46 protein-coding genes (2 of these 46 only partly in view) are annotated in these 57,671 nt (G+C 43.9%); 25 read left to right on the top strand and 21 right to left on the bottom strand.

Annotated elements, in window-relative coordinates; translation table 11 throughout:
• Together F0361_RS15200 and F0361_RS15195 are read left to right on the top strand one after the other, a co-directional pair.
• On the top strand, positions 1-1,165 hold the end of the coding sequence (locus tag F0361_RS15200; RefSeq protein WP_154919848.1) for an efflux RND transporter permease subunit. Its footprint begins 1,916 nt before the window's first position; only the last 1,165 of its 3,081 coding nucleotides appear in the window; its start codon lies off the left edge, out of view; its stop codon occupies positions 1,163-1,165.
• A 1-nt stretch (position 1,166) separates the two neighbouring features.
• Complete coding sequence (locus F0361_RS15195) at positions 1,167-2,477, top strand: TolC family protein (protein ID WP_154919846.1); 1,311 nt, start codon at positions 1,167-1,169, stop codon at positions 2,475-2,477.
• A gap of 18 nt (positions 2,478-2,495) precedes the next feature.
• Here F0361_RS15195 and F0361_RS15190 read toward each other — a convergent pair whose 3' ends face one another.
• From F0361_RS15190 to F0361_RS15160, 7 genes are all read right to left on the bottom strand, one after another.
• Positions 2,496-3,806: a DUF3570 domain-containing protein gene (locus F0361_RS15190; protein WP_154919844.1), complete on the bottom strand. Its 1,311-nt coding sequence runs from the start codon at positions 3,804-3,806 to the stop codon at positions 2,496-2,498.
• 21 nt (positions 3,807-3,827) lie between these two features.
• A complete protein-coding gene (locus F0361_RS15185; protein WP_138258397.1) occupies positions 3,828-4,040 on the bottom strand; it encodes a DUF4266 domain-containing protein in 213 nt (70 codons plus the stop codon).
• Positions 4,037-5,017: an FAD:protein FMN transferase gene (locus F0361_RS15180; RefSeq protein WP_154919841.1), complete on the bottom strand. Its 981-nt coding sequence runs from the start codon at positions 5,015-5,017 to the stop codon at positions 4,037-4,039. The genes F0361_RS15185 and F0361_RS15180 overlap by 4 nt, the downstream gene beginning before the upstream one ends.
• Before the next feature lies 1 nt (position 5,018).
• Positions 5,019-5,462 (bottom strand): thioredoxin family protein, encoded by a 444-nt coding sequence (locus tag F0361_RS15175; RefSeq protein ID WP_154919839.1) that lies wholly within the window; start codon positions 5,460-5,462, stop codon positions 5,019-5,021.
• Positions 5,463-5,525: 63 nt separating this feature from the next.
• Positions 5,526-6,662 (bottom strand): efflux RND transporter periplasmic adaptor subunit, encoded by a 1,137-nt coding sequence (locus F0361_RS15170; protein ID WP_154919836.1) that lies wholly within the window; start codon positions 6,660-6,662, stop codon positions 5,526-5,528.
• 10 nt (positions 6,663-6,672) lie between these two features.
• Positions 6,673-11,010: a CusA/CzcA family heavy metal efflux RND transporter gene (locus F0361_RS15165; protein ID WP_154919834.1), complete on the bottom strand. Its 4,338-nt coding sequence runs from the start codon at positions 11,008-11,010 to the stop codon at positions 6,673-6,675.
• Between the two features lie 71 nt (positions 11,011-11,081).
• Positions 11,082-11,480: a hypothetical protein gene (locus F0361_RS15160; protein ID WP_154919832.1), complete on the bottom strand. Its 399-nt coding sequence runs from the start codon at positions 11,478-11,480 to the stop codon at positions 11,082-11,084.
• Between the two features lie 172 nt (positions 11,481-11,652).
• On the opposite strand from F0361_RS15160, the gene F0361_RS15155 reads away from it, so the two are divergent.
• Both F0361_RS15155 and F0361_RS15150 read left to right on the top strand, forming a co-directional pair.
• The gene (locus tag F0361_RS15155) at positions 11,653-12,003 is read left to right on the top strand and encodes a pyruvate kinase (RefSeq protein WP_154919831.1); all 351 of its coding nucleotides are present in this window, start codon (positions 11,653-11,655) and stop codon (positions 12,001-12,003) included.
• A gap of 26 nt (positions 12,004-12,029) precedes the next feature.
• Positions 12,030-13,226, top strand: a complete 1,197-nt coding sequence (locus tag F0361_RS15150; RefSeq protein ID WP_154919828.1) for a DegT/DnrJ/EryC1/StrS family aminotransferase — start codon at positions 12,030-12,032, stop codon at positions 13,224-13,226.
• Positions 13,227-13,998: 772 nt separating this feature from the next.
• Here F0361_RS15150 and ribB read toward each other — a convergent pair.
• The 8 genes from ribB to F0361_RS15110 all read right to left on the bottom strand — a co-directional run bounded on the left by ribB (position 13,999) and on the right by F0361_RS15110 (position 23,514).
• Positions 13,999-15,141: a 3,4-dihydroxy-2-butanone-4-phosphate synthase gene (gene ribB, locus F0361_RS15145; RefSeq protein WP_154919826.1), complete on the bottom strand. Its 1,143-nt coding sequence runs from the start codon at positions 15,139-15,141 to the stop codon at positions 13,999-14,001.
• Positions 15,131-16,570 carry an LptF/LptG family permease gene (locus F0361_RS15140; RefSeq protein WP_246160909.1) on the bottom strand — a complete coding sequence of 480 codons (1,440 nt, stop codon included), beginning with the start codon at positions 16,568-16,570 and terminating at the stop codon, positions 15,131-15,133. Before F0361_RS15140 ends, ribB begins: the two co-directional genes overlap by 11 nt.
• A 74-nt stretch (positions 16,571-16,644) precedes the next feature.
• Entirely contained in the window at positions 16,645-17,289 is a 645-nt protein-coding gene (locus tag F0361_RS15135; RefSeq protein WP_154919820.1) for a LolA family protein, read from the bottom strand.
• A gap of 27 nt (positions 17,290-17,316) precedes the next feature.
• Positions 17,317-19,689 (bottom strand): FtsK/SpoIIIE family DNA translocase, encoded by a 2,373-nt coding sequence (locus F0361_RS15130; protein ID WP_154919819.1) that lies wholly within the window; start codon positions 19,687-19,689, stop codon positions 17,317-17,319.
• Positions 19,690-19,750: 61 nt separating this feature from the next.
• Complete coding sequence (locus F0361_RS15125) at positions 19,751-20,116, bottom strand: diacylglycerol kinase family protein (RefSeq protein ID WP_138258409.1); 366 nt, start codon at positions 20,114-20,116, stop codon at positions 19,751-19,753.
• 10 nt (positions 20,117-20,126) lie between these two features.
• Positions 20,127-20,633: a thiol peroxidase gene (tpx, locus tag F0361_RS15120; RefSeq protein WP_138258410.1), complete on the bottom strand. Its 507-nt coding sequence runs from the start codon at positions 20,631-20,633 to the stop codon at positions 20,127-20,129.
• Positions 20,634-20,730: 97 nt separating this feature from the next.
• The gene (gene nhaC / locus F0361_RS15115) at positions 20,731-22,221 is read right to left on the bottom strand and encodes a Na+/H+ antiporter NhaC (RefSeq protein WP_154919817.1); all 1,491 of its coding nucleotides are present in this window, start codon (positions 22,219-22,221) and stop codon (positions 20,731-20,733) included.
• Between the two features lie 69 nt (positions 22,222-22,290).
• Entirely contained in the window at positions 22,291-23,514 is a 1,224-nt protein-coding gene (locus F0361_RS15110; RefSeq protein ID WP_154920307.1) for an aminotransferase class I/II-fold pyridoxal phosphate-dependent enzyme, read from the bottom strand.
• A 153-nt stretch (positions 23,515-23,667) separates the two neighbouring features.
• On the opposite strand from F0361_RS15110, the gene F0361_RS15105 reads away from it, so the two are divergent.
• On the top strand, positions 23,668-24,126 hold the full coding sequence (locus F0361_RS15105; RefSeq protein ID WP_138258412.1) for an Lrp/AsnC family transcriptional regulator: 459 nt from the start codon (positions 23,668-23,670) through the stop codon (positions 24,124-24,126).
• A 132-nt stretch (positions 24,127-24,258) separates the two neighbouring features.
• Positions 24,259-25,665 (top strand): dihydrolipoyl dehydrogenase, encoded by a 1,407-nt coding sequence (gene lpdA, locus F0361_RS15100; RefSeq protein WP_154919814.1) that lies wholly within the window; start codon positions 24,259-24,261, stop codon positions 25,663-25,665.
• 62 nt (positions 25,666-25,727) lie between these two features.
• Here lpdA and F0361_RS15095 read toward each other — a convergent pair whose 3' ends face one another.
• Positions 25,728-26,912, bottom strand: a complete 1,185-nt coding sequence (locus F0361_RS15095) for a heparan-alpha-glucosaminide N-acetyltransferase domain-containing protein (protein WP_154919811.1) — start codon at positions 26,910-26,912, stop codon at positions 25,728-25,730.
• A gap of 128 nt (positions 26,913-27,040) precedes the next feature.
• Between F0361_RS15095 and F0361_RS15090 the strand changes: the two genes are divergently transcribed.
• The 9 genes from F0361_RS15090 (at position 27,041) to F0361_RS15050 (ending at position 42,402) form a co-directional block, all read left to right on the top strand.
• The gene (locus F0361_RS15090; protein ID WP_154919808.1) at positions 27,041-27,577 is read left to right on the top strand and encodes an NADPH-dependent FMN reductase; all 537 of its coding nucleotides are present in this window, start codon (positions 27,041-27,043) and stop codon (positions 27,575-27,577) included.
• Between the two features lie 4 nt (positions 27,578-27,581).
• Entirely contained in the window at positions 27,582-28,880 is a 1,299-nt protein-coding gene (locus F0361_RS15085; RefSeq protein WP_154919805.1) for an anthranilate synthase component I family protein, read from the top strand.
• 36 nt (positions 28,881-28,916) lie between these two features.
• On the top strand, positions 28,917-30,221 hold the full coding sequence (gene tilS / locus F0361_RS15080; RefSeq protein WP_154919803.1) for a tRNA lysidine(34) synthetase TilS: 1,305 nt from the start codon (positions 28,917-28,919) through the stop codon (positions 30,219-30,221).
• The gene (locus F0361_RS15075; RefSeq protein WP_154919800.1) at positions 30,218-32,203 is read left to right on the top strand and encodes a protein-disulfide reductase DsbD family protein; all 1,986 of its coding nucleotides are present in this window, start codon (positions 30,218-30,220) and stop codon (positions 32,201-32,203) included. The genes tilS and F0361_RS15075 overlap by 4 nt, the downstream gene beginning before the upstream one ends.
• Before the next feature lie 69 nt (positions 32,204-32,272).
• A complete protein-coding gene (locus F0361_RS15070; protein WP_154919797.1) occupies positions 32,273-34,666 on the top strand; it encodes a penicillin acylase family protein in 2,394 nt (797 codons plus the stop codon).
• A gap of 232 nt (positions 34,667-34,898) precedes the next feature.
• Positions 34,899-37,700: a TonB-dependent receptor gene (locus tag F0361_RS15065; RefSeq protein WP_154919795.1), complete on the top strand. Its 2,802-nt coding sequence runs from the start codon at positions 34,899-34,901 to the stop codon at positions 37,698-37,700.
• A 3-nt stretch (positions 37,701-37,703) separates the two neighbouring features.
• Positions 37,704-39,020 (top strand): DUF4249 domain-containing protein, encoded by a 1,317-nt coding sequence (locus tag F0361_RS15060; RefSeq protein WP_154919793.1) that lies wholly within the window; start codon positions 37,704-37,706, stop codon positions 39,018-39,020.
• A 10-nt stretch (positions 39,021-39,030) separates the two neighbouring features.
• Positions 39,031-40,818: a hypothetical protein gene (locus tag F0361_RS15055; protein ID WP_154919790.1), complete on the top strand. Its 1,788-nt coding sequence runs from the start codon at positions 39,031-39,033 to the stop codon at positions 40,816-40,818.
• Between the two features lie 48 nt (positions 40,819-40,866).
• Positions 40,867-42,402, top strand: a complete 1,536-nt coding sequence (locus F0361_RS15050) for a YifB family Mg chelatase-like AAA ATPase (protein WP_154919787.1) — start codon at positions 40,867-40,869, stop codon at positions 42,400-42,402.
• Between the two features lie 871 nt (positions 42,403-43,273).
• Here the strand turns inward: F0361_RS15050 and F0361_RS15045 are convergent.
• The 5 genes from F0361_RS15045 to F0361_RS15025 form a co-directional block, all read right to left on the bottom strand.
• Entirely contained in the window at positions 43,274-43,702 is a 429-nt protein-coding gene (locus F0361_RS15045) for a DUF6526 family protein (RefSeq protein WP_154919785.1), read from the bottom strand.
• Between the two features lie 112 nt (positions 43,703-43,814).
• Entirely contained in the window at positions 43,815-44,354 is a 540-nt protein-coding gene (locus tag F0361_RS15040; protein WP_154919783.1) for a Cif family virulence factor, read from the bottom strand.
• 105 nt (positions 44,355-44,459) lie between these two features.
• Positions 44,460-45,578: a pyridoxal phosphate-dependent aminotransferase gene (locus F0361_RS15035; protein ID WP_154919781.1), complete on the bottom strand. Its 1,119-nt coding sequence runs from the start codon at positions 45,576-45,578 to the stop codon at positions 44,460-44,462.
• Between the two features lie 334 nt (positions 45,579-45,912).
• Positions 45,913-46,473, bottom strand: coding sequence for a hypothetical protein (locus F0361_RS15030; protein ID WP_154919779.1), 561 nt, complete (start codon positions 46,471-46,473; stop codon positions 45,913-45,915).
• A gap of 11 nt (positions 46,474-46,484) precedes the next feature.
• Positions 46,485-46,931 carry a hypothetical protein gene (locus F0361_RS15025; protein WP_138258429.1) on the bottom strand — a complete coding sequence of 149 codons (447 nt, stop codon included), beginning with the start codon at positions 46,929-46,931 and terminating at the stop codon, positions 46,485-46,487.
• Between the two features lie 220 nt (positions 46,932-47,151).
• On the opposite strand from F0361_RS15025, the gene F0361_RS15020 reads away from it, so the two are divergent.
• The 10 genes from F0361_RS15020 to ilvA all read left to right on the top strand — a co-directional run.
• Positions 47,152-48,345 (top strand): Nramp family divalent metal transporter, encoded by a 1,194-nt coding sequence (locus F0361_RS15020; protein WP_154919777.1) that lies wholly within the window; start codon positions 47,152-47,154, stop codon positions 48,343-48,345.
• The gene (gene pxpA, locus F0361_RS15015) at positions 48,342-49,088 is read left to right on the top strand and encodes a 5-oxoprolinase subunit PxpA (RefSeq protein WP_211361180.1); all 747 of its coding nucleotides are present in this window, start codon (positions 48,342-48,344) and stop codon (positions 49,086-49,088) included. The genes F0361_RS15020 and pxpA overlap by 4 nt, the downstream gene beginning before the upstream one ends.
• Positions 49,085-49,822 carry a 5-oxoprolinase subunit PxpB gene (gene pxpB / locus F0361_RS15010; RefSeq protein WP_154919775.1) on the top strand — a complete coding sequence of 246 codons (738 nt, stop codon included), beginning with the start codon at positions 49,085-49,087 and terminating at the stop codon, positions 49,820-49,822. The genes pxpA and pxpB overlap by 4 nt, the downstream gene beginning before the upstream one ends.
• Positions 49,815-50,654, top strand: a complete 840-nt coding sequence (locus F0361_RS15005) for a 5-oxoprolinase subunit C family protein (RefSeq protein ID WP_154919773.1) — start codon at positions 49,815-49,817, stop codon at positions 50,652-50,654. Before pxpB ends, F0361_RS15005 begins: the two co-directional genes overlap by 8 nt.
• Positions 50,655-51,051: 397 nt before the next feature.
• Positions 51,052-52,734 carry a dihydroxy-acid dehydratase gene (gene ilvD / locus F0361_RS15000; RefSeq protein WP_154919770.1) on the top strand — a complete coding sequence of 561 codons (1,683 nt, stop codon included), beginning with the start codon at positions 51,052-51,054 and terminating at the stop codon, positions 52,732-52,734.
• A gap of 25 nt (positions 52,735-52,759) precedes the next feature.
• Positions 52,760-54,493 (top strand): biosynthetic-type acetolactate synthase large subunit, encoded by a 1,734-nt coding sequence (gene ilvB / locus F0361_RS14995; RefSeq protein ID WP_154919767.1) that lies wholly within the window; start codon positions 52,760-52,762, stop codon positions 54,491-54,493.
• Positions 54,494-54,496: 3 nt separating this feature from the next.
• On the top strand, positions 54,497-55,078 hold the full coding sequence (locus F0361_RS14990) for an O-methyltransferase (protein WP_154919765.1): 582 nt from the start codon (positions 54,497-54,499) through the stop codon (positions 55,076-55,078).
• A 56-nt stretch (positions 55,079-55,134) separates the two neighbouring features.
• Positions 55,135-55,662 carry an acetolactate synthase small subunit gene (ilvN, locus tag F0361_RS14985; protein ID WP_138258437.1) on the top strand — a complete coding sequence of 176 codons (528 nt, stop codon included), beginning with the start codon at positions 55,135-55,137 and terminating at the stop codon, positions 55,660-55,662.
• Positions 55,663-55,728: 66 nt separating this feature from the next.
• Positions 55,729-57,204 (top strand): ketol-acid reductoisomerase, encoded by a 1,476-nt coding sequence (gene ilvC, locus F0361_RS14980; RefSeq protein WP_154919762.1) that lies wholly within the window; start codon positions 55,729-55,731, stop codon positions 57,202-57,204.
• Positions 57,205-57,237: 33 nt separating this feature from the next.
• A protein-coding gene (gene ilvA, locus F0361_RS14975; RefSeq protein ID WP_154919760.1) for a threonine ammonia-lyase IlvA crosses the window boundary here: on the top strand, positions 57,238-57,671 show its start. Its footprint extends 817 nt past the window's final position; 434 of the gene's 1,251 nt are visible here — the first part of the coding sequence; the start codon lies at positions 57,238-57,240; its stop codon lies beyond the right edge, outside the window.

The raw sequence follows: 57,671 nt of genomic DNA, 5'->3' as shown, positions 1-57,671 counted from the left end.
CAAGACCTATGTAGGCGGTAAATCCAATGTATCCCAAAAGCCTACCATTTCCGTGAACAGAAGGGGAGGGCCGCCTATCCAATTCATCATCCAGGCGCAGAACTTTGAAAAATTGGAGGAAAAAATACCGGAATTTATGGCCCTTGCGGAACAGGATGAAACCTTCTCCTTTGTGGACGTAAACCTAAAGTTTGACAAGCCGGAAATCTATGTAAATATCGATCGTGAAAAGGCGGAAAGTTTAGGGGTTTCCGTACGTGATGTGGCCCAGACCTTACAGCTTTCCCTAAGCGGACAGCGTTTTGGGTACTTTTTGATGAACGGCAAGCAGTATCAGGTCATAGGTCAGTTCGATAAAAAGGACAGGGACGCACCCGTGGACCTGACCTCCATTTTCGTACGGAACGATGCCGGATTGTTGATTCAGCTGGACAATTTGGTACAAACGGTGGAGCATAGCAGTCCGCCTCAATTATTTCACAACAACCGATACATGTCCGCCACCGTTTCCGCAAATTTGGCTCCGGGCAAGACCATCAACGATGGTATCGAGGCCATGGAAGCGATCAAGGATAAAGTATTGGACGAAACCTTCACTACCGATCTGGGAGGGGAATCCAGGGATTTTGTGGAAAGTAGTTCCAATACCCTTTTTGCCTTTGGGCTCGCCCTGTTATTGATATTCCTTATTCTGGCGGCCCAGTTTGAAAGCTTCATCGACCCTTTTATCATCATATTGACGGTGCCTATGGCCGTTGCAGGGGCCATGTTCTCCTTATGGTTGTTCGGTCAGTCGTGGAACATATTCAGCCAGATTGGGACCATCATGTTGATAGGTCTGGTGACCAAAAACGGTATCCTGATCGTAGAATTTGCCAACCAGCTCCGGGAACAGGGTATGTCCAAAGGGGAGGCCATCTTCAAGGCCTCTGAATCCCGCTTGCGTCCTATCCTGATGACAAGTTTGACCATCGCCTTGGGCGCCTTGCCCATTGCCTTGTCGCTGGGTGCGGCCTCCACCAGTAGGATAGGCATGGGAGTGGTCATCATTGGAGGAACCCTATTTTCACTGGTACTCACTTTATTCGTAATTCCGGCCTTGTATTATTTATGGTCCAAGGATCGCGTGGAACGGCCCGAGTTCAAAGTATTAGAAACCTATTAAAATGCCATACCGAATCCCTTTACGTTCAATTTTTATTTTACTGAACATTTTTAGTATCGCCGCACAGGATGAAGTGCTAACCATCGATGAGACCGTGAAGTTGGCCCTGGAAAACAACTTTCAGATACGAACGGCCAAAAACGACCTAAAGATTGATGAATACGCGGTGAGTCCGGGGTATGCCGGAATGCTTCCGGCCGTGCAAGCCAGTATAACGGACAATAATAGGACCATCAACCTATCGCAAGTACGTTTGGACGGTACCGTACAGGAACTGGACAATGCCGTGAACAACAACCTAAATTATGGTGTGGCCTTGGACTGGACGCTGTTTGATGGCCTTCGAATGTTCGCCAATTATGAGCAATTGAAGGAAAATAGGAACTTGGGGGATGCGGAACTGAAACAGGTCATATTGACGACCGTAGGTGAGGTAATGATTACCTATTACGATTTGGTGCAGCAACAACAGCAACTTTCCGCGTTGGACAGTACCATTTTGATTTCAAAACAACGGGTGGAATTGGCCCAAAACAGGTTTACCATTGGGAAGGCCTCTAAATTGGAAGTATTGAACGCCCAGGTGGATTTGAATACGGACGAAACCCTGATGCAGCGCCAAAAGGAACTGTACGTGAATACCAAAATCCAACTAAACCGACAATTGGCGCGGGACCTGGAAACCGATTTTACCGTGGCCCCGGAAATTTTTGTGGACGAATCCCTGCTGTTGCCTGAACTACAGACCAAGGTCTTGAGCGAAAACCCGCAATTGATGGCCTCGCAGATAAGCAAGCGGATTTCTGAATTGGAATTGAAGCAGATCAAGGCCGCTAGGTTGCCTACCATCACCGCAACCACAGGTTATATCATTAGCGAGTCGGAATCAAGTTTGGGCTTTATCGTATCTTCCAATTCCAAGGGTTTCAGCTATGGCTTTGGAGCCACCTTAAATCTATTTGACGGCTTTACCCAAAACAGGGACGAGAAAATAGGGAAATTGCAGATAGAAAACTCGGAAGTGGCCATCGCCCAGCAAAAGCAGGACTTATTGACTACCCTGGGAACTACCTATCAGACCTACCTGACCAACATGAGCTTGATCGATCTTGAGGGGAACAATGAGGCCATTGCCAAGGAGAATTTGGATATTACGGTAGAAAAGTACCGCATCGGGATTATCCCTCCCATTGAGTTCAGGACGGCCCAACTAAATTATATCAATGCCAAGGTACGGTTCAGCAATGCCAAATTCCAGGCAAAACTCTCCGAAATCATCCTCAAGCAACTGGCGGGAAATTTAACGATCTAGAAAACTACGTACCGCACATCAGTCCATCACAAAGGTAAAACCTCCGGTAACGATGTAGGAGCCAAAGGTGGTATCGCGGTCGTATTTGTAAAATTTCAGGTCGAAGCCCTTAAAGCCGAATTCCCAAATATGCAGTTGGGTAAAAATATCCGTATAGGAAACCCCAAAACCAAATTGGTTGGCTACGTATTGAGACAAATCAAAATCGGATGTATAGAACTCCTGCGTGGATAGATGTGTTTCGTAGCCCCCAAAGTAGTCCGCCGCGGTTTGTTGGTAATAGCGATAGGAGGGGTACAGCGTGAATGTATCCGAAATTTTTACGGGTACCTCCACACTGGCCGTATGGGAATGGATGCCCCAATCGTCCAAATAATAGCGGTAGAAGGTACGTACGGTTATCGATTGGTTCAGGAACCAATTCAGCCTTCCGCCCATGGCAATCTTGAACCGGCTATCGGGTAGGCGCTCCACGTCATCCGCCAATTGAAAACCCTCGATAAAGGAATCCGCCACATCGCTAAAATAGACGCGCTGAAAAGGGGTGGAAAGCAGTCCTTGTTGTTGTACAAGATCCAGGGCGAGCGAGCCCTGAAGGTTTTTATGCAATATCTGTGAAAAGCCCAATCCAAAGGTATAGGAATTCCGGTTCGTTTTCTCGAATTCGGTAAAATTTGGGCTATAGTTTACATTGCCGGTAATTTCCGTCGGTCTAAAAAACCCAATGCCATTGTTCCCAAAGGGCCTTAATTCAAAAGGGTAAATGGTGTTCCAAGAATCCAGATAAACGGTGGCATTGAGGCTCAGTTCCGTATTTTTTTCGTTGAAGAGCCTGGAATAACTTCCGCCGAAACCGATCGAGAAATAATCATACTCCGATGAAACCGAAAGTTTCCCGGAAACGATGTTGTTGCGGTCATCCGAACTGTGGGAGTAAGATCCCGTCAAATTCACCCAAACGTCCCCGCTGGAAGCCCCGGAACTGGCCACGAAAGGATCCGCCCGGCGTACGCCATCAAAGGGGTCGATGTTACTGGAGGATGCCGACGTATAGGCGGATACCCCCGCATCTATGGTGAGCACATCGTCGTCGTTCAAGGGAATGGATACCACAAAAGTACCCGTGGCGTCTGTAAGTTCTTCGGTGCCTATCCCACCACTAACGGCGGCATTGTCACCCGTTTGGGCATAGTAGCTGGAAAGGAAATCGACCTCCGTGGTTTCCAATACCCTTTTTTTATAGGTTTGGACATTGCCCGTATCCTGGGCGGATGCCCAGCACCCAATGCCCAACAAAAAGACAAGTACTAAATTTTTTAAATGGGTCATAGTGAACAGTTCTAGGATTCCTTAGTTACAGCCGCAACCGCCACCTGTTTTTCCACCGTTGGCTCCTGCCGCCGCTTCCCTGTAAGAGTGCATGGTGGTCACATTTCGGTCACAAGGTTGATCGGCCAGAATCATATCCGGATCGTTGATATTTACTTTTTCGTATTCCTTGACTACGACGCAGCTACCTAGGCAAACGCCCATGAGTCCTAGCATCAGCAATTTTTTTATCATAATTTGTCTATTTTGATATGGTCCGATTTTGAAATGTTTCCCTTGTCATCTATGATGATGCATTCCACCTTGGGCAACTGATTGATTCTGTCCAATCCAATTTCCGTTCCCATGACAAAGACCGATGTCGCAAGCGCATCCGCCAGTTCCGCTTTAGGGGCAAAAACGGTCACACTGATGATTCCCGTGGCCGGATAGCCCGTTCGCGGGTCAATGATGTGGGCATAGCGTTTTCCGTTAAAGTTTACGTAGCGTTCATAGTCCCCAGAGGTGACCACGGCACCATCGATTATCGGTAGCAGGGCAAAAACCTTGTTTTTGTCCATAGGGTTGGTAATCGCCACCTTCCAATTTTCGTCGTTGGCCTGTTTTCCCCACGTGTTCATATCGCCGGATGCGTTTATGATGCCAGCTTCCACTCCCTGATCCATTAACAATTGCTTGGCCTTGTCCGCCGCATAGCCTTTGCCTATGGCCCCGAACCCAATTTTCATCCCCTCCAATTTTAGGAAAACGGTACTTTCGTCTGGATCCAATACAATGTTTTGAAACCCGACTTTCGATACGGACGCCGCTATATCTGCTTCGCTGGGCATGACTTTCATGCTGCCATCGAATTTCCAGATTCGGTCCATGGAGGCATAGCTGATGTCAAAAGCACCGTCCGTCAATTTGGATAACCCAATAGCCCTTTGAATGAGTTCAAAAAGTTCAGCATCTACGGTAACGGGCCTGATGCCCGCATTCCTATTAATTTCCGAGGTTTGGGAATTGGGGTCCCAAGAGGAAATCAATTTTTCGATCCGGCTGATTTCAGCGACGGCCAAATCAATATATCCACTGGCAGTAACGGAGTCGGTGGCAACTACGGTAATGTCGAATCGGCTGCCCATCATTTTCAGGGTCCGCTGAAAGTTTTGCTGCGATAGGGCCAACCACGAGGTCAGTAGGACGCAAATAAAGAGTATCTTTTTCAAATTATTCCGTAAAGGAATCCAAAAGTTGTATATAATCCTTTGGGTTCATTTTTTTATAACTGGTCTCACCTTTTACCTTTCCTTGTGCGTCCATGACGACCACAAAAGGAAAGATGCCGTTCTTATTATACTGTTCTGCAAGCTGGGCATTGGCCCTGGCCCGATCTTCGGGTAAGGCGTTCTGTTTTTTTCGGGGAAAGTCCGCTTGGAGCATTACGTAATGGTCCTTGGCGTATTTTTGGAATTCATCCGTACTCCAGACCTCGCGGTCCAGTTTAATGCAGGGCGCGCACCAATCCGAACCCTGGAACACCAAGATAATCGGTCTGTATTTCTCTTGGGCGATTTGTTGCGCCGTGTTGAAATCGGTTTGCCATTCCTGGCCAAAAAGACTTGTCAGTCCTGCAACGAATAAAATGGTAAGCAGTTTTATTTTTAAGTTCATATCTTTTTTATGTTACCCTTTGTCAATTCCTGTACCAAAAGCTTTCGGTTAGAATAGGTTACCTTATTCCCCAATCAGGTTATACGTGCCTTTTGTCAAAAATTGGGTGTTGGGTGCAAAACTGTTGGCTTCTTTAATCACGGAGAAACCATCCAGTTCTTCATCTACAGAAACTTCTTTTTGCGAAAAATAATATACGTCCCCTTCCTTTTTTTCAAAAATCAAAACGTTGGGAATGTTATCTATGGTTACGATGGCATTACTGGGCAAGGCTTTTTCCTGGATATCGTCCGTTATGATGTTCGCTTCCACGAACATGCCCGTTAGGAACTTTTCCTTGCCTTCGTCCTCCAAATGCCCATGTACCTTTATGGTCCTATTCGCATCAATGGAGGTGCCCACCAGATAGACTTTGGCATGGAAGGTGTCTCCAGATGCTTCTGGAATCCTAAAGGTAATTTTTTGTCCTTTCTTTACCTTCATGATGTCCTTCTCAAATACCGATAGTTCCAAATGAACATGGTCATTATTGATGATTTCCATAATGGCCGTGGCTGGCGAAACATAGCTTCCCTTAGTTACGTTGACTTTGGTAATACTGCCGGAAATGGGCGCTTTAATCGACACCGTGGAAACGATTGTACCGTTTTTGACCTGTTCCGGTGAAATGTTCAGCATCTGCAATTGCTTTTGTAAGCCACTATGCCGTGCCAAAGCCGATTTATAATCGCTCTCCGATTTCAAAAAATTCTTTTGTGAGGTGATGTTTTCTTCGGACATGATGGTATGCCGTTCATACTCGGCCTTCAAAAACGAAAGTTGTTCGTTCACTTCCAGATATTGCTGTTGAAGGCTCACAAATTCAGGATTCTCCAAGGTCACCAAGGTTTGCCCTTTGCTTACCTTGTCCCCGATTAAAAATGGCGTGGTTTTAATATAGCCGCCCATGGTGGCGTTTACCATCGCCCTATTTTCTGGCGGTACGTCTATCATTCCGTTTACGCTTACCCTAACCGGAAATGATTTTTCTGTTATGCTTCCCATTTCCATGCCCAGTTGGTCATATTGTGCCTGGGTTACCTCTATAAAAGAGGATATTTCAGTTTCTACCGAAGTTTCGTTGGTACTGCTTTTTTCGCCACATCCTGTAACGCCCGCTAAAAGTACCAGTGTTAGAAAGTAATATATATATGATTTCATGGTGTATTAATTATAAGGTTAGGTAATTGATGGCAACAACGGTCGCATTGTATTCTTTTAACTTGGTTAGGTATTCCAGTTTAACGTCGTAGGCGCTTTCCAAACTCTGTATGTACTGATAAAAATCGATTTCGCCATTTTGGAAACTGCTATTTGCCATTTTTAAAATTTCATCGGACAGTTGGCCGCCCTCGGTTTCATAATATTCCAAGGAATTTGAAAGTACTTGAAGCTGATTTTTTAAGGTAGCCAATTTGGTGCCAAGTTCTATTTCATAATTTCTATATGCCGCCTCTGCACTCTGCTCCGCTATTTTTGCTGATTTTATCTTAGAGGCCTTGCCCCCAAAAAACAAGGGAATCTTTAGGCCCAGTTGGTAGCCGTGCAAATTCCCGGAAATCCCATCATTGGTACCTTGAAAGTACTCCACGCCAATATTGGGTAATAACTGTTGGCTTTCCAGGTTCTTCTCGGCCTTTCTTAACCCAATTTGATGCTGATAATAGGCGATTTCCGGACTTGCGTTCAACACAACGTCCTTTAAAGGAACTTTCAGTAGGGTCTCATTGGCAATGGAAAGACTGTCCTTGGCCTGAATGACCATCATCAAATTCTTATGGGCAATTTCCACGTTTTGCTGCGCTTCGGTGAATTTCAATTGTATCTGACGCTGTTTCGAGGAGGCCGTTATCTTCTCCAAATAATTAGTTTCGCCCAGTTCAAAACGCCTAGAGGCCATTTTGGAAAAATTACCGTAGAGACTGTCCAAAATTTTAAATACATCGGCCATTTCACGGGCTACCTGATATTCATAATATCCGGCTACGACCGCTCTTTCCAAATTTTTGGATTGGATGTCAAAATTGCTTTTGGCCAGATTGTACAGCTCCTTGTTCACCCTTCTTCGTGAAAAATAGACCGTTGGAAAGTCGAACGTCTGTGCCACCCCAAAAACCCTTATGGGCAAATTGTTCAGGGCCAAATTGTTTTCGTCATAGGCGTAATACACATCCGTTTTATCAAAATCGAAGGCGCTGTTCACAAAAGCATCCGATGCTTCCATACCCAATTGATATGCCTTTAGACCCGCATTGTTTTCAATCGCCATGGGTATCAGTGCCTCCAAATTCTTGGTCGGTTGTTGGGCTTTCGCTTGGAATGACCCAAAAAGGACCAAAAGACCTATAACAAGATTGGTCTGTTTTGAAAGGCCCATACTTTTTTTCTCTATATGACTGCTTAGATAGGAATACAAAACAGGCAATACTACTAGGGTCAATATAGTGGCCGTAATCAGACCGCCAATAACTACGGTTGCCAAGGGGCGCTGTACTTCGGCCCCTGCATTGGTAGAAATGGCCATGGGTAAAAAGCCCAATGCGGCTGCCGATGCTGTCAAGAGCACCGCCCTGAGCCTGTCCTTGGCCCCTTCCTTGATCAAATCGTTCAGGCTATCAAATTTCCCCAAAGCTTTCAATTCCTTGAAATGTTCTATCAGTACGATACCGTTGAGCACCGCAATACCAAAAAGGGCGATAAAACCTACCCCGGCCGAAATACTAAAGGGCAATCCCCGTATCCATAACAAAAACACACCGCCCACGGCCGCCAATGGGATGGCGGAATAGATCATTAAAGCTTCCTTGACCGATTTAAAGGCGAAGTACAGCAGTATGAAAATAAGTATCAAGGCAATGGGTACGGCGATCATCAATCTTGATTTCGCACTTTGCAGGTTTTCGAATTGACCTCCGTAGGTTATCGAATAACCCACTGGAAGGTTGATGTTATCATCGATAAGCTTTCTAACATCGTCCACTACGGACTGCAAGTCCCTATTACGTACGTTGATACCCACAACGATGCGCCGGCGCGTATCGTCCCTGGAAATCTTGGCCGCACCTTTTTGGTAGCTGATTTCCGCCAGTTCGCTCAACGGAATCTTACCTCCAGCGGGAAGGTCCACATAGAGATTTTTGAGGTTGTCGATGTCACGGCGCTTTTCACTGTCCAATCGAATGACCAAATCGAACTTCTTTTCCCCTTCAAAAACGCTCCCGGCCGTTTTTCCGGCAAAGCCCATGGAAATCATGTCGTTCAGCTCTTGGATGTTGAGACCGTATCGGGCAATCTTGGACCGATTGTAGTTCACGTTCATTTCGGGTAGGCCCGCAATTTTTTCCACGGAAATATCGGCGGCACCGGGTACGTTTTGTATCAGGTCGCCAATTTCCTTTCCTTTTTTGGCAAGGATGTCCAGGTTTTCACCGAATATTTTAATGGCAATATCGGCACGAACCCCCGTTATCAGTTCATTAAAACGCATTTCAATAGGTTGGGTAAATTCCACCTCCATACCCGGAATGACGGACAGGGCTTCCTTGAACTTATCGGCGAGCTCATCCTTGGATTCCGCCGATGTCCATTCCTCCTTCGGATTCAACACGATAATGACGTCGCTCTCCTCCATGGACATGGGATCGGTAGGTACTTCCGCAGCACCAATTCTGGTGACCACCTGCTTCACTTCCGGGAATTGTTCCAAAAGGATGCTTTCAATTTCCGTGGTGATTTCTACCGTATTACTGAGTGAGGTACCGGTCTTTAACACGGGTTGGATAACAAAATCCCCTTCATCCAAGGTGGGGACGAATTCCCCTCCCATGGACATATACAAGGAAATGGCAATCGCCAAAAGCACCGCGGCAAAGCCTAAAACTATTTTTTTACTGCGTAAGGCCCAATCGATAATGGGGTCGTATTTTTTGGTTAACCAATGCATCAACCGAACGGAGATATTTTTATCGGTTGCTTTGGAGGGTTTTAAGAACAAGGAGGATACTACGGGGACGTAGGTGAAACAGAAGATCATGGCGCCTATCAACGCGAAACTGAAGGTGAGGGCCATGGGCTTGAACATTTTGCCTTCCACACCGCTCAATGAAAGTATGGGGATAAAAACGATCAGGATGATCAACTGGCCAAAAATGGCGGAATTCATCATTTTGTTGGCCCCTGTGTAGGTGATGCTGTCCCTGAGCGCTTGTTGCTCTGACCTTGTCATACTGGAAAGCTCCGCTCTTTTTTTGGTGACATTGAACGCGATGAATTCCACAATGATGACGGCACCATCTATGATAATTCCAAAATCGATGGCACCCAAACTCATCAAATTGGCGTCCACGCCAAAAATGTACATCAGCGAAAGCGCGAACAACAAACAGAGCGGGATAACCGATGCCACTACCAATCCCGACCTAAAATTTCCTAGCAACAGAACCACCACAAAAATAACGATCATACAGCCCAGGATGAGATTTTCAGTCACGGTAAAAGTCGTTTTGGCAATAAGCTCGCTGCGGTCCAAAAAGGCATTGATATACACACCCTCCGGTAAGGATTTTGCGATATTGGCCACCCGTTCCTTCACGGCCTCGATTACCTTTTTGGAATTCGCGTCTTTTAGCATCATCACTTGGCCCAGTACCTTTTCACCTTCACCGTTGCCCGTAATGGCGCCAAATCGGGTTGCGTTTCCAAAACCCACTTTGGCCACGTCCTTTATATATACAGGAACGCCACCCTCATTTTTTACAACGATATTTTCGATATCCTCAAGGGAGTTCACTAAACCTTCCCCTCTGATGAAAAAGGCTTGGTTTACTTTTTCTATATACCCGCCACCTGCAACACTATTGTTGGTCTCCACCGCTTGGAATACCTCTTGGGCGGTGATGTCCATCGCATTGAGTTTTTCGGTGTTTATGGCAACTTCATACTGCTTTAAAAAGCCACCCCAGGTGTTGACCTCTACCACACCGGGAATTCCGGAGAGCTGTCTTTTTACGATCCAATCCTGGATGGTCCTTAGGTCCTCGGCCGTATATTGATCTTTATATTCCGGTTTTACGTCCAGGATATATTGGTAGATTTCTCCTAAGCCCGTGGTGATGGGTCCCATTTCGGGTGTGCCAAAGTTGGATGGGATTTTTTCGGAGGCCGATTTTATTTTTTCGGCGATCAACTGTCGGGGTAAATAGGTACCCATTTCGTCCTCAAAAACGATGGTGACCACGGAAAGTCCAAATTTGGAAACCGACCGGATTTCCTTCACACCCGGTAAATTTGCCATTTCCAACTCTACCGGATAGGTGATGAACTGTTCTATATCCTGTGTGGAAAGGTTTCTTGATGTAGTGATTACCTGTACTTGGTTATTCGTTACATCGGGAACCGCACCAATGGGTATTTTAGTGAGGGAGTACATCCCAAAACCTATAATAAAACAGGTAAATAGCAGAACAATGAACTTGTTCTTGATACTGAAATTAATAATTTGTGAAAGCATGTGTCATAAAATAATCAACATTAAAATTGTCCGAATAGTACCATTCGGAATTAAAGTGTAAACTGATTACTTTATGAATGCCGTGGTGGCTGTAGCAGTCCTTTTGTATGCGATGATGAAGAGGGTGCCTGATAATAAAAATTGGAGTCCTTATACTCCGTGATGATTGGGGTTTCCAATTCCGCATTCACGGGATTTTGGGTATAGACAATGATGGAACTCAAATGGGAATGATGCTGAAAGGGGAGCTGTTCATGGTCCTCCTTTTCCTCTTGGTGCTCTTGTTCGTGTTCAGCTTTCAATTCCCCGTAGTGTTTGGATATAAAGACCAGTACGTTATCGCCATACTGTTCGCTGTGAAATTTGGCATGTTCGATGAATTCATCGATTTGCACCAAATCGTCTGTATGAAGGCCAATCGTTTGTAATAGGATTATGGCCGAAAGTACTATGGAAGCTAATTTGTTCACAGATTGTAAAGTTAATGAAAGGCTGTAAGAATATGAACATCAACCCCTTAAATGGAATCAGTCTAAATTCAAAAGCCTGAGCGATGTAAATGGGGCTTTCTGTTGATAAGTTCCGTTCATAACCGTTCGGTGGAAAAGCGATCAACTTTTATTTTTGCAAACTTTTAAACGAATGGAAAAGTTAAAAGTAGGCGATAAGGTTTATAATACACGGCAAAATGGTTTTACGGACTTTGTTAGGTATTCCTTCTCTGAGGTAGTTTCCCTGACCAAGACCTTGGCAGTGTTGAAGAATGGCGTTCGATTAGTGAACCATCCCAAGACTTCCTACATTACGGAGGATATTGGCTATTCCGTTTCCAGAAAAAAGGGTGCACATTGGCACCTGGTTTCTTTGGAGGCTATCCGAAAGGCGCAAATTGAGAACGAAAAAATTGCCGCCCATGATTGGTTTTCTGCAAAGGAGTTTACCCAAGAGGAAAAGCTGGAAATCTATCGGCATTTTACATCCAAGCAAAAATAAGTATCTTCTCATTTTAAAATAAGCATATGCCAGGTTTCGAATTATTTGGGGAAAAGGAAAAGCAAAGCGTCAACGAGGTCCTGGATACGGGCGTCTTGATGCGCTACGGATTTGATGGCCCCCGCAAGGGACATTGGAAGGCCAAGGAACTGGAAGCGGCCTTATGTGCGAGAATGCAGGTTGCGCATGCGCAGGTAGTGAGCAGTGGCACGGCGGCCTTGACGGTGGCCTTGGCCAGTGCGGGCGTGGGAGCGGGGGACGAGGTGATCCTGCCCACCTTTACCTTTGTGGCCAGTTTTGAGTCGGTTTTAGCTTTAGGCGCCGTCCCTGTTTTGGTAGATGTGGACGATACGCTAACCCTGAAACCATCCGCAGTAGAAAAAGCCATCACACCCAAAACGAAGGTAATCATGCCGGTGCATATGTGCGGTTCCATGGCCGATTTAAAGCCATTAAAGGCCCTTTGTGAAAAGCATAATCTTATTCTTTTAGAAGATGCCTGTCAGGCCATTGGGGGCAGTTATCAGGGCAAACCTTTGGGTAGTTATGGGGATTTGGGCTGTTTTTCCTTTGATTATGTAAAAACAATCACCTGTGGGGAAGGAGGGGCCTTGATTACCAATAATGCCGATTATCATAGAAATGCGGATTATTATTCCGATCATGGCCATGATCATGTAGGGAATAACCGAGGAACGGAATCCCATCCCTTTTTGGGGTATAATTATAGAATTTCGGAACTAAACGCGGCCGTGGGGTGCGCTCAGATCCAGCGCCTGGATGATTTCTTGGAAATTCAGGAGAAACATTACAGGGTCTTGTACGACGCATTAAAGGGGATTGAAGGTATTGGTTTTAGAAGGATTCCAGCCGGTGGGATTCAGAATTATTCCTTTTTAAATTTTTTCCTTCCAACGGAAGCACTGGCCAAAAAAGCACATACCGCATTGGGTGATGGGGGCGTGGATGCCTGTTTTTATTGGTATGACAATAACTGGCATTATTATCGAAAATGGGAACATCTAACGAACCTGACTTCCTTGGGCAAATTGCCGGATGAAGTCAAAAACAACCTTCCGAATTATTCCAAATCAGATTTCTCCGAATCCGACCATTGGATTGGCAGAACAATCTCCTATCTAATAAAATTAAGTTGGACGGAGGCCGAAGTAAAAAGGCGCGCGAACGATATGGCCCAAATCTTAAAAAGTATACTAAAGTGAACCCGTTCTTCATTTTGAATCTGTCACCTTGACCAATGGGTCAGTTCGAGTGATTTTTCGCAATGCAATGAAGAAAAATTGTATCGAAAACCTTTTTATGGGCCAAAGGAGCCTTCCTTGAGCGAAGGCAATGGGTTCTCGATATAGCGTCTCTTTCAGGCCACCACTACCAATGACATAATTCTTAACATAATAATTGCCGGATATTTAGATTGCATCGATACTCGAGGCTTTCCCTTCATTTTTTTCTTGATAAAAAAACGAAGCAAAAAAATCAAGTTGAAAATAGGCAATTGCTGCGCACCATTCACTATCGGGTTTACATGCGTTGTGCCAACGCACCGCACTTCCAACCCTTCGTTCATTATTGCCGATTTTCAAAGGACAATACAAACTCTAATTTATAAACATAGAACCACCATTGAAATCTACACACTCCGTTCAAAAAAATGTCATTCAGATTTCAACGAAATTTTTTTCCAAGTGCTAGAACTGACATTCTTGTGTAAAATTGTTAAAACGCACAACGTGTCAAAATGAATAAGATTTTTTACTGTCCGAAGTAAACTATGAAATATAGTTAAATCTATTGCTAATTAGAAAGTTATTGGATTAAAAAAAATGCTCTAAGCTATTTTAACAGCGATATATGATTTTTAATCCTATCGCATAGAACAACAAGTAAATTATTATAGTATCGGAAAATACGTCTTATCTCTCGTATCTAAAAGCGAAGCGATCTTTAATCTGAACAGGACAATACTCGTTTAAATCAGTATGAAACATATTCCATGATTTCCAGACCGTAGCCCACAATACCCACTCTCTTGGTCTGTTGGCTGTTGGTGAGCAACCGCAATTTGGATATATCCAGATCATGCAGAATCTGTGCCCCGATACCAAAATCCTTGGCATCCATTTCTATTTTGGGAGCCTTGTGAATACCTTGTTTTTGAAGCTCTTTTAACTCGGAAAGCCTCCCTAGAAGGTTCATGGATTCCATATCCTGATTGATAAAAACAATAGCTCCCTTGCCTTCCTGATTGATGGCCTTGAACATGTTCTCCAATTGGGAATCCGCATTATTGGTAAGCGTTCCCAAAATATCGTTGTTCACCAACGTGGAGTTGATACGTGTGAGCACCTTGTCCCCGAGGCCCCAGGAGCCTTTGGTCAAAGCTAGGTGAATGTGGTTATTGGTGGTTTGTTTGTAGGCCCGCAATCTATATTCCCCAAACCTTGTGGTAATTGGAAAATCGAGTTCTCTATGGATCAGGCTATCATGTTCCATTCGGTACGCCACCAAATCCTCTATGGATACGATTTTTAAATCGAACCTTTTGGCTACTTCCATCAATTGGGGGAGTCTGGCCATACTGCCGTCCTCGTTCATGATTTCAACGATGACACCGGCGGGTTTCAATCCGGCGAGTCGGGCAAAATCTATCGCGGCCTCCGTGTGTCCTGTTCTCCTAAGCACGCCGCCTTCCTTAGCCACTAGGGGAAAAATATGTCCAGGTCTTGCAAAATCGTGTGGCTTTATGGTATCATCCGTTAGGGCGCAAACGGTCTTGGCCCTATCGGACGCGGAGATACCAGTGGTCACACCTTGTCCTCGTAGGTCAATGGAAACGGTAAATGCGGTCTCCAAGGGATCTGTATTGTTATTGACCATACGGTGCAGGCCCAGATATTCACATCTTCCTTCGGTTAAAGGGGCACAAATGAGCCCTCTTCCATGGGTGGCCATAAAATTGATGGTTTCTGGGGTTGCCAATTCCGCAGCCGCCAGAAAATCTCCTTCGTTCTCACGGTTTTCATCGTCCACAACAATGATTACCTTGCCATTGCGGATATCCTCTATGGCTTCCTCAATGGTATTCAATTGAATTTTATCCGCAAGATTAGACGTCATGACCTCCATTTTTTTGCTTCTTAAATAGGTTCTTGAAAAAATCCGTTATTACACCAAAGCTCATTAAACCTTTATCCTCGGTGGCCCTTTTGGTAAGGATAATACTCAATGGCAACATGATGAGGGTGGAAAGCCAGGCGCCCAACATGGGGTGGATGTTTCCTTCCTTTGCATAATTACCGGCAAACACACCAATAAAATAATAGACCAAAAATAGCACAATTGCAATTACCATGGGCAGGCCCAGTCCGCCTTTCCGAATGATGGCACCCAAGGGAGCGCCCACAAAAAACAGGATAATACAGGAGAATGCCAATGCATATTTGTTATGCATGGAAAGTATATGCATGTTGTATATTTTATACCGTTTTTGCATTTCCTCCTTTTTTCCTTTGACAGAATTAAGGACATTGGTGGTGGCGTTTTTTGCCGAATTCACTACCTGCATTTGAAGGTAAAATGGAAAAATGTGGAAGATGTCCTCTTTTATGGAATCCTGTCGTGCCGGATTGTTCTTAAGTTTAGCCAGTTTTATTTGCCTGATGGAGTCCTGGGTTTTCTGTAGGGACGACTTTATTTTTGCCGTATCACTTGGGTCTAAGGGTTGGAACATCCCCATCCTGTTCCCGATGCTTTTGGAGAATGCCCTTACGATCCTATAGTTATCATCCTTCAAGGAATCAATATCTTTTCGCAACCTTGAAATATTCTTCATCTTGTCCGTACTGATATCCCGCTCTTCCTCTAGATCTGCATTATTTAGCTCAGGAATTTCTATGTTCATGATGTAGGTGTCGAAATCGGCTTTGGCATGCGGATACTTAAGTTTGTTTTTTTTGGAATCTATATCGTCGTAATAATGTCCGTCCGTAAGTATTAACTGCACTATATCTGAATCCTCGCTACTGACCAGTTCCCCTTGTTTCGATTTTATGACCACATTGTTTTGGCTTCTGTCATTTTTCTGGTGGATGATGACATTTCTAAGATATCGATCATTGTCGCCATATTTCTCGTCCACCTTGATGTTCATGCCCTCGAAGTCACTAAAAACACCTTCGGCAACTACAGCCGCAGGTTTAACCTTGGCAATGTTTTTTCTAAGATTGTAGATTTTACGCTGTGATAATGGAATGACGGAATTAGCGAAAAAGAAAGTGACGCCTCCTAGTATCGTTACAAATACAATCAAGCTTAACATGGCCCTTTGTAGCGAGATGCCCGATGCTTTCATGGCCGCGAACTCATAATTTTCAGCAAAGGCACCAAAGGTCAGAATGGAGGAGAGCAGCACCGTGAGGGGTAGTACTTTCTCCGTGAGATCCGGCATCAAATAGAAAAGAAATTTACCTATAATAATGATATCCAAGCCCTTACCGGCCAAATCATCTATAAAAAGCCAAATCGTCTGGAATATGAAGATGAACATCAATATTACAAACGAACTGACAAAATTAAAGGTAAACCTGGATAATATATAACGGTCTAGTATTCTCAATGGTGTTAATTTCTTAAGATGTAATAGCCGTCATCCTTGTATTTGGCTTCGTCAAAATTAAACAAGGTCGCCGATAATGGCTGATTTGTTTTAAAAGAATTAACAGTAATCGTGGTCTTGGTACCGTTCTTTCCCGTTTCTATTAGCCTATAGATATGTTTTGTGCCCATATCGATTCCCAACAAGCGGGATTTTATTTCCGTATTGGAGTCTATTGGAGTCAATTTTACGTACTGTATCTTTCTTCCCTGAACATTTTGCAGGATGTCCCACTCATAGTTATGGCCTTGCTTATAGAAAGTCAACATTTTTGACGGTGTCATGGCATCCTCTTCATTGGATTGGTCTTCAATGGTCACCTCCTCGTTTTCAGGAACAATGGTATAGACCTTTTTTCCATCATAGAGCTGTTTTGAGCCCAGATAGTTGAATACATATTTGTCGCCTGCCAAGGTGACATCGCCCCGTGTTTCCTGGTTTATACCTGCCTCGGCATTCTTTAAGTCGAACTTAAAGTCCACAAAAATATTATCGTAGCTTTTTACCTTGTTGTAGACTTCGTCCAGCAGTGCCTTGGCCTTTTCAGGGGTTTGTGCGCTCAACATAGAAGCGGAAAGAACAAACGCGAATACCAATATTATTTTTTGCATGTTATGTAGTTTTAATTTTTGTGCCATTTATAGGCCTTCGTTATCCAATAATTGTTGTAGGGATGCCATATCGGGAATGAGTACTTGCCTAGCCTTGCTCCCTTCGAAAGGCCCGACAATGCCTGCAGCTTCCAATTGATCGATGATCCTACCCGCACGGTTATAGCCAAGCTTCAACTTTCGTTGTATGAGCGATGCGGAACCTTGCTGGGCAATGACAATAACCTCTGCCGCTTCCCTGAACATTTTATCCCTATCCTCAATATCATAATCAACACTCGTGCCAGAATCTTCACCCACATATTCCGGCAACTCATGGGCTTCCGGATAGGCTCTTTGGGAACCTATATATTCGGTGATTTTGGCCACTTCAGGGGTGTCCACAAAGGCACATTGAATACGGGTAACATCGTTACCTTGTGTATACAGCATGTCCCCACGGCCGATCAATTGGTCCGCGCCCTGGGCGTCCAAAATCGTTCTTGAATCTATTTTGGAAGTAACCCTAAAAGCTATCCTGGCGGGGAAGTTCGCTTTGATGATACCCGTGATTACGTTCACCGACGGTCTTTGGGTGGCAACGATGAGATGGATGCCTATCGCCCTAGCCAATTGCGCCAACCTTGCTATGGGCGTTTCCACTTCCTTTCCGGCCGTCATGATCAGGTCCGCAAACTCGTCGATGACCAAAACGATATAGGGCAAATATTTATGACCGTCGTTCGGGTTCAACTTTCGGGCCTTGAACTTGGTATTGTATTCCTTAAGGTTCCGTACCATGGCCAATTTCAAAAGTTCGTAACGGTTGTCCATTTCAATACACAGGGAGTTCAAGGTGTTGATTACCTTGGTATTGTCCGTGATGATGGCTTCTTCGGAGTCCGGCAGTTTCGCCAAGAAGTGCCGTTCGATTTTATTGTATAAGGTAAGCTCCACTTTCTTGGGGTCTACCAAAATGAACTTGACTTCGGCCGGATGTTTTTTGTACAGAAGCGAGGTCAAAACGGCGTTGAGTCCAACGGATTTACCCTGTCCCGTGGCACCTGCCATCAACAAGTGGGGCATTTTTGCCAGGTCCACTACAAAAGTTTCGTTGCTGATGGTTTTTCCGAAGGCGATCGGAAGTTCCATTTCCGCTTTTTGGAATTTGCTCGAAGCAATTACGGAGCGCATTGAAACGACCGTCGCGTTTTTATTGGGTACTTCTATACCGATGGTTCCCTTGCCTGGAATTGGCGCGATGATCCTAATGCCCAAGGCGGCCAAGGACAAGGCAATATCGTCCTCCAGGTTTTTTATCTTTGAAATACGGATACCGGCGTCCGGTACAATTTCATAAAGGGTTACCGTAGGTCCAATGGTCGCCTTTATCTGCGCGATACCGATTTTATAATTTTTGAGGGTTTCAACAATTTTGTCCTTGTTCTCCTCGAGCTCTTCCTGATTGATGGTAATTCCGCCGGAAACCCCATGGGCATCCAATAAATCGATGGTAGGGAATTTGTAATTGCCCAGTTCCAAGGTGGGGTCGAACTCACCAAAATCATCCACCAATTTACTGGCCAGTACGTCAATTTCCTCCGGTTCTTCCACAATTTGCTCCACTTCCATGGCCAGTTCTTCCTCATCCTCTTTAGGAACTGTAACCTTAAAGTCGTCGTCTTCCTTGCTCAGGTGCGGTATTTCTTCCTTATGGGTATAGGTATCTACCAAAACTTGCCCCTCGTCATCAATGCCTAAAGGTATATCATCCTCAATATCATTATCCTCGACAGGTCTGGCAGACTTAAAGTCGGCAGAGAGTTCCTTTCTTTTTGATTTAAAATATTCCGCAACACCTTCCGGTGTAACGTTGAAAAGTCGGACCAAAATGAATATCAGACCAAATATCAGCAATAGCAATACGCCAATTTTGCCCGTGTAATCCTGAAGGAAGTCGTTCATTTCATATCCTACGAGACCTCCCAACAACGGACTTTCAACGGCAAAGAAACCGAATGCTATGGAAAACCAAATGAGGAACAAAAGTCCCCAAATCCACTTTTTTGCCAAACCTTTTTTATCCAGTCCCAGGAACATATAAATCCCAGTTAGGCATAAAAGGACTGGGAGTATCAAAGAGGCTATGCCAAAACCCTTGTAGACAAAGAAATGACTGATGCTTGCCCCAAATTTATTGAGCAGGTTCTTGGCTTCCTCGTTTCTGTTCTTGAATTCCGACAATAAACTTTGGTCATGCTCCCAAGAAAAGTAGAACGATACAAATGAAAAGAAAAGCGCTATACTAAAAAGAATCAGAAGGCTACCCAAAATAATCTTGTTCTGTTTGGATATCTTAAAAGGATTCCTCTTTTTGGTAGCTGTTGCCTTTGGCTTGGATTTGGATGCCTTTTTTGCCATGTAAAACGTATTCTGGGGGCAAAAGTACAAATTTACCCCCGAAGCCTTTTAGCTATTATTTTTAAAAAATTTTGGGAAAATAAATGATGCAGCCAACAATGCTTGCAGCTATGGACACCAACATGACCGCTCCTGCCGATATATCCTTAATAAGACCTATTTTGGTATCGAACTCCGGTTGTACGTAATCCGAAATCTTTTCAACGGCCGTGTTCATTCCCTCAATTCCCAAGACCAGGGCGATGGCAAAAATTTGCAAGATCCATTCCGTATTGGATATTTCAAAATAGAATCCGGCCGCGGTCATGACCAGCGTTATAAAAATCTGAATCTTTATACTGGCCTCCGTTCGTATCAACAAAAGGGCACCGCGAAGGGCGAAGCCAACGCTTTTTATTCTATTTACCAGAAAGGATTCTTTGGGCATTTTGCCGTATTTAGGAATCCATCAAAGCTTCAAGTGCAGCTTTATAGTTGGGTTCGTCCACAATTTCCGGAACTTGCTCCGTATACAAAACCGTTCCATTTTCGTCCAATACGACCACTGCCCTGGAATGAAGTGAGGTCAAGGGACCGTCCGTGAATTCCAGATTATAGGCTTTGCCAAAATTACCGTCCCTAAAATCGGAAAGCATTTCAACGTTCTCAATACCTTCCGCTCCGCAAAAACGTGCCTGAGCAAATGGTAAATCTTTGGAAATGCATAAAACTATGGTGTTATCAAGTTCCGCAGCCTCCTCATTGAACTGTCTAACGGACTGGGCACAGGTTCCCGTATCCACACTTGGAAAAATGTTCAGAACCAATTTAGAACCTTGGTAATCCGAAAGCTTAACGGAAGAAAGGTCGTTCTTTGTGAGTTGAAAATCAGGGGCTTTGCTGCCAGTTGAAGGAAGGGTTCCCAAGGTATGGATTTCACCTCCTTTGAGTGTTACGGTTGCCATAGTGTTTCATTTTATTTGGATTGTGAAATTATAAATATAAGCCCATACCTAAAAGCCAAATCCTTTAAAAAAAGGATAAATTTTCACTTTTAAGATTTTAGGTGTTGCTTACTGTTTGGGCCAACTTTTTGATTTTAATATTAAAGGCCGCAAAGATGAAGGTCATAATAGGGCTGAGCCAATTAAAAATGGCATATACAAAATACTCGGCCACGCCTACGCCCAAGACGCCGCTATGGTACGCTCCACATGTATTGTACGGAATTAACACGGAAGTTACCGTACCAGTATCCTCTAAGGTTCTACTTAGGTTTTCGGGGGCCAAACCTCTATCCTTGAAAGCTTGGGAGAACATTTTGCCCGGAACAACTATGGCCAGATATTGATCGGAGGCCGTACCATTTAAAACGATACAGCTGATTCCTGTGCTAAAAAACAGCCCAAAGGTTGACTTGGCCAAACCTAACAAAGCTTTTGTAATTCTTGAGAGTGCCCCAATTCCATCCATAATTCCCCCAAAAACCATGGCACAAACAATAAGCCAAATGGTTCCCAACATGCCTGCCATTCCCTTGGCAGAGAATAGGTCACTCAAAGACGCATTGTCCGTTGGAACATCGGTACTTACCGTAATTGCTTTTAAAATACCCTCGTATCCAGATTGAAAATTCAATTCCTTGGCACCTGTAATACCTGCCACAACTTCGGGCTGAAATATAAGGGCGAAAAGCGCCCCTAATAAAGTTCCTATGAGGAGAGCGGCCAAAGGCGGGGTTTTCTTCACGATCAATGCCACAACGACTATCGGTACTATAAAAAGCCATCCGTTTATATTGAATGAAGCATCTATGGAAGAAAGAATGGCATCAACATCCGCCTCACCACTGGTTTCAAGGTTGAAACCAATAATTATGAACACGATAAGCGTAACTGTTATGGTAGGCACGGTGGTCCATAACATATACTTTATGTGGGTGAACAACTCACCACCGGCCATAGCTGGCGCAAGATTCGTAGTGTCACTTAGTGGGGACAACTTATCGCCAAAATAAGCACCTGAAAGGATAGCTCCTGCCGTCATACCCAATGAAATTCCCAGGGTCTCGCCAATTCCAATCAATGCGATGCCCACAGTCGCGGCCGTGGTCCAACTACTACCCGTAGCTATCGAAATAACGGCACAAATGATGACACAGGCTGCTAAAAAAATAGTGGGATTTAAAATTTGGAGTCCATAATAAATCATGGCCGGAATAATACCGCTAACGAGCCATGTTCCGGCCAATGCTCCCACCATCAATAATATTAGCAAGGCACCGGAAGTGGATTTGATATTTTCGGCGACCTCGGCCAACATCTGTTTGTAGGGAACTTTCTTATAGATACCTACGATAGCTGCTACAGCCCCGCCTAAGAGAAGGATAAATTGATTTGAACCACTTAACGCGTCATCCCCAAACACATATACATTGTATGCCAGCATAATAACCAGCGCAACTACGGGTATTGTTGCTTCTAAAATGCTCAGTTCCTTATTTTCAACAATATGCTCGTTCTCTCTATGTTTGTTGGTTTTCTGATCCGCCATCAACAATTTTCCGTTTGGTTATCCCGTAATATTACGATTTAAAGGAAAGATGTGCAACCCGATATTCTTTTACTCTAGCTTCATCGTATCGGCTTCAAGTATGTTTAGGTCTACCATGCATTGCTTCATCAAATCGTAGGTTCGGTGGATATCACTGTCCAAACCAATGGAAAAGCGGATAAGTCCATCACCCAAACCCATGGCTTTTTGTTCATCCAAGGGAATTTCGGAGGAAGTGGAAGTGCCTGGGGCACTAAAAAGCGTTTTGTAAAAGCCCAGGCTGACCGCCAAGTAGCCTAATTTCCGTTCTTGCATCATCTCCATCAGGGAATTTGCATTTTCCAGGGAACCCACGTCAATCGTTAGGAGTCCGCCATATCCATACTGTGGATTCATTTGATCTTCCATGATCAAATGGCCGGGGTGTGAGGACAGTCCGGGATAGACGACCCGTAGACCATCTCGTTCAAATTTTTCGGCCAAGAACTGCGCATTTTCGCTGTGCTTTTTTATTCTGATATGCAAGGTTCGCATGTTTTTGAGTATGGAAGCGCCCCGTAGGCTATCCAACGTACTTCCCAAAAGCATTCCCGCACCATTGTTTACGTCCTTGAGGCTTAAACAAAATTCCTTGGTGCCGCAGACCGCTCCAGCCACACAATCGCTGGTGCCATTGATGAACTTGGTAAGGCTATGGATTACGATGTCGGCACCCAATTTGGCCGGAGTGATGGATAGGGGGGAGAACGTATTGTCCACTACCAACGGAATTCCGTTTTCCTTCGCAATTTTTGCCAATGCGGAAATATCCGCAACCTCCAACAAGGGGTTGCTCACACTCTCGCAATAAATCATTTTGGTCCTTGACTTTATGGAGCTCGAAACCGCATCCAAATTGGTAATATCCAAGAATGTTATTTCAATATTGAACTTTTTTAAGAAGTTCTTCATAAAGGCATATGTACCTCCATAAATAGTTCTGCTGCTAATGATATGGTCTCCGGCATCGCATAATTGCAGGATGACGGCGGTAATCGCTCCCATTCCGCTCGCGGTAACGTTGGCCGTTTCCGTTCCCTCCAAAGCCGCCAAGGCTTCCCCTAAATAGAGGTTGGAAGGGGAGGAGTGCCTACTGTAGAGATAACATCCTTCCGTGTTCCCTTCAAAGGTATCGAACATTGTTTTGGCGGATAGAAACGTGTAGGTCGATGAATCTGAAATGGAAGGATTCACCCCACCAAACTCACCAAAATACTGTAGATCCTGTAAATCGTTTGCTTCTTTATGGCCCATAATTGTAACATTTGTCATCAAAAATATATTTATTTAGATGAATTGTCAATCAAAATGTATATTTGTAGAAAAATAATCTATAATATTCCGATTCTTGGAAAATTAGTTTAAGAGGAAGCTTTGGAATGTTAATTTTTAGAATAAAATTCGGTTATGAAGTTTGATGAAATCGATGAAAAATTATTGGGCCTATTGCAGACCGATTGTAAAAAGACGACAAAGGAGTATGCGGATACCCTTGGACTTTCTACCACTGCGGTGTACGAAAGAATCAAGAGGTTAGAACGCGCCAAGGTCATTACATCCTATGTGGCGCTGATCGACAGGTTTACCGTGGATAAAGGTTTTACGGCCTTTTGCCATGTGAAGTTGGTACAGCATACGCGGGACAATATCCGTCATTTTGAACGTGAAATAGGCAAGCTCCATGAAGTAGTGGAATGTCATCACCTAAGCGGTGATTTTGATTATATCCTAAAAATCCATGTAAGGGATATGGAGGATTACCGGAATTTTATGGTTTCCAAGTTAACGGCCATACCGCATATTGGCAGCACCCAAAGTTCCTTTACCATAAAAGAAGTGAAGCATTCTACCGTTATACCGCTGTAAAATTCAAAAAAGCAGTAATTTTACCACACTAAATGCATAGTTGAATACTATGGGTTTTTTGAACTTTAACTGAATATCGACATTAGTGTCGGAATGCACTAAATCTCGAATAGCGTGTAAAAATTAAAATTTATGAATCAATACGATGTAGCCATTATCGGCTCGGGTCCTGGAGGATATGTGAGTGCCATTAGATGTGCCCAATTAGGAATGAAAACCGCAATTATTGAAAAATATCCCACTTTGGGGGGAACCTGCTTGAATGTGGGATGCATTCCATCCAAAGCCCTTTTGGATTCATCGCACCATTATGCGGATGCCATCAACCATTTTGAGGAGCATGGTATCGAGATTCCAGGGGAGGTAAAGGTAAACCTGAAGCAGATGATCGCCAGAAAGCAGGGGGTCGTAGATCAAACTACTAAAGGCATCCAGTTTTTGATGGACAAAAATAAAATCGATGTCTACGAGGGGGTGGGAAGTTTCAAGGATACCACCCATGTCAATATCAAGAAGAATGATGGAAAAACGGAGACCATCGAGGCCAAGAACATCATCATCGCCACAGGTTCCAAACCTGCTTCGTTACCCTTCATAAACATCGATAAGGAACGCATCATTACCTCTACCGAAGCCTTAAAACTTACCGAAATTCCAAAACATATGATTGTTATTGGAGGCGGGGTGATAGGTCTGGAATTGGGCCAGGTGTATAGCCGTTTGGGTGCAGAGGTTACCGTGGTGGAATATATGGACCGAATCATACCCGGCATGGATGGGGCGCTTTCAAAGGAATTGATGAAAGTACTGAAAAAGCAAAAAATCAAGTTCGCGTTGTCGCACAAGGTAAAATCGGTCGAGCGAAAGGGTAAGAAGGTAACGGTAAAAGCCGATGACAAAAAAGGCACTGAAGTCGTTTTTGAAGGGGATTATTGTTTGGTATCCGTAGGAAGGAAACCCTACACCGAAGGACTCAATCTTGAAGCGGCCGGTGTGAAAATGGATGATAGGGGCCGAGTAGAGGTCGATGGACATCTTAAAACCAATGTGGACAATATTTATGCCATCGGCGACGTGGTCAAAGGAGCGATGCTTGCCCACAAAGCAGAAGAAGAGGGTACTTTGGTAGCCGAACAGTTGGCAGGTCAGAAGCCGCATATTGATTATAACCTGATTCCGGGCGTAGTGTACACTTGGCCAGAAGTCGCCGCCGTTGGTAAAACGGAAGAGGAACTAAAGGAGGCTGGAGTGGACTATAAAGTGGGTCAATTTCCTATGAGGGCTTTAGGCCGTGCGCGAGCAAGTATGGACATTGACGGATTCGTAAAGATATTGGCCGATAAGAAAACCGATGAAGTGTTGGGTGTCCACATGATTGGGGCCCGTTGTGCCGATTTGATTACGGAGGCCGTTACTGCCATGGAATTTAGGGCGTCCGCCGAGGACATTTCCAGAATGAGCCATGCGCATCCAACCTATGCGGAAGCGGTAAAAGAGGCCGCGCTTGCCGCCACGGAGGACCGTGCGTTGCATATTTAATCCGAAGTATGGTTTAAAAAAATGCCGTTTCAAACTACTTGAAACGGCATTTTTCCTAACTCCTAACTCCTCTGTAGCCCTAAAAACTGAACCAATCTAAACAGCAGGGTTCTAAGTAGATTAAACCCTATAATTAGTAATCGCTCCGCCTGCACTTTAATAAGTAGGACAATCTGATGTAACTGCTCCTTGATCCAGACCTTTTTATTCTCATAGCCAAGTGCCAGATACGAACAGACGACCATAAAGGTGATGGCACCAATGATGGCCATCCAAGGATTCAAAGAATGATGGAAAAATCGGTAGAGACCAAGTCCCGTAAAACTTCCGTAAAGGATAATGAAGTGGATTACATAAATGGAAAGGGTACTCTGACCCAACCGCAGTCCGGTTTTGTTGGTCAGGAACTTTCTAAACAGCATAAAAATGGAGAATACAACGAATACGTCTCCCAGCCTAATGAACAGATAGTTATTGGATACGACATCGGCAAAAATTTGTAATCCGGTAATTTCATTTAAAAGGGCAAAGAAGTCCGAAGAATACCACATCAGTGTAAACCCTACCAGTGCAAATGTCGGTATGGCAACCGTATATAAATTTTGGTGTTCCTTAAATCTTGTAAAGACAAGCGAAAGGAACGCCCCCATGGTAGTGTAGCCAAACCAAGGGATTATGGTAAAAACGGAACCGTTAGTTTTGGTAAGGTAATTCGCTATCCAAGTAGGTAAACCATTATACTCCAGTGTTTTGTATATCGGTTCAAAAATGAACAACAGCAGTGTAGTGGACAAAAGAAGGAAGGAAAACAGCCAATTTTTGGATTTGGCAGTCAACAAATAATACGCAATGATTCCTAAGATTGAAAACCCAATGCAGTGCAATACATCCACCAGATAGAAGGAGCTGTAAATTTCCCCTTTAAAGAGTCCCCAAAGATTTAGTCGCAACAGATACCCTATAAATAGTAATTGTAAGCCTCTCTTAATGCCTTTTTTAACCCTGGGGTTCTGCCAACCACGTTCCGGAACCCTGATCAATAGATAGGTAAATATAAAACCGGATACGGTAAAGAAAACAGGCGCCGTAATCCCTCTAAAATATTTCCAAACGTTGAAAACGGTATTTGAGGAATCCCTATAAAGCGGGTCGAGGAGTCCATCAATAAAATGCCCTTGTAGCATCATTAGGATGGCCCATGCCCGTATGGCATCGATAAAGAATAGTCTTGTAGTACGTTTGTCCATTCCAAATTTTAACTACCCTATATACTTAATTTACAGGGTGGTTGGATGTTTTCTAGCGCGAAATTAGATAAAATACTGTTAACTAAGTGGCTTTTGGCTAATTTAGTCCTTTTAAAAATTGACCGCTTATGTCCTTTATCCTCGCCTTTGCCGGAAGTAATTCTTCGGCTTCCATAAATTTTGAACTCGTAAAATATACGTGCTCCTTGATAGGAACTGAGGAAGTCCGACTCATGAACATGAGTAATTGTCCGTTTCCCATGTATAGTATGGACTATGAGAAGGAACATGGATATTCAAATGCGCTCAATGAATTCAAGCGGGATATTCAGTTTTCCAGGGGCGTCATTATTTCGGTGAATGAACATAATAGTTATCCATCGGCTTATTTCAAAAATTTGTTGGATTGGTTATCCCGGTTGGACCGCGATTTTATTCGGGATAAGAAGGTGCTTTTAATGGCTAGCTCGCCCGGAAAGCGCGGAGGTATTGGAGCTTTGGAAGTAAGTTCCGCCCTCTTGAATAGGTTTGGGGCCCATATTGTGGGTACCTTTTCCCTGCCGCAGTTCAAGGAGAATTTTGATGCCGATAAGGGTATTGTGGATGCCGACTTGGCCCAGGCGCACCAAAATTTGTTGAAGGATTTTCTAAAGGCAATAGACTAGGCTTTTGCGGCAACGACTCCTGCATACCGTTGAGGACATCGGGGCTTTCAAACGCTCGGTGCTTCGTTGGGCGCAGCGGTTCGAAGAAATTGTATGGTTAGACTCCAACGGTCATCAAAACTCCTATACCTCCTTTGACGCACTGCTTGCCGTAGATGGCCTCACGGCAATTTCTACGGATTACCACAACGCCTTTGAGGATTTAAAGGCCTATCAGTCGCAAGTAAACGACTGGATTTTTGGGTATCTCTCCTACGATTTAAAGAACGATGTGGAAGCCCTCGAATCCGAAAATTTTGACGGACTGGAATTTCCGGAGCTCTATTTCTTTCAGCCAAAGAAAATTATTCAAATCCAGGGTTCCCAGGTAGAATTTGTGTATTTGGATATGGTCGCCGATGAGATGCAGTCCGACTTTGAGTCGATTTCCCAAAATGATTTCGAGGAAAACATCGGCTTAAAAAAGGAGCAACCGTCCATAAAAATGCGGATTTTCAAGGATGAATATTTCAACCAGGTTTCCCTAATATTGGACCACATCCATCAAGGCGATATATATGAGGTAAATTTTTGTCAGGAATTTTATTGTGAAGGCTTTGATATGATTCCTTTGCCCGTCTATGAACGCTTGAACGCCATTTCAAGACCGCCCTTCGCGACCTTCATGAAGTTCTTCGGCAACTATGTGCTATGTGCCAGTCCGGAACGATTTTTAAGGAAAGTCGGTACAAAAATAGTTTCACAGCCCATAAAAGGAACGGCGGCCCGTTCACTAGACCCAAAAAAGGATGCAGAACTGAAACGACATTTGGAAAAGGACCAAAAGGAGCGTTCAGAAAATGTGATGATTGTGGATTTGGTGCGTAACGACTTGTCCAAAACTGCCCTAAAGGGAAGCGTACAGGTGGAGGAACTCTGCAAAGTGTATTCCTTTGCCCAGGTACATCAAATGATTTCAACGGTATGCTGTGAAGTGAAAAGAGATGAAAACCCTGTGGATACTTTAAAAAACTGTTTCCCTATGGGCAGTATGACCGGGGCTCCCAAAGTGTCGGCCATGCAGATTATCGAGGCCTTGGAATCGTTCAAAAGGGGCGTATACAGTGGGGCGGTAGGATATTTTACGCCGAAGGGCGATTTTGACTTCAACGTGGTCATACGCAGCATCCTATACAACAGTTCCAAAAAGTATCTTTCCTATGCCGTTGGGAGCGCCATTACGGCAATGTCCAACCCGGAAAAGGAGTATTTGGAATGTCTGTTGAAGGCCAAGGCGATGCGACAGGTTTTGGAAGAGGTTTAAGATTATGTGAATTTCTTAATTGGTTAACTTTGTGCCATGCTCAAGGATTTTCAATCGCACATCTTGGATAACTTCCCGGAACTGACAAAAAATAAATTTTTATTGGCATGCAGTGGGGGGTTGGATAGTGTTTTGCTGTCTTACCTATGTAAGGAAAGCGAGATGGATTTCATTTTGGCACATTGTAATTTTAGGTTGCGCGGAGCGGCTAGCGATGGCGACGAGAAATTTGTAAAGGAATTGGGCAATCGATTGGGAAGACCGGTACTTGTGACCCATTTTGATACGATGGGTTATGTACATAGTCATAGGGTGTCGGTGCAAATGGCGGCCAGGGAGCTGCGATACCAATGGTTCAAGGGATTGATGGAAGAACATGGAATAGCCTATTTGGTTATGGCGCATCATGCCGATGACAATCTGGAAACCTTTCTCATAAATTTGTCCCGCGGAACCGGAATCGATGGTTTGACCGGCATTCCCGAAGCAACCGGCCAAATTAGGCGACCGCTTTTGAAATATACACGGGATACGATTTTGGCCTATGCCAAAGAAAGGGATTTACAATGGCGGGAGGACGAAAGCAATGCCGATACCAAGTATCTGCGCAATAAAATCCGACTGGAAATTGTCCCGAAATTAAAGGAACTGCATCCTACCTTTATGGAAAATTTTGAACGTACCTTGGGCTTTCTCAAGGAAACCCAGGAAATTTCGGAAAATGAACTGGAGAGGGTTAGGGAACAGCTTTTCCAAAGGGAAAACCAGTATTTGAAGATTTCCGTATTGGAATTAAAAATACTCCGGCCTCTCCATGGCTACCTATACGGACTGTTTAAGGAATTTGGTTTTACGGAATGGCAAAACGTAGCGGAACTTTTGGACGCCATGAGCGGTAAATCGGTCTATTCTACCGAATATGTATTGCTGAAGAATCGGGATCACTTGATTTTGGCCAAAAACACGGCACAGGAAAAGGGAGTTTTTGAAATTGCCGAGGGCGACTTTAAAATCGATTACCCCATTGGCTTGGAAGGTAAGGCGGTATCGGAAAAAAAGGATACTACTGCCCGTATAATTTATTTGGATAAAAACACGTTAAAATATCCGTTGACCGTAAGGAAATGGGAGAAGGGCGACTATTTTTACCCCTTGGGGATGAAGGGCAAAAAGAAATTGTCCAAGTACTTTAAGGATGAAAAATTGGACATTTTTTCCAAACAGGAACAATGGTTGCTTTGCTCCGGTGATGCAATCGTTTGGGTAATAGGTAGGCGGGTGGATGACCGATTTAAAGTAACGGAATCAACAAAAGAGATACTAAGCATAGCATTATTATGAAGCAACTAATTTTCGGGATTTTTCTTCTATTAACTGCATTTTTGGGCCGTTCCCAGAGCGATGAAAATCCGGTCATTTGGAGCCATGAGGTCAAAAAGATTTCGGATACGGAGTTTGAGCTGATTATCAAAGGCGACATCCATGAGGGATGGCATGTGTATTCCCAGTTCACGGACGAAGGAGGTGCCTTGCCCAGTGAATTCAAATTCTTTGAAGTAGATAAGGACTACGCTTTGGTGGGCGATACAAAGGAGAGTGCCACCGTGAAGGAATTCAGTGATATTTTTGAGGTAGAGGAAACCTTTTTTAAGGAAGAGGCCATCTTTACCCAGCGGATAAAACTGTTGAATCCGGAGATCAAACAAGTAAAGGTCAACCTATTTTATCAGGTCTGTAAGGAAGTCTGTATCCCTGCCGATATTGATTTTGTGTTTTCCTTGGATGGTTCCAAGGCCGTGACGGAAACCCTTGCACTGGATGAAAAAAGCAAGATGTTGACGGCTAACCTAAAATTGGATTTAAAGAATAAGGCCTTGTTGAGTCAGGGTCAGGAGAATATTGGTTCAGGTTCCAATCTGTGGGTGATTTTTGCCCTCGGATTTTTGGGAGGGCTTATCGCCCTTTTGACCCCGTGCGTATTTCCCATGATTCCCTTAACGGTTTCCTTTTTCACCAAACATTCGGAGAAAAAATCAAAGGGGATAGCGAATGCCTTGCTCTATGGCTTTTTCATCGTATTGATCTATTTCCTGTTGAGTCTTCCGTTTCATTTATTTGATTCGGTCGATTCTCAAATACTGAATACCATAGCCACCAACGTTTGGCTGAACTTGGCGTTTTTCGCCATTTTCATCTTCTTTGCCTTTTCTTTTTTCGGCTATTACGAATTGACCCTACCCAGTTCCTGGGCGAATAAAATGGATGCGGCATCCTCAAAGATTGGAGGGGCTTTGGGCATCTTTTTTATGGCCGTGACCTTGGCCATTGTTTCGTTTTCCTGTACGGGACCCATTTTGGGCGGACTATTGGGAGGTACGACCTTGGCCGAAGGCGATGTGGCTACTAATCTATCTGCTGGGATGACCGGATTTGGCGTGGCGTTGGCCTTTCCGTTTGCACTCTTTGCGTTATTCCCGGCCTGGCTGAACTCCTTGCCAAAATCTGGCGGATGGATGACCACGGTAAAAGTGGTATTGGGATTTTTGGAGATTGCCTTGGCCTTGAAATTCCTTTCCAATGCCGATTTGGTAGGTCATTGGGGAATCCTAAAAAGAGAGGTTTTTATTGGAATTTGGATTCTCATAGGAATATTGACAACCTTATACCTCTTTGGTGTTTTTAGATTTCCGCATGACGGTCCCAAAGGAAAACTTTCCATAGGCAGAAAGGCCGTTGGTGTGGTGAGTGCCGCATTTAGTTTGTACTTGATTTTAGGGTTGACGGGGATTTCAAATCTGAAATTGTTAAGCGGTTTCCCTCCACCGGAATTTTATAGTGTTTTTGAGCAGGAATCCGATTGTCCCCTGGGCATTGACTGCTTTAAGGACTTTGAAACGGGATTGGCCTACGCCAAGGAACAGGAAAAACCTATTTTGTTGGATTTTACCGGATGGGCCTGTGTCAATTGTCGGAAAATGGAAGAAAATGTTTGGAGCGAACCGGATGTCTATCAGATTTTGAAAAATGATTACGTTCTTATTTCACTATATGTAGACGATAGAAAGGAACTTCCGGAGGCCGAGCAGTTTACGTTTCAATATGACTCGGGCCGAACCAAGCGCATCGGTAACATTGCCCAAAAGTGGGGTACTTTTCAGGATGTGAACTTCAATGCGGTATCGCAACCTTTCTATGTGCTGCTCTCGCCGGACTTGGAGGTGTTGAATACGGCCATCCAGAACACCGATGCGGATACCTACAGAACCTGGTTGCAGGAAGGGCTACGAAATTATGAAGGAAAGGGATTTTCCAGCAATCCGTAAGAAATAGGATACCGTCTTTTGGCTTCAAAAATTTAACCTTAAATTTCGGGTGTAATTTTAGGAACATCCATGAAGATATTCAAAAAAGTAGGGTACGTGTTATTGACCCTCATCCTCCTGATTGTTATTTCAGGTTACGTATTTGTACAATTGCACAAACCTGATTATTCTGGAGAAAAAAAACTTCCAAAACTACATAACGAGGTACAGGTTTATTTTGACGAATATGGTGTGCCTCATATCTATGGGGAGACCGAAGAGGATGCCTTTAGGGCTTTGGGCTATGTGCATGCGCAGGACCGACTATGGCAAATGGAGCTGCTTCGCAGGATTGGAAGCGGTGGGCTCTCCCAAGTTTTTGGCAAGGATTTGATAGGTACGGATAAGTTCTTTCTTTCTTTGGGAATCGATGAGGCATCGGAAAAGGCCGTTTCCAAATTGGATATGAACGGTGATGCAGCTACCATAATGCAAGCCTATTTGGACGGACTCAATCAGTTCATTGCCGAAGGCCCAACCCCTATAGAGTTTTATCTGACAGGCATCGATCAGACCGAGTTTACGATTACCGATGTGTACAATATCATGGGGTATATGGCCTTCAGTTTTGCCATGGGGCATAAAACCGATCCACTGCTGAGCAATATAAAGGACAAACTAGGCCCCGAATATTTAAAGGATTTGGCAATACATTCCGATACCAGCACAGTATGGATCAAGAACTATAAAAACAACCCAGTGGATTCCGTTGGAAATTCCGTAACAGCTTTAGTAACCGAAGCACTTGGAAAAGTAAACCTACCGCTGTTCGAGGGCAGTAACAGTTGGGTCTTGGCGCCTGCAAGGACCAAAAACGGGAAGGTTATTTTTGCGAATGATCCGCATATTGGCTTTGCACAACCATCGGTTTGGTACGAAGCCCATCTGGAAACACCTACCTATTCAAAATACGGCTACCATATTGCGGGCATTCCGTTTCCGGTCTTGGGGCACAATCGGGATATCGCCTATGGGATGACCATGTTCGAAAACGACGATGTGGATTTTTACTTTGAGGAAAACAATCCCGAAAATGCCGATCAGTATCGCCTAAACGGTACTTGGGCGGAGTATGAATCGGTAACAAAAACGATCAAGGTGAAGGATTCGTCGGATATCAAATTCACTTTTAAGAAATCGGTACACGGACCCATCCTAAATGGGATTGCCGATCAAATCCAAGGCGAACGTCCCATTTCCATGTATTGGGTATACACCCAAGAAGAAAATACCGTGGTGGATGCCTTTTACGAAATAAGCCATGCCACGAATCTTGGCGAGTTTACATCGGCCTTGCCAAAAATCCATGCGCCCGGACTCAATATCATGTATGGCGATGCTAAGGGCAATATTGGCTGGTTCGCCACCGCCAAACTTTGGCAGGTTCCGGATAGTGTAAATACAAAACTGGTTTTTGATGCGGACAATAAACCCAGCGATACAAGGGAATTCCTGGATTTTGAAAAAAATCCGCAAGCGGTGAACCCGCCAAGGAATTATGTGTACTCCGCAAACAACCAGCCAGATTCCATTTCAGGGATGTTATATCCAGGCTATTATTTGCCCGAAAATAGGGCCAAGCGTATCGTTCAATTGTTGGACCCTAAAAGCGATTGGGACAAGAACGATGTTTCCAGTATGATTTTGGATGTAAACTCGCCGGTACATTTGGAAATTGCGCAAGACCTGATGGGTGCCATAAACATTAAGGAGGTATCTGACAAGGAAACCAAGGTTTTGGATGCGCTAAAAGCCTGGGATGGAATATACTCCCTGGACAACGAAGGCGGAACGATATACACACGTTGGGTATATCAGGTTCTGGAAAATATTTTTGAGGATGAATTGGGCGCGGAACAATTTGAACAATTGTTAGCTACGCACGTTTTAAAGCGAACCATAGCGCCTATCATCAAGAATGATACGTCCGTTTGGTGGGACGATGTTTCAACTCCTGAAATCTTGGAACAAAGAAGTGAAATAATCAAAAAATCATTAGTGGAGGCCATTGGCTCTTTAGAATCCGACTTTGGGCCCGATATTGCCCAATGGACATGGAACAAGGTGCATACCTTGGAACATGGCCATCCCATTGGTCAGGTAGATGCATTACGGTCATTTTTCAATGTGGGACCCTTTCCTATTGAAGGAACACGTGAGGTTATCAATAATTTGGCCTTTCCTTATGATAGCACAGGATTGTACAAAGTTAGTTCCGGCCCTTCCACAAGACGGATCGTCGATTTCTCCGATGTTGAAAATAGCATCAGTATCCTGCCAACAGGTCAGTCCGGCAATCCATTTAGTGAACACTATAAGGACCAAGCGGAGATGTATGTCAATGGGGAATTTAGAAAAATGATGATGAATGAGGAGGAGATCCGATCTACTAAAAAGTCGGTGCTAATTTTCTCTCCAAATTAATGTGTGAAGTTATTCGGCATAAAGTTTTTAGGACGCCTAACTAGCTTTAAGAGATGTATAGCGATTTACATTTTTAAAAATACGAAATTTTGGATTTGGGTGTTGTCCAACTCTTAAAAGTAAATTTTTGAGGGTATTAAATTACTATTATGTGATTTTCCGTTCGGAACTTCAGGTGTTGGCGGTATTACAAATAAATTTCCCTTATTTTTAAGAAAACCAATCCCATCAAATGACCTTACTTCCGTACTATAGATTGCCATCCTCGCTTTATTTTTCCTTTCTTTTAATGGGATTTTGTTTTTGTGCCTTAGGGCAGGAAACATCTTTGGTTTCTGGAAATTATACAAACACATCGCTCAAGGATGTCTTTTTGGATTTGGAATCCAAGACGGATTATAAGTTTTATTTTTTGGAAGAAGGAATGGATCAAGAAACGGTAACCCTCAATGTTTCTTCAAGGGAATTGGATGAGGTTTTAAACGAGGTCTTGGCTTCTACTAGTTATAACTATTACATAAAAGAGGATGAAAAACGGATATTCATCATCAAAAATGCCATTATTTATGATGAATTGCCCGATGGATTTTTTAAGGATCCAACAAAAGAAGAAGCGGACAGTTCAATTGGGCAAAGGTCAAATGCCCCGCCTCCAACTTTTTACAATGAAGAGGTACGGCCAACCGCCAAAAGATATCCCCTTGTGCGGATAGGAAAGTCGGACCCCAATAACCTGCGGCCGGAGTACACTTTATCTGGAAAAGCTATAAACGCTGTAAGTGGTGAAGCTGTTCCTGATTTGACCATCCGTGTTAAGAATGGAGATGGTTTTGTCATAACGGATGGGGATGGTAATTTTTCAATCCAATTGTCCTCAGGATATAATGTTTTGGTCGTTAGGGCCATGGGTATAGCTTCTACGGAACGTGAAGTCATTATGTACAATGATGGTAATTTGGATTTGTTTCTGGAGGAGGGACTACAACAATTGGATGAAGTAGTAGTGCAGGCAGACGCGGCAAGGAACGTTGAAGATGCCGATACCGGAAGTGAGCAAATAGATTCCGAGGCTTCCAAAAATATTCCCTTGGTATTAGGGGAACGCGATATTTTACAGGTGGCAAAGGCGCTCCCTGGGATTTCTTCCGCGGGAGAGGGAGCAACGGGGTTAAACGTCCGCGGCGGTAAAACGGACCAAAACCTGGTACTTTTGGACGATGCGGTCATCTACAATCCACAACATTTTTTCGGAATTTTTCAAGCATTAAATCCATTCACTACAAAAGGCGTCAACATTTACAAAGGTGCTATGCCCGTCGAATTTGGTGGTCGTTTATCCTCGGTTTTTGACATACGGACCAAAAACGGCAATGTCGAGAAGCTGGCAGGAGAAGGTTCCATAGGTCCCGTTACCGGAAATTTGGCCCTTGAAATTCCCATAGTCAAGGAAAAATCCTCCCTTGTGGTTGGAGGGCGTGGTGCCTATGCAGATTGGATTTTGCGCTCTTTGGACGAACCTTCCTTGAATAATAGCAATGCCAGTTTTTTTGACGGCATTCTAAAATATCACCACAATATCAATGACAATAACGAGGTAAAGGCAACGGCATATTATAGTCGGGATGCCTTTAGTATTACTTCGGACTCACTTTACAATTATGATAATAGGTTGTTTTCGTTGAGATGGGACAGAAAAATGGGCGAGAGGACCACAACGGCCATGGTGCTGGGCAATAGTAATTATGGTTTTGGAATCGATTTTGACGGACAGGCAAACACGGATTTTAACCTGGATTATAGTATTAATGAAACAGAGTTCAAATATAAGTTTAGGACCCTACTGAATGAAAGGAATACACTGGATTATGGTATTTCGGCAAAATATTATTCGGTCAACCCTGGAAGTATTCGCCCGGACGGGAATGAATCAAATATTAGCACAATAAGAATTGATAAGGAACAAGCTTTGGAAGGGGCGCTGTTTTTGGGGGATGAATTCAAATTAAGTGAAAAGTTTTTATTGGATTTAGGGGTGAGGTATGCCTTTTTTGCCGCTTTGGGTCCGGGAACCCAGCAGCGCTATCAAGAAGTACTCCCTAAAAATGAATCCACCGTACAGGAGACCCTAACCTATGATGGGGCAGAAATAATAAAGACATACGGTGGACCTGAGGCCCGGGTTTCGGCAAGGTATCTTTTTACACCTGATTTTTCCATAAAGGCCAGCTTTAATAATTCGTATCAGTTCCTACATACGCTTTCTAACAATACCACTGTGTCCCCCATAGATACTTGGAAGCTTTCTGATTTGAATATTGCTCCCCAATCAGGGTATCAAGCCTCATTGGGACTCTACAAGAACTTTAAGGAAAATGAATATGAATTGAGCTTGGAGGGATATTACAAGGGAATGGACAATGTGCTGGACTTTAAGACGGGGGCCGACCTGTTTCTGAACGAGAACGTGGAGACCGAAGTACTGCAAGGGGATGGCAAAGCTTACGGAGTGGAATTTTTGGCAAAGAAGAATCGGGGTAATCTAAATGGGTGGCTTAGTTATACCTATTCCAGATCCCTGTATCGTTTTGATAGTGAATTCAGCGAGGAACGTATCAATAACGGCGAATTTTTCCCGTCCAATTTTGATAGGCCTCATGATGTAAGTGTTATCACCAATTATCGTATCACCAGAAGGTATGGCATATCGGCCAACTTTGTATACCAAACAGGACGGCCGGTTACTTATCCCATTGGCACCTTTCGTTTTAACAATGCCGATTTTGTGGCCTTTAGTGACAGAAACGAATTCCGTATTCCTGACTTTTATAGGTTGGATTTAGGGTTGAATATCGAAGGGAACCACAAGAAAAACAAACTCGCCCATAGTTTTGTAACCATATCGGTATATAATGTCTTGGGAAGGAACAATCCCTATTCGGTATTCTTTGTGACGGAAAATGGTGAGGTAAAGGCCTTACAAAGTTCCATATTTGCTATCCCTATACCATCTATCACTTATAATTTTAAGTTTTAACCAATGATTAAGAGCAAACGAATCTATCTTTATTGTTTTTTTATAGGCCTTTTGGCGGTATGCTGCACGGAAGAAGTGGACCTGGGCCTTGAAAACAATGCAGGGGTACTGGACATTTTGGTGGTCGAAGCGACGATTACGAATGAGTTTAAGAATCATCGGGTTAACCTAAGTAGGATGGACACCATATTGGATACCCAGATAGATTCTACTTTTAATCCTTTTACCCCAGAGAGGGATATTGATAGGGATTTAGTGAAATATGAGCGGAACGCCCGCGTATCGGTAGAGAACGCTATAGGCACCGCATACAATTTCGATGAAATAAGTCCGGGCATATATGAATCTGTAGAACCTTTTGCAGCAGTAGAGGGCCAGAGCTATACCTTGAATATTTTGACTGCCGATGGGAAAACGTATACCTCTGAACCTATGGTCATTGAAGGTTTCTTGGACGTCGACCAGTTATATGCGGAGCGGATGACCAACGATGATGGTGAGGAGGGAATCGGGATTTTTATTGACAACGGCCAGGGTTCGGGATCTGTCAACAATCTACGGTTCAGTTATAATGAGACCTATAAAATCGTTGCTCCTTTTTGGGACGAAAGCGATTTTAAACTTTCCAATTATGACCCCTGCGCACTGCCCGTACCCACCTATGAACTTGAAATAGTGCCGCGTGAGACAGAACAGCAGGTCTGCTATGGGAACCAGGTTTCCAATAGTATCATACTTGCTGAAAACAATACAGTGAATAGTACCGGTTTTAACAGGTACATGATCCGGTTCCTTGATCAGGACGATTTTATGATCTCGCACCGATACAGTATCGAGGTGACCCAGATGGTCACGGGTAGCGAGTCCTTCGGGTTTTATGAGAAACTGAGGAACTTCAGTCAGTCCGGAAATGTTTTTTCCCAGGTACAGCCCGGTTTTATCGAGGGGAACATCACTTCGGCCAATGGAGACAGGGATAGGGTCATCGGTTTTTTCGATGTGGTTTCCGTATCCAAGGAAAGAATCTTTTTTGATTATATGGACTTTTTCCCGGACAGGGATCTGCCTCCCTATGTTTTTAATTGTTTGGAGCAATCCACCAATGAATCCCATGTTTCCTATTGTTTTACGGGAATGCAGGGCCCCAACCCATGTCCACAATCGATTATAGAACAAGTTAATTTGGGGCTTATCAGTTATGCAGGTCCTAATACGGAAGATATAGGTCCATGTCCCAGTGAATACATTTATGTTCCTAGGATCTGTGGTGATTGTACGGTTTTGGGAAGCAATGTAAAACCTGATTTTTGGGTCGACTAAAAAAACAAAGATGCGAAAAATACTCTTTTTAACATTGATTTTGGTTTGCTGCTGCTTTGGCGTCTCGGGGCAGTATGTTATTAAGGACGGCAGCGAGCTTTTAAGTCTGCAACAGCTTCCTCAAGAAAAGGCTTATGTGGACCATACTGGCCCCTTGGTATTTTCAGGGGAGTATCTGTTTTATTCCTTTTATTGCTTCAATGCCCAAAACAACAATCCATCGAACATCAGTCGGGTAGGTTATGTCGTGTTGGTGAATGAGGAAAAAGAAAAAATATTCGAACACAAACTAAATTTGGATAAAGGACTTGCTCAAGGTGATTTTTTTGTGAGGACCGATATACCGTCCGGCAGGTACAAGTTACTGGCTTATACACAATGGATGCGAAATGGTGGTTTTGATCAGATGTACACGGATGATATCATCATTATCAACCCTTACTTGACCGATCAGTCCGCTATATTGACTGGTTCAAGCGAGGAAACTAATACAGCCAATTTAAGAACTGAAAATTTTCCATCTGTACAAATGGATTCCGCTACAGTGTCGGTCCGGCTAGAAAAGGAAATCTATGGTACCAGGGAAAAAGTTCGTTTATCGGTAAACAACTACAAAGGCCCTTCTGGTTATGGAATTTATACCCTAAAAGTCAAAAAGAAGGAGGAGATACCTGTCAAACCATATTTAAATGCCACCCAATATGCCAAGGATTTCTTCAATGCTGATAAACAAATAAAGCAAAAAGTGGGTGATTCCATTTTTTTACCAGAACAACGGGGAGAGCTCTTTTTTGGTTCCGTTCAGGATAGTGAAACAACACTGCCGGTCAAGGACATTCCGGTAATAATCTCCATTCCTGGTAAGGAGTTTATTTTGAAATTCGCCCAGACCGATGCACAAGGTAATTTTTATACGTATTTGAACAAAAAATACACGAATCCAATTGCCTTGGCCCAGATCGAGGAGGAAAATAAGCTGTATTCCATAAAAAAGGGTGAGGTAGCCAATTTGGATCTTTCAAATATTACTTTTTCCAAGTTTACGTTGTCAGATTCCTATGCGCCGTATATCAAGGAGAGAAGTGTATTAAATCAATTGGAGAACCAGTTCTTTACCGTAAAACCGGATTCCATTATAGCGAGTGACCCCATCGACCCTTTTGATGGTGGACTCCCGGAAGTGGTATTTTTGGATGAGTTCACCAGATTCCCAACCTTTGGGGAAACGTTGGTCGAAATCGTCAAGTTTGCCGGGTACAGATCGGGAGGCAAAGATTCCGATTATATCAAGATATCTCAGGATTTTGAAACCTATAACGAAGAGTTAAATAGTTTTCCTGCCATAGTACTTATTGACGGTGTTTTTATACCGAATCATGAAATGATCAAAGGTTTTGATGCTCGTAAAATCCAAAAAATAAGCCTTGTTCGAGACCAGTTTGTTTTGGGAGGGAAGCAATACCAAGGAATGATGTCCATTGAAACCTTTGAAGGAGATTATCTTGGAGAACATACCTATGAAAATTCCGTGGCGATTCCTCTGAAACTGCCCGTTGCCAAGAAAAATTATTTCAAACAGGATTATGATAATGAGGCTACCGATTTCTCGCGAATTCCGGATTATAGAGGACTGCTTTTATGGGAACCACATGTAAAAGTGGAGGCTAGCAACTATAATTTTGAGTTTTTTACGTCGGATGTCGAGGGTATTTTTGAAGTAATATTGAATGGATTTACTACCTATGGCAAACCAATAACGGTAGTCAAAGAGGTAACTGTTATGAAAACCAGCCAATAAGGGATATATTCGGCAAAATCTTTTATTTTTAGCCCAAACGAAAACTAAATGCTAACCAAAGTTTATGGCAGTGCCGTTTTTGGTGTGGAGGCCACTACGATTACCGTTGAGGTAAATATCGATAAAGGGATAGGCTACCATCTAGTAGGTTTGCCCGATAATGCCATAAAGGAAAGCAACTACCGGATTGCTGCCGCCCTACAGAACAACGGATACAAAATCCCTGGAAAGAAGATTACAATCAATATGGCACCGGCCGACTTGCGTAAAGAAGGCTCGGCCTATGACCTTACGTTGGCCTTGGGGATTTTGGCCGCATCGGGTCAAATACAATCCGAAGCCATTGAGAAATATATCATTATGGGAGAGCTTTCCTTGGATGGCAGTTTGCAGCCCATTAAAGGAGCCTTGCCCATAGCCATAAAAGCTCAGGAAGAGGGTTTTGAGGGATTTATCCTTCCTGCCGAAAATGCCAAGGAGGCCGCTATTGTGGGAAATCTAAAAGTTTTTGGCGTTGAGAACATCAAACAGGTCATCGACTTTTTTGATCAGGGCACGCCTTTGGAGCAGACCATCATCGATACTCGGGAGGAGTTTTACAAGAGTCTGGATTTTCCGGAATTCGATTTTTCCGATGTCAAGGGTCAGGAAAGTATCAAGCGCTGTATGGAAATCGCCGCTGCCGGTGGGCATAATATTATCTTAATTGGACCACCGGGTGCGGGAAAGACCATGCTCGCCAAACGTTTGCCCTCCATTTTGCCGCCCATGACCCTGCACGAAGCCTTGGAAACGACCAAGATTCATAGTGTAGTGGGCAAAATCAAGAATATGGGTCTTATGAGTCAACGACCGTTCAGGAGTCCACATCATACGATTTCAGATGTCGCTTTGGTAGGGGGTGGGGCCTATCCTCAACCTGGAGAGATTTCACTCTCACATAATGGCGTATTGTTTTTGGACGAACTGCCGGAATTCAAACGCGGAGTGTTGGAGGTGATGCGTCAGCCTTTGGAGGATAGGGAAGTGACTATTTCTCGCGCAAAATTCACGGTGACCTATCCTAGTAGTTTTATGTTGGTGGCCAGTATGAACCCGAGTCCGGGTGGATATTTTAATGACCCCGATGCACCCGTAACTTCTTCCCCTGCAGAAATGCAACGCTATCTGAGCAAGATTTCCGGACCTTTGTTGGACCGCATCGATATCCATATCGAAGTGACACCCGTTCCCTTTGAAAAACTTTCCGAGGACCGCAAAGGAGAGAGTAGTGTGGAAATTCGTAAAAGGGTGACCAAGGCCCGGGAATTGCAGACTGAACGATTCAAGGAAATGGAAAACGTGCATTACAATGCGCAGATGAACACAAAGCAGATTCGCGAATTCTGCAAATTGGACGAGGCTTCAAAGTCACTGTTGAAAAATGCCATGGAGCGACTCAATCTTTCCGCTCGTGCCTATGACCGCATCTTAAAAGTGGCCCGAACTATTGCCGACTTGGATAATGCCACCGATATCAACGGCAATCACATTTCGGAAGCGATTCAATACAGAAGTCTGGACCGTGAGGGGTGGTTGGGGTGATACTTAGTTTCAAGTTTCTGGATTCAAGTGAGGAGTGAAAAGGTCCTTTTGTCATGCTGAGCGAAGCGAAGCATCTGTCGAATTTCCAAACAGATTCCTCATTGATTCACCCGCCGCCAAGCCATATTGAGAATTAAAAGCACGGAAAACATTTCCGCGCGATCGGGTCCTATTGTCATGCTGAGCGCAGCGAAGCATCTGTCGTTTGTCTTAAAATATTCTTCACAGCTTCATCTACTGCCAAGCCAAGTTGAGAATGAATAGCACGGAAAGAATTTACTTACTATGTGCATAAATTGCCATTTATTTACTTACTAGAAAATTTTTAGTTTTTTAATTAATAGCCACAATTTTTAAAATGGTGGAATTGGGGCTTTTTGGTTGATAACTCGAAATAACTATGTTTGATAGTGTAAGGGATTATTGGCTATTTTCGGAGTATGGATAATAATAACACTTGGATATTGGAAGTTATTTATGTTTTAGATTTGTTGCTTTCCATTTCGGAAAGAAAACACACAGTTTTCTTACGGCGGTGGTTAGTCTCTGTTTTTTTTAAAAAATATCCAATTGTATTGTCGCCCACGACAAAACAATATTTTATATAAAGACCGTTTTTTATATCACAAGCAATCGCTGGTTTGAAACGAGTACATACTCCAATAAACCATATCAAAATGTGGTAATACTTATTTAGAGTACTTCTCAAGCTTTTCGAAGTTTACAACTTAGAAGGAATCCTCAATTAATCACCCCATCACCCATTTTTAACCCCCAGCTAGCGCGAGCATCTTTCTGCTTGTGCCGTCAAAAGTAAGTGGCATACGCCATTCCAATAACAGCTTGGTTTCTATATGATGATATGCACCGTTTAAACCCTGTAATTATCTGCCCTCCAATTTTTTATGAGTTTTTTAATTTCTTTGTTGGTCAAGTTTTCTTTTAAAGTTTTTTCTACCAAGGGTAAGAACTCGGCATCGCTCGCAAAACGTAACGCTATAATTTGGGATACTGTCAGTTCTTTAGGGAATAATTTGCCCGTTAGTACATAATACCTCAAATTTTCTTCAGCTTTTATGGCCCTATCCTGTGCTTTTAAGGGAAAACTGCGTACATACCATGCCATAATTAAAAATATAACAGCGATGAGCACTACCAAAGAAGCTAAATATAGGTTGTCACTACTGGTGCGAATTAGGTTGATTATAGACCCGATCAATAAGGCTAGCATTGCAAGAAATAAGAGTCCATGGAACCCTTTTACAAGTTTACCATGATTTTTAAAATTCTGTTCTTTCATTTTTTAGTTTGATTTAAAAATAATCCTATTTAGTAACCAAGCTTGTGCGTTTTTGTAACTTGTGTCGGTTCTTCAAACGAGAATTAAATTGAGATAAGTGCCATCTGGGGCATTATTCCAATAATGCCCATTCTTCTTCGGTGGCCTTGGATTTTTGATATTCCATGACCATGAGCCAACCATTATCCTTTTTAACGAGTAGGGCTTCAAAGTGCACGAATTGTTTTGGAGCTGTTTTGCCACTACCATCATTGGATTGGAACCCAAAAATTCCTGTTTCATGCGCCGTGTTTTCGTCACCCACACGTTGCGAAAAACGGAATTCCACCGTATTCTTTGTTTTTCCCGCTTTGGTGTCAATGAAATCTTGCTTCCAATTTGAAAGCGCTTTTGTAATAGATATGGATGATTTGTTTTCACGGGTAGTGAATACAACAACGGCATCCTCATGATACGTGGCTTTATAACCTTCAAAGTCACCCTCCCGTACCGTTCTGGAAACCTCGGCCCAAAAGGTATCCAATTCCGCGATTCTTAGTGAATCGTTGGAAATTTTCATCGTACCCACTAAAGTATTAGCAGTGGTATTTGCATAGGTGGCAGCAACACTGAGCATGAGTACAAGGTTTATAAATAGTCGATTTTTTATCATCTGTATGGTTTATATTTAAACTTCCTCCGTTATCGACAGTTTGCACTTAGTGGCCAGCGTCAGTTCTAAAAAGAAGGAAACTTCAAATTCAAGAAACATTGAAACTTACCCCATCACCCGCTTTAGCCCCTTATCAAAAGCCTTCATATCTTCCATGATGCCGGTACTGATACGTGCCCATTCATAAAAGGGTGGGAAGGGTCTTCCGATCAAGACATTTTCCTTTTCCATGGCGGCCATCATGTCTCGGATAGGTCTACCCGTTTTAAAGAAAACAAAATTGGTGTGGGATTTTATGTAGGGCAATTCCAAATCGTCCAAGGTATTGTAAATGGCTTGCTTGGCCTCCATGTTTTTTGCCACGCTAAACTTGTAGAATTCGTCGTCATCCAAGGCCTGCTTGGCAGCTTCAATGGCCAGCACATTGGTCATCGCCATCACACTATTTTGCAATCGTTTCGCAATATCCGGTCGGGCTACCAAGTAGCCGATTCGCATACCTGCCAACCCATACACCTTTGAAAAGGTCTTGGAAACGATGACGTTCTTTCCTTCCTTCACCAGTTCCACCATGGAAGGGTAATCCGGTTCCGTGATAAAATCATAATAGGCCTCGTCGCTAAAGACCATGGCGGTTTCACTGGTACGCTCGCAAAAGGATTTCAGGTCGTTTTTGTCCAACAAGGTCCCCGTCGGATTATTGGGGTTACAGATGAATATGAGTCGGGTTTTACCGTTGACCCGGTTTTCCATTTCCTTTAAATCGTGCTGCATGTTCTCGTCCACCGGAACCCGGTGTACATAGGCACCAAAGTTTTCGGCATAGGTCATCATGGACTGGAAGGTTGGATCTGCAGCGATAAGTTCCCCTCCGTTGAGCCCGTAGGTAAGGCCCACGGCCTTGAGTCCTTCGGTAGAACCTCCGGTAACGACGATATGGTCCGTGGAAACACCTTCGGTCTCAGCAATCTTTTCCAGCAGGGGTCTGAATACCATGGAGGGATACCGACAAGCATTATCAAATGCAGCGGTTATCGCGGCCCGAACCTTGGCGGAAGGCCCAAAGGGATTTTCGTTGCTGTTCAGTTTGGCAACATCCAACGTTGCATTGCTAGGTCTGTTTGCAGGGTTTGTGAATGCCAGGGCGTTGGCACCGCCCAACATAGTTAGTCCTCCGCCAAGGGCAAAGGTCTTTAGCCAGTTTCTTCGGTCTATGTGGTTCATACCTTTTGGATTTTTCCTAAAAGGTACAAAAAGATGGGGTTACTCGTTAATCGAGGATATTTTAACCCAGATTATTCTTTAGAAAATCTATTGCAGCTTGAAATGCCTGCAAAATAAGCGCTTTGCTACCGTTTTCGGAATCACCGTAGCACTGCTTCGCCGATTCTTCCAAACCACTTTATTTTATTGGCATTTCAACCCTCACGACGAAGTTCCAATGCATAATCCGGGTTTAATGAAGGTTAACTTACAATTTCAATCGCCCAGCATTTCAAGTTCCAAAGCAACTTAAAAAAAGGTTTTTATGAAAGAGTATTTGTTTAGAGGTTTTCCGCTACAACTGAAATTCCTCGTTGTTGTCCTTTTTCTCCTTCTTTTCAGAATTAAAGATATCCTTTAGGATATAGGCGGTAACGATGGTGAGTCCGGTCGTAAGGGTGGGGATGGCGAATTCCCAATTTAAAAGCTGCATCAAACCACCGGCAATGATGGTCAGTACGCCCACGACCATGGCAAAATTCCAAGCTATCTCTACGAAGGTATTGGTCGATTTCCTATCGTGGTCCATAAAATAGGCCGTTCCTTCCATCGCGAACCATAGGATAAAGGAAAGTGCCGTACCTATTTGGAAAATTCCGGTATAGGGGAAATCCAAGATCCGAAGCAGGCCATTGGTCGTCCAAAAAAGTACGAGTACCATTTTGATAAAGTCGACGGGTTTTTTTGGATTCTTTCTCGAAAACCGAATCCCATAAAGTACCAAGATGGCCAAAAAGGAGACCAAAATGATACCGCCGGCATAGGGCCAATGCACGATTCGCGTGAGCATTCCAACGATCAAACAGGCCAGTGCCACTCTGAGCGGCGTTTTTAATGTTTTGTTGGATGTGCTCATAACGAAGGTTTTTAGTTGATAACTTTTATGTTTGCCTTTAGGCCTTCCATGATTCCTATAATGTTCTTTATGGTCTCGTTCAAATAATACCGAACCAGAATATGCGGTATGCGTATGGTGGTAAAACCGTTCTTGAAGGAATGCATGGCCTCTTCCAAATTGTTTATAGCCTGTTCTTCCGTCAATTTATCATAGCCGCAGTCTATTTCAATATTCAATTTTACACGGGAAATGGCAATATCCACGGATTTCTTTCCATCCCACCATTCCAACATTCCCTGTACACCGGCCTCTTTAAGTCCGTAGTACAATTGAATGGCCTCCAAGGGCGTGTTGTTCTTTTGGATCAAGACCTTTATCAGTTCCTGATGATGGGCGCAAAGCTCAACGCCCACACTCTCTATGGCACTTTTATGGTCAAGATATCCAAGCTCTTTGTTACATTCTAAGCAAGTCATTAAGTAGGTTAAGTTTATTTTGTTTGGGATAGTAATAACAACGAAATTTTGGCTTTATTATCAAGTATCGACGTATGACCTCCGGATTTTAGACGAATGACATTTTTTTAGATAAACGGCATTTTGAAATGTTAAAATTGTTGTGAACTTCTATTTTTTGAAAGGGAGATTTTTAGGATAATTGAAGGTATCTTTAGCAAAACCGAAAATTTTCTGCCAAATGTTCAAAAAAATGGGTCCGGGAGTCCTTGTTGCGGCCGCCTTCATTGGTCCGGGAACGGTAACGGCCTGTACCTTGGCAGGGGTTTCCTTTGGATATGCCCTCTTGTGGGCCATGCTACTTTCGATGGTGGCTACGATGGTATTACAGGAAATGTCGGCCCGGTTGGGCATCATCACCCAAAAGGGCTTGGCGGAAGTAATCAAACAGGAATTGGCAAATCCGTATATCCGAACGGGGGTGTTGGGTATTATCGTTTCGGCCATCGTCGTGGGCAATACCGCCTACGAGGCGGGAAACATTGGTGGGGGAGCCTTGGGCCTGGAAGCCATTTTTGGAACTTCGTTTACGGGATACTATCCGTTCGTTATCGGGTTTTTGGCCTTTTTCCTATTATTTATCGGAAATTATAAAGTACTGGAAAAGGTATTCATATCCTTGGTAATCCTCATGAGCCTTTCCTTCGTCATTACGGCCCTTCTCACCAAACCTGATGTATTGTTGATTTTGCAAGGGCTTTTTATCCCGAAGTTTGACAATGAAAATATCCTAACCGTAATCGCACTTGTTGGGACGACCGTAGTCCCGTACAATTTGTTTTTACACGCTTCCTTGGTAAGTGAAAAATGGAAATCGAAAAGCGATTTGGAGTATGCGAAGCGTGATACCTATATATCGATTGTCTTGGGCGGCATCGTTTCCATGTGTATTATTGTGGCGGCAGCTTCGGTAGATTTGATGCAGGTCGAAAGTGTCATGGACATGGCCAAGGCTTTGGAACCTTTGTACGGTACCAGTGCCCGATACTTCATGGGAATCGGACTTTTTGCCGCCGGGGTTACATCGGCCATTACCGCACCCTTGGCGGCGGCCTATGTGGCGGCCAATTGTTTTGGATGGAAGCAAGGACTGAAGGATACTAGATTCCGAATGGTTTGGATGGTCATTTTGGGCTTGGGCGTCTTCTTCCTTTCCTTCAATATCAAACCGATTGAAGTGATCAAATTCGCCCAAATTGCGAACGGAATCCTGCTGCCCATAATCGCCATTTTTCTGCTTTGGGTGGTGAACAGGGTCACCTTGATGGCCGATAACAAGAATACAGTAATGCAGAACCTTTTGGGAATTTCCATTGTGCTGATAGCCGTCTTTTTGGGAATTAAAAGTGTTTTAAAGGTATTGGAAGTAGTATGATGAAGGAATATACCATAGATATCAACTGCGATGTAGGTGAGGGCGTGGCCAATGAAGCGAAGTTGTTTCCATACATTTCCAGTTGCAATATTGCCTGTGGGGGACATACGGGTGATCGGGATTCGATGCGGGCGACCCTTCGTTTGGCAAAAAAATTTGGAGTTGGGATAGGGGCGCATCCCTCGTATCCAGACCGTGAAAATTTTGGAAGAGAATCACTTTCCATGGATGCCACGGAATTATCCCAAAGTATCAAAAATCAAATCCATCAGTTAGCATCGATCTGCAAAGAGGAAAAAGTTACGATACAACATATCAAGCCCCATGGGGCGCTTTATAACGATTTGGCAAAGGACGTGGCATTGTCGCGTATCTTCTTGGATGCGATTCAGGAGTATAAATCTGAATTGGTAGTGTTCGTACCTTTTGATTCCGTCTTGGAAAAATTGGCGCTTAAGGAAGGATTCCAAATAAAGGTGGAGGCTTTCGCCGATAGAAATTACACGGAAGAATTGACCCTCGTTCCAAGGACCCATCCCAATGCACTGATCACGGAACCCCAAGAGGTGTTGAACCATGTGGTGCGGATGGTCAAGGAGCGGCAGGTCAGGACCATAGCTAATACCTTTGAACCGATGCTCGCCCAAACCTATTGCGTGCATGGCGACACCCCGGAAGCTTTGCAAATATTGACGTATATTACGAAGGAATTACCAAAATATCAGATAGCCTTAAAAAGATGACGCATCCCCCTATTTCCTTAAAACCGTATGGAAGGCATGCCATATTGATAGAATGGCCCAACAAGGTAAGCGAAACTATTTTGGAAAGCATTTTGGATTTTGAGGACTTTCTCTTGAGGAATTGCCTCAAGGAAAAAGGTTGGGAAACGATATCCGCCTACAATTCGCTCCTGTTGGTTCATCCCAAACTTGAGATAGACTATCCGGAATTCAGTCGTAACCTAAGTGCATGGTATGACCAATCTAAAGGAGGGGTGGCAAGGGAAAAGGTACTTTGGAAATTACCGGTTAGTTATGACAGGTCCTTTGGAATAGATTTGGACGAGGTAGCTAAGGAATTAAATAAAAGTGTAGAAGATATTGTAAAACTACATACGGAAAACACATATACTGTATATGGTATCGGGTTCGTTCCCGGTTTTATGTATTTGGGTGGTGTGCCAGCGGAATTGGAAATTCCCAGAAAGGCGACCCCCAGGTTGAAAGTGCAAAAAGGCTCCGTAGGTATCGCGGCAAAGCAAACGGGAATCTATCCGCAGGAATCGCCAGGTGGCTGGAACATAATCGGCAACTGTCCGGTGCCCTTGTTCGATAGGAATAAAAAGGACCCTTGTTTTGTGAACGTTGGGGATAAAATTCAGTTTCAACCCATTTCCATGGGCGAGTACGAACTACATAAAATCGAGGCCGAGGTGGGAATTTATAAACCAGAAAAAATACTATTGGATGCTTAAGGTTTTAAAAGCCGGATTTTTCACGAGCGTACAGGATTTGGGTCGGTTCCATCATCGTAAAAAAGGGGTTCCGGTATCGGGATGTATGGACCAGCAATCGGTTTACAAGGCCAACACCTTGTTGGAAAATGACAATCGTAGTGCCGTTTTGGAAATTACCATGACGGGCCCCACCTTGCTATTTGAAAAGGATACCTACATCGTTTTGGGAGGAGCACAGATTTCCGTGACCTTGAACAATGAACCCATCCAAAATTATAAAGTCTATCCCGTGAAGGAAGGGGATATCCTGTCCTATGGGAAACTTAAAAAGGGATTTAGAAGCTATTTGGCCTTAAAGGGCGGATTCAAAACGAAGGAAATATTGGGCAGCCGTTCCTTTTATGTTCCCATTACGGATGTAAATAGAATTGAGGAGGGTGATGAGGTTCCCTATGGGGAACACCGCAATTTTGCACCCAAAATTTCTGAATTGAAAGTGGATAGCTTTTTGGACGAGACCGTTTTGGAAGTCTACAAGGCACCGGAATTCGATTTACTGACGGATAAACAACTGGAGAATCTCTTTTCACGGAAATTCACCGTCTCCAAGGAAAACAATCGTATGGCCTACCAATTGTCCGAAACCTTGGAAGCGCATCAACATAGCATTCTAACTTCGGCCACGTTACCGGGCACCATCCAGTTGACTCCATCGGGAAAGTTGATCGTGCTTATGAAGGACGGACAGACTACCGGTGGCTATCCAAGGATATTACAGCTTTCGGATAGGTCCATTTCCGTATTGGCACAAAAACGGGAAGGCAATATGGTATCCTTTAAATTTATTTAGTCGGGGGAAACGCCTTATAAGCTTGAAGCCCTTTATCGCTTAAAAAATAGTATTTTGGTCGTAATGATTTTTTACGTACTATTGTCCCATGATTATGAATAACGAAATTGTCATTGAGGTCGTCATTATTTCCAAGCGGAAATGATATAGATTTTTCATTGACTTAAAAAACCTGTATCAGAGCCATCCGATACAGGTTTTTTTTATGTTTCCGTTTGAAATCACCATGTATTGAATATGATAATAAAACAAAGGTTAAGTATCTGAAAAACAGTTTTTTAATTAATTTTTAAGGGTATTGAATTTGAACCTGATTAAAATGTTAAAAAATGAACGCTTACTAAACTTATATCTTTGATATACGCCAACTTAAAAATAAAAGGAAGAAGACGAAAAAATGGAATTGAACAAGTATAGTAAAACTGTAACCCAAGACCCCACATTACCAGCTGCACAGGCCATGCTACATGCCATCGGCCTAACAGATGATGATTTGAAGAAACCCTTGATCGGTATAGCAAGTACGGGTTATGAGGGGAATCCATGTAATATGCACTTGAACGATTTGGCGGTACATGTGAAGAAGGGTGCGGACAATGCAGGATTGGTTGGTCTTATTTTCAATACCATTGGTGTGAGTGACGGTATTGCCAACGGAACCCCAGGGATGCGTTATTCCTTGGTTTCAAGGGATGTTATTGCGGATTCTATGGAAACGGTGGTGGAGGCCATGAGCTATGACGGATTGGTAACGGTGGTAGGCTGCGATAAGAATATGCCGGGTGCCCTTATGGCGATGCTTCGTTTGAACAGGCCTTCCGTTTTGGTATATGGCGGTACGATTGCATCGGGATGTCATAATGGAAAAAAACTGGATATTATTTCCGCTTTTGAGGCCTATGGACAAAAAGTAGCGGGAAATATAGATGAAGAAGAATACAAGGAAGTTATCCACAAAGCTTGTCCGGGTGCAGGTGCCTGCGGTGGTATGTACACCGCGAACACCATGGCCTCGGCCATTGAGGCGTTGGGAATGTCTTTGCCATTCAACTCCTCGAACCCTGCCATCAGCGACGGAAACCTGAAGGAACAGGAATCCGTAAAGGCCGGGGAGGCGATGCGATTGTTGCTGGAACGAGATATCAAACCTTTGGACATCGTTACCAAAAAATCCTTGGAGAACGCTTTTAGATTGGTAACGGTCCTAGGTGGATCCACCAATGCCGTGCTCCACTTCTTAGCGATTGCCAAGGCCGCCCAGATAGAATTTACTTTGGAGGACTTTAAGAAAATAAGCGACAACACACCCTTGTTGGCCAATTTAAAACCGAGCGGAAAGTATTCTATGGAAGACCTTCATGGGGTAGGTGGTATTCCTGGGGTTCTAAAGTATATGTTGGATAACGACATGCTGCACGGCGATTGCTTGACGGTTACCGGAAAAACACTTGCCGAAAATCTAAAGGACGTACCCAACCTGATCGAGGGCCAGGACATTGTCCATACCTTGGACAATCCGATCAAAGAAACAGGGCATATTAGAATTCTGTTCGGGAATTTGGCTACCGAAGGTGCGGTCGCCAAGATTACGGGCAAGGAAGGACTGGCCTTTAAAGGAACCGCCAATGTCTTTGACAGCGAAACGGCCGTGAACGAAGGCATCAAGAACGGGAAGGTCAAAAAGGGCGATGTGGTGATCATTCGCTACGAAGGTCCCAAAGGGGCACCCGGAATGCCGGAGATGTTGAAACCTACTTCTTCCATTATGGGAGCGGGACTGGGCAAAGATGTCGCTTTGATTACGGATGGCCGTTTTTCAGGTGGATCGCACGGATTTGTGGTCGGTCACGTGTCACCGGAAGCTCAGGTTGGTGGGAACATCGCATTGGTTCAGAATGGGGATATTATTTCCATTGACGCCGTAAACAATACCATTGATATTGAAATTTCCGATGCTGAACTGGAAGCGAGAAGGGCCAAATGGGTGGCACCGGAACTAAAGGCCAAAAGAGGAATGTTATACAAGTACGCCAGAAGTGTATCGTCCGCAGCAAACGGATGTGTAACGGACGAATTTTAATCAGGCGTATTTTTAATTGTTTGATATGGAAACATTGAAAGAAAAAAAGACAGCGCAGGAGACTGCAACATCCATGAAAATTAGTGGTGCGGAGGCCATCATCCATTGCTTGTTGGCAGAAGGGGTCGATTTGATTTATGGCTACCCGGGCGGGGCCATTATGCCTGTCTATGACGAACTATATAAATTTCAGGATAAGCTTACGCATATCCTCACAAGACATGAGCAAGGAGCGACCCATGCCGCGCAAGGGTACGCGAGGGTATCCGGAAGGGTAGGGGTGGCAATGGCAACATCAGGTCCCGGTGCCACCAACTTGGTAACCGGTCTGGCGGATGCACAGATAGATTCCACGCCCTTGGTCTGTATAACGGGTCAGGTACCGCGACATTTGTTGGGTTCCGATGCCTTCCAGGAAACGGATATTATTGGTATTTCCACGCCTGTCACCAAGTGGAACTATCAAGTGACCAAGGCTTCCGAAATTCCGGAAATCATGGCCAAGGCATTTTATATTGCCAAATCCGGCCGTCCGGGCCCGGTATTGGTGGATATTACCAAAAATGCCCAGTTTGACGAATTGGATTTCAGTTATAAAAAATGTACGGGTGTACGAAGTTACAAGCCTGCGCCAAAACCAAATCCAGAGGCCTTAAAGCAGGCGGCAGATCTGATCAATAACGCCAAAAAGCCATTGATCGTTTGGGGCCAGGGCATCATTCTTGGAAAGGCGGAGCAAGAGCTGAAGGAACTGGTGGAGAAAGCCGGGATTCCCGCTGCTTGGACCATCATGGGAGCATCGGCCTTGGATACCGATCACCCATTGAACGTGGGGATGGTTGGGATGCACGGGAACTATGGACCCAACATATTGACCAATGAATGCGATGTGCTGATCGCCATCGGGATGCGTTTTGACGATCGGGTAACGGGTCGTTTGGAAGATTACGCAAAACAGGCAAAAGTGATCCATTTTGAGATCGATCCTGCCGAGGTCAATAAAAATGTCCATGCTGATGTGGCCGTATTGGGCAATTCAAAGGAAACCTTGGGTCTGATTCTTCCTTTGATAAACTCCAATTCGCACGAACAATGGCATAACCTCTTCAAGGAAAAATATCAGATTGAGTATGATACGGTCATTAAAAATGACATTTATCCTACCAAGGAAGGTCTGACCATGGGCGAGGTTATCGAGGAAATTAATTTGGCTTCGGACCAAAAGGCGGTTATCGTTACGGATGTAGGCCAGCACCAGATGATCGGTTGTAGATATGCGAAATTCAAGGAATCTAAAAGTAATATTACGTCCGGTGGGCTTGGAACCATGGGGTTTGCACTGCCAGCGGCCATCGGTGCCAAAATGGGTGCCATGGACAGGGAGGTAGTGGCCATCATAGGCGATGGGGGATACCAAATGACGATTCAGGAGTTGGGGGTTATTTTCCAACACAACGTTCCGGTGAAAATCGTGGTGTTGAACAACGACCACTTGGGAATGGTGCGCCAATGGCAGGAGCTATTCTTTGATCGTAGATATGCTTCCACGGTCATGACGAATCCGGATTTTGTAAAGATTGCCGAAGGGTATCACATCCAAGCAAAAAGAGTAACCGAAAGGAAGGATTTGAAAAGTACGGTTCAGGAAATGATGGCTTCAAAAAATCCATATTTCTTGGAGGTAAAAGTTGAAAAGGAGGACAACGTTTTCCCGATGATTCCTTCCGGTGCAGCGGTGTCCGAGATCCGATTGAAATAGTCTATGAACGATTCCAACGTCCTAGATATCCCAAAGGTTTACAAGGCACTACAGGACACATCTAATGTAATTGGCTTTACCATGCCATCGGATGTATATGTGGGGACCTTTTTAAAAACCCTGGTCAGTTCAAAACCTGGGGGAAGATTTTTGGAACTGGGGACCGGAATAGGGTTGAGTTTGTCATGGATGATCGATGGGCTGGATACGGAATCAGAACTAATTTCGGTTGATAATGATTCCCAATTGATTGAAATTGCTCGTTCCTTCTTTGGCGATGACGACCGGGTAACATTGAATTGTGAGGATGGGGCTAGATGGATCGAAAACTATAAAGGTGAAAAGTTCGATTTGATTTTTGCAGATGCATGGCCCGGAAAATACGGTCAGTTGGAGGAAACCTTGGCATTGTTGAAAGTTGGTGGTTTTTATGTGATCGACGACATGTTGGCGCAGGCCAATTTGCCAGAAGGACACGACAAAAATGTGGCCGAGCTGCTTGCACATTTGGAAAGTAGGGATGATTTGAATTTGACAAAAATAAATTGGTCAACGGGAATCGTGTTGGCCGTAAAAACAATATAATTTCGGTCTGTGATCAAGTAGGGTTGGACCGTTATTTAAAGATGAAAATTTAACGTATGAAGAATGAATGGTTTACCATATCGGTATATTCCGAGAACAACGTGGGATTGCTCAACAGGATATCGGGCATATTTTTAAAAAGGCACATCAATATAGAAAGTCTGAACGTTTCAAAATCGGAAATAGACCACGTATCCAAGTTCACCATCGTAGTCAATACTACGGAAAAATGGGTGCATAACATCGTTGGGCAAATCGAAAAACAGATAGAGGTCATCAAGGCCTTTTACCATACGGATGATGAAACCATTTATCAGGAATCGGCCCTGTTTAAAATAGCATCCAATCTGTTGTTCGATGAACGCCAGATCCAGAACATCATCAAGGAAAGTAATTCACAGATCGTTACGGTTTCCAGGGAATTTTTCGTTTTGGCAAAGAGTGGTAGAAGGTTCGAGATTGATGAGATGTACGAACAATTGAAGCCCTTTGGCATTATGCAGTTCGTGCGTTCCGGCCGAATCTCGGTGACCAAGGATGAAATGCAGATTACGTCTTTGTTGAAAGAGTTCCAGCACAATTAATACTTTTGAAAACTAATTAATCAAAATCCCTTTTGGGAAAAATCACACTTAAAAACTAGAAATAAAATGTCAAATTACTTTAATACGCTGTCGTTACGGGACCAATTGACGCAATTGGGAAAATGTAGATTTATGGAAGCCACGGAATTCTCCGATGGCGTAACTGCGTTAAAAGGAAAGAAAATTGTAATCGTAGGCTGCGGTGCCCAAGGCTTGAACCAAGGCTTGAACATGAGGGATTCCGGATTGGATATCGCTTATGCACTGAGGGATGCTGCCATTAAGGAAAAGAGACAATCATACCTCAATGCCTCTGAGAACGGTTTCAAAGTTGGAACCTATGAGGAATTGATTCCAAGTGCAGATTTGGTCATTAACCTGACTCCGGATAAGCAACACACCCAGGTCGTAGGTGCCGTGATGCCCTTGATGAAGAAAGGGGCTACCTTGTCCTATTCCCATGGTTTCAATATCGTTGAAGAGGGCACCAAGATCAGGGAAGATCTTACCGTAATTATGGTCGCCCCCAAGAGTCCGGGTTCTGAGGTGCGGGAAGAATACAAAAGAGGTTTTGGGGTACCTACCTTGATTGCGGTACACCCAGAAAATGACCCGGAGGGAAAGGGCTTGGAACAAGCCAAGGCCTATGCTGCCGCTACGGGAGGACACAAGGCCGGGGTGTTGGAATCTTCCTTCGTTGCGGAGGTAAAGTCCGATTTAATGGGCGAGCAGACTATTCTTTGTGGTCTGTTGCAGACAGGTTCCATTTTATGTTTCGATAAAATGATCGAAAAGGGTATCGACCCGGGCTACGCTTCCAAATTGATCCAATTCGGATGGGAAACCATTACGGAGGGTATGAAATATGGAGGTATCACCAACATGATGGACCGTTTGTCCAATCCGGCAAAAATAAAGGCCTTTGAACTTTCCGAAGAATTAAAGGATATCATGCGGCCTTTGTTCCAGAAGCACATGGACGATATCATGACGGGACATTTCTCCAAGACCATGATGGAAGATTGGGCTAATGACGATAAGAATCTATTGACCTGGAGAGCGGAAACCGGGGAAACGGCTTTCGAAAAAACACCTGCAGGCGATATGACTATTACAGAACAGGAATACTATGACAACGGTGTATTGATGGTGGCCATGGTACGGGCCGGGGTCGAACTCGCCTACGAGTCCATGACAGAATCGGGGATCATTGGTGAATCCGCATATTACGAATCCCTGCATGAGACCCCGTTGATCGCAAATACGATTGCCAGAAAGAAACTTTTTGAAATGAACCGGGTGATTTCAGATACGGCGGAATACGGTTGCTATTTGTTCGATCATGCCTGTAAACCTTTGTTGGCGGACTTCATGAAAAAAATAGATACCGACGTGATCGGGAAGCATTATGGCGAAGGCAGTGACAATGATGTGGACAATGCGAAACTGATCGAAGTGAACAAAAAACTACGGGAACATCCGGTGGAAATTGTGGGTGCAAGGCTGCGCGAGAGCATGACCGCCATGAAACCTATCGTGTAATCTTAGATAAAACAGACCTTTACCGTACATATTATGGAATATTTCCCAAAGGTAGAGGATATACAGCAAGCGGCGTTGACCATTCGGCAAATATCGGAGGTAACGCCGCTTACTCCTAGTATACGTTTGTCCAAACAGTTCGGGGCAAATGTATTTTTGAAGCGGGAAGACCTGCAGCGGGTCCGGTCCTACAAGATACGGGGAGCCTTCAACAAGATCAATTCCCTTTCACAGGAAGAAAGAAGGCATGGCGTGGTTTGTGCAAGTGCCGGTAACCATGCGCAGGGAGTGGCCTTTGCCTGTCGACATTTAAAAATAAAGGCAACCATTTATATGCCGTCGGTAACCCCAAGACAAAAAGTGGAGCAAACGCAGATGTTTGGGGAGGAATGGGTGCATATAGTACTTGAAGGCGATACCTTCGACGACTCCTACAATGCGGCCATGAAGTATTGTACTGCCGAAAA

It is taken from the genome of Maribacter flavus (assembly GCF_008386635.1).
In the GTDB taxonomy this organism is placed as follows: Bacteria; Bacteroidota; Bacteroidia; order Flavobacteriales; family Flavobacteriaceae; genus Maribacter; species Maribacter flavus.
This window is presented reverse-complemented; position numbering and strand designations above follow the sequence as displayed.

Coding starts and splice junctions, on each gene's coding strand:
- F0361_RS15195 (WP_154919846.1), top strand. CDS start 1,167: ATGCCATACCGAATCCCTTTACGTTCAATTTTTATTTTACTGAACATT.
- F0361_RS15190 (WP_154919844.1), bottom strand. CDS start 3,806: ATGACCCATTTAAAAAATTTAGTACTTGTCTTTTTGTTGGGCATTGGG.
- F0361_RS15185 (WP_138258397.1), bottom strand. CDS start 4,040: ATGATAAAAAAATTGCTGATGCTAGGACTCATGGGCGTTTGCCTAGGT.
- F0361_RS15175 (WP_154919839.1), bottom strand. CDS start 5,462: ATGAACTTAAAAATAAAACTGCTTACCATTTTATTCGTTGCAGGACTG.
- F0361_RS15170 (WP_154919836.1), bottom strand. CDS start 6,662: ATGAAATCATATATATATTACTTTCTAACACTGGTACTTTTAGCGGGC.
- F0361_RS15165 (WP_154919834.1), bottom strand. CDS start 11,010: ATGCTTTCACAAATTATTAATTTCAGTATCAAGAACAAGTTCATTGTT.
- F0361_RS15155 (WP_154919831.1), top strand. CDS start 11,653: ATGGAAAAGTTAAAAGTAGGCGATAAGGTTTATAATACACGGCAAAAT.
- F0361_RS15150 (WP_154919828.1), top strand. CDS start 12,030: ATGCCAGGTTTCGAATTATTTGGGGAAAAGGAAAAGCAAAGCGTCAAC.
- ribB (WP_154919826.1), bottom strand. CDS start 15,141: ATGACGTCTAATCTTGCGGATAAAATTCAATTGAATACCATTGAGGAA.
- F0361_RS15140 (WP_246160909.1), bottom strand. CDS start 16,570: ATGTTCATCTTCATATTCCAGACGATTTGGCTTTTTATAGATGATTTG.
- F0361_RS15135 (WP_154919820.1), bottom strand. CDS start 17,289: ATGCAAAAAATAATATTGGTATTCGCGTTTGTTCTTTCCGCTTCTATG.
- F0361_RS15130 (WP_154919819.1), bottom strand. CDS start 19,689: ATGGCAAAAAAGGCATCCAAATCCAAGCCAAAGGCAACAGCTACCAAA.
- F0361_RS15125 (WP_138258409.1), bottom strand. CDS start 20,116: ATGCCCAAAGAATCCTTTCTGGTAAATAGAATAAAAAGCGTTGGCTTC.
- tpx (WP_138258410.1), bottom strand. CDS start 20,633: ATGGCAACCGTAACACTCAAAGGAGGTGAAATCCATACCTTGGGAACC.
- nhaC (WP_154919817.1), bottom strand. CDS start 22,221: ATGGCGGATCAGAAAACCAACAAACATAGAGAGAACGAGCATATTGTT.
- F0361_RS15110 (WP_154920307.1), bottom strand. CDS start 23,514: ATGGGCCATAAAGAAGCAAACGATTTACAGGATCTACAGTATTTTGGT.
- F0361_RS15105 (WP_138258412.1), top strand. CDS start 23,668: ATGAAGTTTGATGAAATCGATGAAAAATTATTGGGCCTATTGCAGACC.
- lpdA (WP_154919814.1), top strand. CDS start 24,259: ATGAATCAATACGATGTAGCCATTATCGGCTCGGGTCCTGGAGGATAT.
- F0361_RS15095 (WP_154919811.1), bottom strand. CDS start 26,912: ATGGACAAACGTACTACAAGACTATTCTTTATCGATGCCATACGGGCA.
- F0361_RS15090 (WP_154919808.1), top strand. CDS start 27,041: ATGTCCTTTATCCTCGCCTTTGCCGGAAGTAATTCTTCGGCTTCCATA.
- tilS (WP_154919803.1), top strand. CDS start 28,917: ATGCTCAAGGATTTTCAATCGCACATCTTGGATAACTTCCCGGAACTG.
- F0361_RS15075 (WP_154919800.1), top strand. CDS start 30,218: ATGAAGCAACTAATTTTCGGGATTTTTCTTCTATTAACTGCATTTTTG.
- F0361_RS15070 (WP_154919797.1), top strand. CDS start 32,273: ATGAAGATATTCAAAAAAGTAGGGTACGTGTTATTGACCCTCATCCTC.
- F0361_RS15065 (WP_154919795.1), top strand. CDS start 34,899: ATGACCTTACTTCCGTACTATAGATTGCCATCCTCGCTTTATTTTTCC.
- F0361_RS15060 (WP_154919793.1), top strand. CDS start 37,704: ATGATTAAGAGCAAACGAATCTATCTTTATTGTTTTTTTATAGGCCTT.
- F0361_RS15055 (WP_154919790.1), top strand. CDS start 39,031: ATGCGAAAAATACTCTTTTTAACATTGATTTTGGTTTGCTGCTGCTTT.
- F0361_RS15050 (WP_154919787.1), top strand. CDS start 40,867: ATGCTAACCAAAGTTTATGGCAGTGCCGTTTTTGGTGTGGAGGCCACT.
- F0361_RS15045 (WP_154919785.1), bottom strand. CDS start 43,702: ATGAAAGAACAGAATTTTAAAAATCATGGTAAACTTGTAAAAGGGTTC.
- F0361_RS15040 (WP_154919783.1), bottom strand. CDS start 44,354: ATGATAAAAAATCGACTATTTATAAACCTTGTACTCATGCTCAGTGTT.
- F0361_RS15035 (WP_154919781.1), bottom strand. CDS start 45,578: ATGAACCACATAGACCGAAGAAACTGGCTAAAGACCTTTGCCCTTGGC.
- F0361_RS15030 (WP_154919779.1), bottom strand. CDS start 46,473: ATGAGCACATCCAACAAAACATTAAAAACGCCGCTCAGAGTGGCACTG.
- F0361_RS15025 (WP_138258429.1), bottom strand. CDS start 46,931: ATGACTTGCTTAGAATGTAACAAAGAGCTTGGATATCTTGACCATAAA.
- F0361_RS15020 (WP_154919777.1), top strand. CDS start 47,152: ATGTTCAAAAAAATGGGTCCGGGAGTCCTTGTTGCGGCCGCCTTCATT.
- pxpA (WP_211361180.1), top strand. CDS start 48,342: ATGATGAAGGAATATACCATAGATATCAACTGCGATGTAGGTGAGGGC.
- pxpB (WP_154919775.1), top strand. CDS start 49,085: ATGACGCATCCCCCTATTTCCTTAAAACCGTATGGAAGGCATGCCATA.
- F0361_RS15005 (WP_154919773.1), top strand. CDS start 49,815: ATGCTTAAGGTTTTAAAAGCCGGATTTTTCACGAGCGTACAGGATTTG.
- ilvD (WP_154919770.1), top strand. CDS start 51,052: ATGGAATTGAACAAGTATAGTAAAACTGTAACCCAAGACCCCACATTA.
- ilvB (WP_154919767.1), top strand. CDS start 52,760: ATGGAAACATTGAAAGAAAAAAAGACAGCGCAGGAGACTGCAACATCC.
- F0361_RS14990 (WP_154919765.1), top strand. CDS start 54,497: ATGAACGATTCCAACGTCCTAGATATCCCAAAGGTTTACAAGGCACTA.
- ilvN (WP_138258437.1), top strand. CDS start 55,135: ATGAAGAATGAATGGTTTACCATATCGGTATATTCCGAGAACAACGTG.
- ilvC (WP_154919762.1), top strand. CDS start 55,729: ATGTCAAATTACTTTAATACGCTGTCGTTACGGGACCAATTGACGCAA.